Below are 56,555 nucleotides of genomic sequence, written 5' to 3'. Positions count from 1 at the left end.
CGCCGGTCCCGCCGGCTGCCTGCTGGCCAATCGGCTGTCGGCCGATGCCCGGCACCGCGTCCTGCTGCTGGAGGCCGGCGGGCGCGACAACTATCCCTGGATCCACATCCCCGTGGGTTACCTGTTCTGCATCGGCAACCCGCGCACCGACTGGTGCTTCAAGACCGAAGCGCAACCCGGCCTCAACGGCCGCGCGCTGAGCTACCCGCGCGGCAAGGTGCTGGGCGGCTGTTCCTCGATCAACGGCATGATCTACATGCGCGGCCAGGCCGGCGACTACGACGGCTGGGCCGCCGAGGGCAATCCCGGCTGGGCGTGGCGCGACGTGCTGCCGCTGTTCAAGCAGAGCGAAAACCACTTTGCCGGCGCCGCCGAGTTCCATGGCGACCAAGGCGAATGGCGGGTCGAGCAGCAGCGCCTGTCGTGGCCGATCCTGGATGCATTCCGCGAGGCCGCCGAGCAAAGCGGCATTGCCCGCATCGACGATTTCAACCAGGGCGACAACGAGGGCTGCGGCTACTTTCAGGTCAACCAGAAGGCCGGGGTGCGCTGGAATGCGGCCAAGGCGTTTCTCAAGCCGATCCGCGACCGGGCCAACCTGACCGTGCTGACCGGGGCCGAAGTGGACCGGGTGCTGTTCGAGGGCGGCCGGGCCAATACGGTCCGTGCACGCTGGCAAGGCCAGGCGAAGGCGTTCAAGGCGCGCAAGGAGATCGTGCTGTGCGCCGGCTCCGTGGGGTCGCCAAGCATTCTGCAGCGCTCCGGGATCGGCCCGCGGCCATTGCTGGAGCGCCTCGGCATCGGTGTCGTCCATGAACTGCCGGGCGTGGGCGGCAACTTGCAGGACCACCTGCAACTGCGGCTGATCTACAAGCTGGAGAACGCCCGCACCCTCAACCAGATCGCCGCCAGCCTGTGGGGCAAGATGGGCATGGGCCTGCGCTACCTGTATGACCGCAGCGGGCCGCTGTCGATGGCGCCGAGCCAGTTGGGCGCGTTCGCCCGCTCGGGGCCGGAGCAGACCTCGGCCAACCTTGAGTACCACGTGCAGCCGCTGTCGCTGGAGCGTTTCGGCGAACCGCTGCACTCCTTCCCCGCCTTCACCGCCTCGGTGTGCGACCTGCGTCCGCAGAGCCGCGGCCGGGTGGAGATCCGCTCGGCGGATCCCCAGGCGGCGCCGCTGATCCAGCCCGATTACCTCAGCCATCCCGAAGACTTGCGCGTGGCCGCCGACGCGATCCGCCTGACCCGGCGCATCGTCGCCGCCCCGGCCCTGCGCGTGTTCAACCCGGTGGAGTACCTGCCCGGCGCCAACCTGCAGACCGAAGAGGAACTGCACGAGGCGGCGGCGAAGATCGGCACGACGATTTTCCATCCGGTGGGCACCTGCCGCATGGGCCACGGGGCGGACGCGGTGGTGGACGCGCAGTTGCGCGTGCACGGCGTACCGGGCCTGCGCATCGCCGATGCCTCGATCATGCCGCGCATCACCTCGGGCAACACCTGTTCGCCTACGCTGATGATTGCCGAGAAGGCGGCGCAACTGATCCTTTCCCCGACCGTCGCCGCAGACCTTGCGGGAGCCAGCCTGCTGGCGATCTCCTGAATTACCGCTATCGCCAGCAGGCTGGCGCCTACAGGGGACGCTGCACCCGCTTCACAGACATCGCGCTTCACCGGGACACGCAACACCAGTGGAAACAACAAAAACAATCACTGTGAGGGATACCGATATGTCAGAACACGTTCAGCCGCTGGACGCCGTGGGCGCCACGCAGATCACCCCCGATACCCGCAAGGTCATCTTCGCGTCGTCCCTGGGGACGGTGTTCGAGTGGTATGACTTCTTCCTCTACGGCGCCCTGGCGGCGGTGATCAGCAAGCAGTTCTTCGCCGGGGTCAACGACACCACGGCGTTCATCTTCGCGCTGATGGCGTTCGCCGCAGGCTTCATCGTGCGGCCGTTCGGAGCGCTGGTGTTCGGTCGGCTGGGGGACATGATCGGGCGCAAGTACACCTTCCTGGCGACCATCATCCTGATGGGCGTGGCGACGTTCGCCGTGGGCCTGCTGCCGACATACGCCAGCATCGGCATCGCCGCGCCGATCATTCTGGTGGTGCTGCGCATGCTCCAGGGCCTGGCCCTGGGCGGCGAGTACGGCGGCGCCGCGACCTACGTGGCGGAGCACGCGCCCATCGGCAAGCGTGGGTTCCACACCAGCTGGATTCAGTCCACCGCCACCCTCGGCCTGCTGCTGTCGCTGCTGGTGGTGCTCGGCTGCCGCTACTTCACCGGCGATCAGTTCGAGGTGTGGGGCTGGCGCATTCCGTTCCTGCTGTCGATCGTGCTGCTGGGCATCTCCACCTGGATCCGCCTGAGCCTGCACGAGTCGCCCGCGTACCTGAAGATGAAAGAGGAAGGCAAGACCTGCAAAGCGCCGATCCGCGAGTCGTTCGGCAAGTGGGAAAACCTCAAGGTGGTGCTGACCGCGCTGTTCAGCATCAACGCCGGGCAAGCGGTGACCTTCTACGCGGCGCAGTTCTACGTGCTGTTCTTCCTCACCCAGTTCCTGAAGATGGACGCGGCGGTGGCCAACAGCCTGCTGATCGTCAGCGTGGTGATCGGCGCACCGTTCTTCATCATTTTCGGCTGGCTGTCGGACAAGGTCGGGCGCAAACCGGTGCTGATGATCGGCCTGCTGCTGGCCACGGCGCTGTACTTCCCGATCTTCAAGTCCCTGGCCCACTACGCCAACCCGGCCATCGACCAGGCCAGCCGCCAGGCGCCGATCACCGTGTCCGCCGACCCGGCCACCTGCACCTTCCAGTTCGATCCGGTGGGCAAGGCCAAATTCGACAGCCCGTGCGACAAGGTCAAGACCTTCCTGGTCAAGCAGGGCCTGCCCTACAACAGCGAAGCCCTGCCGGCCGGCAGCGGCGTGCAGGTGAGCGTCGGCGACGTCAAGCTCGACGGCTTCGACGAAGCCGCCCTGCGCGGCGCCGTGACCCTGGCCGGCTACCCGCAGCAGGCCGACATGCAGCAGATCAACAAGCCGATGATCGTCGCCCTGATCGTGGCGCTGATCATCATCTCCGCCATGTGCTACGGCCCCCTGGCGGCGCTGATGGTCGAACTGTTCCCGACCCGCATCCGCTACACCTCAATGTCGTTGCCCTACCACATCGGCAACGGCTGGTTCGGCGGCTTCCTGCCGACCGTGTCGTTTGCGCTGGTGGTGTACACCGGGGACATCTTCTACGGCTTGTGGTACCCGGTGCTGATCACCGGGGTGAGCCTGGTGGTGGGCATGCTGTGCCTGCGGGAGACCAAGAACATCGACCTGAACAAGAACTGACGCCGGTCCTTGTCGGCGAGGGGCACCCCTTCGCCGACCACGCTTCATCGGCTCGCCGTACCCCGCGCCTGCGCCCGGAAATTCTCGTCTACGCTAAACCTCACCAACGAAACCCTGCGACGCAGAAAGCGTTCGTGGCGTGGGGGTACGCGCCTCTCGGATCGAGGATTTCCCCATGCCTGCCTCCGTGTTTTCCTTCGCCAAGACTCCCCTCACCCTCGACGCCCGCCCGGACCGCCTGGACCTGCGCGACCGAATCTTCACCCCGCGCGTGCAGTCGCTTCCCGCCGCGTTCCCGTCGGATGACGACATCATCCATGAGCTGGCCGACTACCTGAACCGCGGCATGGTGCTGTACCAGGGCAACGAAGGGGCCTGCACCGGTTTCGGCCTTTCGGCGGTCATCAACTACCTGCTGTGGTGGCGCGACCGCCAGTCGGTGCTGACCAGCCCGCGCCAGCTCTACCATCTGGCCAAGCTCTACGACGAGTGGCCGGGCGAGGACTACACCGGCTCCAGCTGCCGCGGGGCCTTGAAGGGCTGGCACAAGCACGGTGCCTGCGAACGCAGCCTGTGGCCCTACACCGTCGCGCCGAACGGCTCGGCGCCGGACTTCGAAGCGCCGGCCGCCAACTGGGCGCAGGACGCCGTGACCCGGCCGCTGGGCGTTTACTACCGCGTCGAGAAAGACGACATCACCGCGATGATGGCGGCGCTGCATGAAACGAAAGTGCTCTACGTGTCGGCCAATGTGCACAAGGGCTGGGACCTGCAGCACAAGGGCAAGTCGGGCACCCAGGCGTTCCACAGCACCTCCCAGCTGCCGGTGATCAAGTGGACGTCCAAGCCCGAAGGCGGACACGCGTTCGCCCTCCTCGGCTACACCCACGAGGGGTTCATCGTGCAGAACTCCTGGTCCACGGCCTGGGGCTTTTCGGGCTTTGCGATCCTGACGTTCGAAGACTGGCTGGCCAACGGCACCGATGCCTGGACAGTGTCGCTGGGGGTGCCGATCAAGCACGGAACGGTTGCGCGCAATCTGCAGCCTGCCGACGTCCGGGGCGGTGCTTCGTCCCCGTTCATCGATGCCTTGTCTCCGGTCAACGCCAAGCGCGCAGGTCTTTCCCTGTTGTCGTTCGACCTGTTCAAGAAGCCCCGCAAGGGCCTGCCCGCCCTGGAGCCGAAAGCCGCCTATGGAATGACGGTGGTCATGGAAAACAACGGCGCCATCGGCCCACGCCTCGTAGACAAGGAAAACGTGCGCACCGCCGTGATGCATATCGTTCGGCAAGCGCCGAAGGTGTGGTACGGCAACCTCAAGGACTCAGACCGGCCGGACAAGCTGCGTATCGCGGTCTTCTCCCACGGCGGCCTCAACACCGAGAGCGATTCGATCGATCGCATCTGCGCGATGGCCCCCTACTTCCTCGCAAACGGCGTCTACCCGTTGTTCATCACCTGGCGCACCGGCGTGCTGGAGACCGTGGCGGATATCGTCAAAGACAACTTCCCCGGCCTGCTTTTCTCCTCGGGCGGCGTCATCGACTCGATCAAAGACGCCAAGGACGAATTCGTGGAGGACATGGATCGCACGCTGGAAATGCTCACCAAACAATTCGGCGGCGACCAATGGAGCCAGACGAAGCAGAACGCGCTGGCCGGTTCGGTCAGCGGATTCACACCGCGGGCGTTGGTGGAGATAGCCGACAATCTGCAGGCGCTCGCCGCCGACCTGGGGCCAGCCAACGTCGAACTGCACCTGATCGGCCACTCCGCCGGGTCGTTGATCAATGGGCATCTGATCCAGTTGCTCTGGTCCAGGCATTTGCCCACCGCCACGTCCACACTGTTGGCGCCGGCCTGCACGCTCGACTTCGCCAACCGGACCTATCGCAGGGTCATCGAAGACGGCGGCTTGCAACGCAGCGACTTCCACTTGCACATCATGTCCGACAATCGCGAACAGGACGACAACGTCATCCACGTCTATCAAAAGTCGCTGCTTTACCTCGTCTCCCGCTCGTTCGAGGAACTGCAACGCATGCCGCTGCTGGGCATGGCCAAGAGCCTCGACGGTGCCTATCACACCTTCAGCGACCCCAAACTGAGCGAATGGAACCCCGCCGCCAAAGACATGACCCTGCAGTGGAACAACTTCTACTGGAACGGCAATGCGCCTTCGGGTTTCGCCCTGACGGGCAAAGGCCTGACCGAGGAGGCCGCACGAACCCTGCACATCTACAACGACACGAAAATGAAGTACGGGCCCGACGACAAAGACAAGCACGACACCTCCCACGGCGGATTCGACAACGACGTGAATGTCATGACCTCGGCCCTTAAGACCATTCTGCGGCTCGATCCCGACGTCAACCTGAAAGAGCGCATCGTCGACCTGAACTATTGAGCACCGGAGCCCGCACATGACGCCTTCAACCCTCGCTCCACCGGGCGCAAGCGAACTGCTGCGCACCGTCGACGTCCGGGCCGTCGAACCCTGGTTCCCCACCTCGGTGATGCTGACCGCCGGGGAACGCTATTTCTTCCGGGCCTGGGGAAACTGGTTCGATTGGGGCACACAGCACAACGCCAACGGTGAGCCGCAACCCAAACTCGACAAGTTCCTGCCGTACATCCGCTGCAAGGCACCAGGCGCCACCTGGTTCACGCTGATCGGCGCGGTCGACAAGGACCGGGACAGTTTCTTCCCCATCGGCGACGGCCTGCGCTGGCCCGACGGCTGGGTCGCACCGGCCAGCGGTCAGCTCAGGTGCTTCGCCAACGATGTGCGGATCATGTACTTCAACAACACCGGGGCAGTCACGTTGCAGGTCTGGCGCTGAGCCCGGCGGTTCAACTGATCACCTGGAACTTCACCTGATCGGGGTAGAACGCCACGTAGTCGCGGATCGCCGCCACCGACACTTTGGGGCGTTCGTAGGTCCACACCGCGTTGGCGCCTTCATGGCCGGGCACCTGCAGGCTGAAGTAGTTGGCGTCGCCCTTGTACGGGCAGTAGCTGGTGTGGTCGGTGCGGGCGAAGTATTTCTCGTCGATGTCTTCGCGGGGGACGTAATAGACCGGCGGGTAGTTGGCTTCCTTGAGGATCAGCACGTGGGAGGAAGCGGCCACCTGGATGCCGTGGAATTTCACCAGCAGGCAACCGGAAAGCTCTTCGAGGGAGATGACGGGTCTGGGGCCTGAACGTTTCATCGACTGCTCCTGACGGCGGTACAGGGATCGGTTCAGGTATAACCCATGCGACCCGACCGCGCCGGATCCGCAGCCGAACGGCGCACCGCCCATGAAAAAACCGCAGCCTTCGCAGGCTGCGGTTTCTTTTTGCACAGGTCAGGTCACGCGACGATGTCGCTTGCCAGCGCCTGCCCCACCACGCCCACGGCGAAGTCCACCGAACCTTGGCCGGTCAGGTCGATCATCAGACTGGTCTGGTTGGTCTGCGCGAAGTAGGTGAGGATCGCATCGCCGGCATGGCCGGTGAAGCCGCTGACGAAGTTCAGCGTGGCCGCGCCGGTGGCGAAGCCGGCGATGCCCGACAGGTCGATCTTGTCCAGGCCGCTGGTGAAATCCATGATCCAGTCCGGCGCGGTCATGGTCGAGTCGCTGGCCGCGCCGAACACGAAGGTGTCGGCCCCTTCCCCGCCCCACAGCGTGTCGCCGCCGCCACCGCCGTAGATCAGGTCGTTGCCGGCGCCGCCCACCAGTTCGTTGGCCGCCGCGTTGCCGATCAGCAGGTCGTTGCCCGAACCGCCGATGGCGTTCTCCAGGGTCACGCCATAGGCGATGGACACGTTGCCCACCAGGCCGCCGACGTCGGAGAACGAACCTTCATTGAGGTTGATCTTCTGGTTGTGGCTGAAGCCGGAGAAGTCCAGGGTGTCGTTGCCGCCGCCGTCCCACACCGAGAACACCACCTTGGAACTGTTGGAGGTGGCGCTGTAGAAGTCGCGCTCGGCGTTGGAGTTGAAGCCGTAGACGGTGTCGTCGGCACGGGTCTGCAGGTTGGCGCCGTAGAGTTTCTGCACCGCCACGATGTCGTCCAGCAACGGCGCCGATGCGTAGGCGCCGCTGCCGTCCTTGCTGAAGTTCTGGGCGGTGTTGCTTTCGCTCCAGTAGCTCATGAGGCTGTAGCCGCGGGTGTCTTCGGCGTACTTGGCGTCACCGTAGGTCGGGTTGCCGTTGCCGGCGTTGTAGGCGCCGGGGTGCGACAGGCCGAGGGTGTGGCCGATTTCGTGGGTCAGGGTCTGGCGCCCGTAGTTGTTGGTGCCCGGGGTCTTGTTGACCTGGTACTGGTCGTTGATCAGGTACCAGGACTGGCCGTCGTAGCTGCTGCCTTGGGGCAGGTAGGCGAACGCCGCGCCGCCGGTGCTGACGTCGTAGTTGCCGAACGTCATGTGGCCGTCGCCGCCGTTGCCTTCGGTGAAGGTGACGTTGGCCACGTCGGCCCAGGATTGCATGGCGAGCACGGCCTGGGCTTTCTGCAGGGCGCTGAACTCGCCGAAGTTGCCCAGTTTCGGGTTGTAGTTGGCAGGCTTGTCGGTCAGGAAGGTGTAGCTGAGGTCGATCTTGCCGTCGCCGTTCTTGTCCTGCCAGGACATGCCCTTGCGCAGGATCTCGGCGGCGGCCTGGTCGGCGGTGAACGACGGTTTGCCGTTGACCTGACCGTCGCCGCGGTCGTACAGGTGGCGGAAGGTGTCGATTTCGGTGAAGGCGTTGCTGGCCTGGGAAGAGGCTTGAGGCATGGTGTACGTCCTTGTTTCAGAATTGTCGGTGTCCGACAGACCACGGCGATCTCCGGCGAGACCGTCCTGTCACTCGCCCCTGCCGTCGCGAAACGGCAGGCGCGGTGAACCTGACACAGCCCGAAACAGCGCGCCAATCAATTTCTCGATACTCCCGCCCGCGTCCCCGCTCTTCCCTTCACCTCAGTTGCCGTCGGCTCACTTGCCGTCGTGGATGTTGTAGTCGTGCGGCGCGGTGTACCGACCCTTGGGCGGCGCCACGTTGTTCTTGGTGAAGTATTCGTACCAGTACATCGCCGTCGCCCAGATCGCTTCGGGGCTGGAGGCGCGCGATTCGAGGCCGGGCGTGAGGTCCAGGCCGGTGGCCGCGTAGAGGGTTTCCAGCATGCAGGCCGTAGGCAGCCCGATGCCGTCGTGGATCGGGTTGGGCGTGCGCGCCACGCCCCAGGAAAACGCCAGCCAACGCACGACGTGCTCCAGCGCATCGACATAGGCCCGGCCCTTCTCGAACAGTTCGCGCTTGCTCAGCACGTCCTCCTGCGAACGGGGCCAGGCGATCACGGCGATGTTTTTCCAGCGGCCCTCGTCCGCCAGCAGCTGCACCGGGGACTCCACCACACCGTTGCGCTCGGTGGCGAACACGCCGCCTTCGGGCTGGAACAACGGCACGTGCAGGATCGTCGAGTGCGCCACGCCCTTGGGCGACAGTTTCAGGAAGGCTGACGTTGACCAGTAGGACGGCAGCAGGTCAAAGCGCAAGTGCGACTGGCCGGTGCGCAAGCGCCAGGCCATCGTGTCGTTGGCGCCGGCCAGCAGCACATAGGACTGGTCGGGATTCTTCTTGTCCGCCAGCTCGCCGACGGCGCGCTCCAGCCAGCCGACGTTGTCTTCCTTGGCCTTGCGCTTGAAGGTGCTGATCTGCGGGTTGGACCGCGCGACCTCTGTGAATTTGACGGGCATGTCGGTTCTCCATGAACGGGGTCATCAGGCATTGAGCAACGTGAAAGGGCCGGCGGACGACGCCGGCGTGGGTGGCGCGGTGATCGGGTAGTAGGTGACCTTCAGTTCCACGCCGAACCCTGAACGGGAAAACTCCACCAGCGCGACATGGTTGCCCCGCCAGCCCTGCGGCCGCGTCGGCTCGTCCGGCCGGAACGCCTTGTTGCCGAAAGAGGCCGGGGCCTTTTCGGGATCGGAGTGCAACGGCCATTGCTGGCGGTCGCCGAAGATGCCGTGCAGGAAGTCGCCCGCCTTGGCCAGTTGATCCACCACCGGCGTCGGCACCAGGCTGGTGGGCGAGCAGACCACCTCGGTCAGGCAGGTGCGCGAGGTCTTCATGTTGCTGGCCTGCATCACCCGGCTCCAGTGCACGTCGCCGGTGAGGAACACCACCTGGATGCCGTGCTGCCCCAACCGGTCGAGGGTGTCGATCATCATCTTGTACTGCACGCCGTAGTTGGCCAGCTCGGCGTCGCCCAGCTTGTCCATGAAGGCCGGCTGGGCCGACAGCGTCTGCCCGGTGGCCAGCACGCCGATGCGCGGCTGACCCTTGCCTTGGGAAGCGATCAGGTCATTGGCCCACAGCTTGAACGCGTTCTCGGCATCGATCGGCATCAGGCCCTGGGGGTGGTTGAAATCGGCCATGCGCTGGCTGCGCGTGTCGAGAAACAGCATGCTCAGCGGCTCGATGTCCAGGCGCAGGCTGGTCTGCGCCACGGTGCCGCCCTGCTGGTAGTCGGCGTACATCTCACGGGCGGCGTCGGCCCACAGGTTGACGCCGCCGGCGGGTGTCGGCGCGGTCTGGGTGCCGTTCTTCCAGAACTGGCTCCACGGGTAGTTGTTCCAGAACTCGTGATCGTCCGGCAGGCAAAAGGCCGGGGCCTTGCTCAGCCCTTGCTGGAGGCCGATGCCGCCGGTCATCTCCGAGAGCCAGTTGTGCCGGTACTTGCGCGAGATGGCCTGGCGCAGCGCGTCTTCGGTCTGGGGCATGGACTCCAGCGCCGGGGCATCGAGGTAGACCTGGTCGCCGGCGAACAGGGCCATGTCCGGCTTGACCGGCAGGCGTTGAATGAACCGGCCGACGTCCACCGCGTCGGTTTCGCAGCAGTAGCACGAGGCGAGCAGGATCTTGAAGCTGCCTTGCAACTTCGCCGGCACGCTGGCCGGCAACGAGGTCACCCGCAGGAAATACGGCGTGAAACCGGCCCCGGCGTCGACCCGGACGGGGTGCTCGACCCCGGCGCCCAGCGCCTTGAAGGTGAACACCGCCTGAAAGTTGGAGTACGGGTTGCCCGGCTTGCGGTCACGGATCGGCGCAAACACGCCGGCAGCCACCGGCACGAAGGGTTGGGAACCGACCGTGAAACTGACGGTGGGCGGCTTGGGCACGTCAAACGCCCCCACCCACAGCTTGATCTCATCGGGCGCGCCGAGCAGGGGACGAGCGATCAGATAGGCCATGGCAACTCCTGGGCCGCGAGGCCGGAAGATCTGGGTGACAGGCAGAGTCCGCCAATGGCCGGGCGACGCTGGCGCAAGGAAGGATGCCGGAGGAAAGCACGGGAAACGCGGCTCGGCTGCATCATGCAAATGCCCTCTCCACTGGACGCTCCAAGGTGGCCGCGCCGCTTCACCGATGAAGCGGGCCGGGCCTGATCCATAAGGAGTCTCGTTCCGAGAATTCGCCGCAGGACACAGCCATCGAACGAAACGGGCTCCGCCGAAACCGTTCGGGGGCGCCCTGATTGCTCAGTTAAGCAACGGTCGGCAGGAACGCAAGGCGCGGCAACCTCCGGCAACACGAAAGCTGTACATCCATACAGATAAAAGTTGCCCATCGGCGCAACTCCAGCCATCCTGTGCGCCTCTTCGGACTTTGATCGACGACGGTGTCCATGCGGCTGTACCTCTGCGAAAAACCTTCCCAGGCGAAAGACATCGCCGCCGTGCTGGGCGCCAAGCGCCGGGGCGACGGCTGCTGGCTGGGAACGGACGTCACGGTGACCTGGTGCATCGGCCACCTGCTGGAGACCGCGCCGCCGGACGCCTACGACGCCCGCTACAAGCGCTGGGTGCTGGCGGACCTGCCGATCATCCCCGACCGCTGGAAAATGACCGTCAAGCCGCGCACCGCCAGCCAGTACAAGGCAGTGAAGCGCCTGCTCGGCGAGGCCAGCGAACTGGTCATCGCCACCGACGCCGACCGCGAGGGCGAAATGATCGCCCGCGAACTGGTGGAGCATTGCCGCTACCGCGGGCCGATCCGCCGCCTGTGGCTGTCGGCCCTGGACGAAGCCTCGATCCGCAAGGCCCTGGCCGCGCTCAAGCCGGGGGCCGAGACCTTCAGCCTCTATCACTCGGCGCTGGGACGCTCACGGGCCGACTGGCTGATCGGCATGAACATGAGCCGTCTGTTCACCCTGCTAGGCCGCCAATCGGGCTATCAGGGCGTGCTGCCGGTGGGCCGGGTGCAGACGCCGACCCTGCGCCTGGTGGTGGATCGCGACCGCAGCATCGCGGACTTCGTACCGGTGCCCTACTGGGCCATCGACGTGCAGTTGCTGCACGACGGCCTGCCGTTCACCGCCCAATGGCGCGCACCGTCCGATGCCTGCGACGACCAGGACCGCTGCCTGAACCAGGCGTTGGCGCAGCAGGCGGCCGACGCGATCCGCGGCGCCGCCAGCGCCCGGGTGGTGAAGCTGCGCACCGAACGCCTGCGGGAAGTGGCGCCCCTGCCCTTCGACCTGGGCACCTTGCAGGAAGTCTGCTCGAAGAAGCTCGGCCTCGGCGCCCAGGAGACCCTCGACGTCGCCCAGGCCCTCTACGAGACCTACAAGGTCATCACCTACCCGCGCAGCGACTGCGGCTACCTGCCCCTGAGCCAGCACGCCGAGGCACCGGGGATCCTGGCGGCGCTGCGTCAGGCCGACCCGAGCCTCGAAGCCCTGCACGGCCACCTGCAACCGCAACGCCGCTCCCGCGCCTGGAACGACGCCAAGGTCAGCGCCCACCACGGCATCATCCCCACCGCCGCCGCGAAAAACCTCGAACGGCTCACCGGCAAGCACCGCGCGGTGTACACCCTGATCCGCGCACGGTATCTGGCGCAGTTCCTGCCCGACCACGAATACGACCGCACCCAGGCGGATTTCGATTGCGCCGGCCAGGCCTTGCGCGCCGTCGGCAAACAGATCGTCGAGCCCGGCTGGAAACGCGCCTTGCCTGAAGCGCTGGCCGCGGCCAGGGGGCGCGAGGCACCGGCGCCGCAAACCTTGCCGGCGCTGAGCCAGGGCGACGACTGCACGGTGGCGGACGTGAAGCTCAAGGATCTGTGGACCCAGCCGCCCAAGCCCTACACCGAAGGCGACCTGATCAAGGCCATGAAGAACGTCGCCAAACTGGTGGAGGATCCGCTGCTCAAGCAGAAACTCAAGGACACCACCGGCATCGGCACCGAAGCCACCCGCGCCTCGATCATTCAGGGCCTGCTGGACCGCGGTTACCTGGTGAAGAACGGCAAGGCACTGTCGGCGACGCCTGCGGCGTTCAGCCTGATCGACGCCGTGCCACGGGCCATCGCCGACCCCGGCACCACGGCGATCTGGGAACAGGCGCTGGACATGGTGCAGAGCGGCGAGATGAGCCTGGAAGAGTTCGTCACCAAACAGGCGGCCTGGATGAGCAAGCAAGTCACCCGCTGCGCCGGCCTGAGCCTGACCATCAGCGGCCCGCCGCCCTCCGGCAAGGCTGCGGCGCCGTGGAAGAAAAAACGCAAGAGCACCGGACGCAAAACCGCCGGCGCCGGAAGACGCACGGCAAAAGCGGCCGCCAAACCGTAAACCGCGCACTAGAGTGTCTGAAGCGATTGCCAGGAACCCGCGCCATGCCCAGCATCGAACTGCACGCCGCCCACCGCGACGACCACGACACCCTCGACAGCCTGATGCAGTTCTACCTGCACGACTTCAGCGAATGGCTGCCGCTGAAACTCGGGGAGAACGGGTTCTATCCCATCGGGCCGACGCTCGACTACTGGCGCCACCCCGCCACCCGCGCCTTCCTGATCCGGGTGGACAACGAACTGGCGGGGTTCATCAGCGTGGACGGCAACACGCACCTCAAGGGCGCCGAGCACAACCTGGGCTATCTCTTCGTCTGCCGGCGCTGGCGTGGCCGAGGCGTCGCGCAATTTGTCGTCTCTGACCTCTTGAGCCGCATCCCCGGCCAATGGCAGATTTTCCACATCGACGCCAACCGCCCGGCACAGCGGTTCTGGGCCGGAGCCATTCCGGCGCTGAGCAGCGGCGCATTCACCTGCGAGCAACGCGTGATAGACGGCTACCCCTGCACCGTCTACGGCCTCCAAAGCCCCGCTCCCATGGCCTGAACTCCCCTTTTCCTCATTCCAAAACGACTTTGTCCGACAATATGTAGTGACCAAAAATAATCACTACAAAACCGTTGACGACGTCGTTCGGCTTTTGCATGATGCAGACGTCTCCCCGATCGGGAGCACTGGCAACACGCTTGAGCAAGCTCGTCTGACCGCCGAGTTGTTTTTTCCGGATACACGCTGCCCACAAGGCAGATTGAAGAAGCTGACCTGGCCTGAACGTCCAGTACAAGGACGGGAAACGCTGGCGAAAATTCTCAAGTCGCTTGTGGCGAACCCTGAAAAAGTCGTCAAGGAGCCTCCCGGTTTTCGCTGTTTCTCTTCGTTGTGACGCTATCGCGTAGCAGTTATTCAACACGACTACATGCAACAGACGCATGACCCCGTACTTATCACGGGCGACCGCTGACGTCCTGGTTTCGGTGCCAGGGATCAACTAACCGATGGGCTACCTGTATTAGCGAATCAACTTTGCAAGATCACCAAACTGGTCAAGGGGCATGAACATGAATCTGAACAATCAACCTACCATCGAAGAATTGGCTCGTCTTTTCGCAGCGAAGAAAGACACCCACGACAGCCATATCCTGTGGATCAGCAAGTCGGGGCAGGTACAGATCGACTGCCTGTCGCCCCACGCCGGTGAAGAAGAGTTCGACAAGAACAACCAGAACCTGCTGGCCCGCCTGAAGATGTACCGCCGCGGCCAGGGTTATGTCGGCAAGAAGGCCGCCGCCGACAAGGACTTCATCGGCAATGTCCTGCAGACGCTGAAACAGGCGTGGGACTCGATGCAGAACCAGACTGAGGCCCGGGTCATCGACCGCCTCTGCTGATCGGCGAACGCCATGAAAAACCGCTCCCCTTCAAGGGAGCGGTTTTTTTTCGGGCGCCGGAAAGCGCACCTCGGACAACGGCGCCGGCAGCACGACCGGCACCTGCGGGCCGACCGTGGTCTGCACCACCCGGATCATCGAGCGCACATCCTGCCCGACCAACAGCCTCGGTTCATGGGGATCGTTGCCGAAGAAGTTTTCCCAATGGCCGATCAGCACCATCCGTGGCCTATGCCGCTCCAGCACCCGCTGCGGATAGTGGCGTACCTGTTTCCACGACGAGGCGCAGAGTATTTCAACGTCGACGCCCTTGCCGTCGGCCAGCGCCGGCATGTAGCCGAGCGGCGGCGTGGCCGCCGAATCCTGATAGTGGATGCGATAGACCGGGTACTTTCCGGCGTCGTCCATCAGGTCGATGACCCAGGCCAGGCTCTGGCCGGGCTTCCACCGCCACAGCGACAGCTCGGGTTTCGTCAGGTCGGTGTGATAGTCGCCGGGCACCAGGTTCAGGCCGGCGACATGGCCGGCGTGTTCGCTTTGGATCGGCATCACCCGGATGCGGCCGCTGGGGGACGGGAACCATTGCCCCTCCTTCATCAGCGGGCCGGGCTCGCCGAAGCCTTTCAGTTTCGCCATGTCGTCTTGAACATCGACAACGAGAAACCGCTTCAGCTCATCGAACCCCTGGAGGATGTGCTTGACCGTCTCCGAACCGTAGATCGTCGCCTGAGGCGTGTACTTGCGGACGATGATCGGCACATCCAGCAGATGGTCGTAATGGCCATGCCCCACCAGCAGCATCCGCACGTCAGCGGCGTCGGGCACGTCGCGCATGGCGTCATCGATCTTGCGCTCATTGGCCAGCACCAGCGGCGAAGGCACGCCGCGCAGGCCGAACAGGCTGGGGTTGCTGAACGACGGCGCCAGCATCAGGCCCTCGCCCTTCCAGTGCAGCAGCCACCCGCCGACACCGAGGAACTGGATCTTCGGCCCGGACAGTTGGTGATCGTTCGAGACCCGGAGGTTCTGATCCTGCGGATCCCGGGTGCAGCCCGTCAACACCATCAGCACGATCAGCACAATCACCGGCATCGCTGCATTCCTCCGTGAGGCTGTCCAAAGCCTAGCGGAGGAAGGCTCAGGCGTCAGGCGTTCCCAGCAGCAGGTTCATGAACGCCACCGACGCGGCGCTGTGGTAGTTGTTGCGGCGCCGCAACACCGCCGCTCCGCGCTCTGGCGCCTCGCCTTCGGCGCGGACCTTGTGCAGCCCCCGGTCCAGGGTCGCGATGGCCTCCGGCAGCATGGTCGCCATCGGCGTGTGGCGTATCACTTCCAGCAGCGTGCTCACGGAGTTGACCTCGATCTGCACCCGGGGGGAGATGCCCTGCCGGCGGAAGTATTCGTCGGTGGATTGGCGCGTGATGAACCCCGGCGCCAGCAAGGCGAAATCCAGCTGCGCCACCTCGTCCGGGCTCAGCGGCGACTCACGTCCGTACAGCGGATGGCCGCGCCCGACCATGATCCCCAACGTCTCGACGAATGCGGGAATGCACTCGATGTCGGGATGGCGCGCCGGTGCGAACGCGATCGCGATGTCCAGCGAGTCGTCCGCCAGCCCCGCCTCGATGTCGTCCATCGACAGCTCGAAGATCTCCAGGTGAATGCCGGGAAACCGCGCCGCGAAATCCCGCACCAGCGGCCCGACCAGGTACGCCATGAACGTCGGGGTCATGGCCAGGCGCAAGGTGCCGCGGGTCAGGTCCTTGACGTCATGCAGCGCCCGCTTGCCCGCCTCCAGTTCCACCAGCACCCGCCGCGCGCATTCGATGTAGGCCAGGCCGGCGTCGGTGGGGCGGACCGTGCGCGAGGTGCGGTCGAACAGCGTCACGCCGAGGCTGTCCTCCAGTTGGCGGATCTGTTGCGACAGGGTCGGCTGCGACACGTGCAGCGCCTCCGCCGCGCGGGTGAAGCCGCCGTGGTCGGCCACGGCCAGCAGGTAACGCAGATGTCGCAGCAGCATGGGCACACCATCTATAGGCAGGACTTATGCAAAGCATTGTATATCGATCTTGGACGCTATTGATCGATCGGCGCAAGATCGCTTCCACACCCAAGCCAACCCCGAAAGGAGTGACACCATGCAACAGTCCCACGCCTACAACGACACCAGCCTGGCCCTGACCACCCGCGTCCTCGACGCCAAGGCCCGCAAAGACCTGTCGTGGCAGGACCTGGTCGACGACACCGGCCTGAGCCTGGCCTACGTCACCGCCGCCCTGCTCGGCCAGCACCCGCTGCCGGCGGCCGCCGCGCAGACCGTCGGCGACAAGCTGGAACTGGACGCCGCCGACGTCGCCGCCCTGCAGGTCATCCCGCTGCGCGGCAGCCTGAGCGGCGTGCCGACCGACCCGACCATCTACCGCTTCTACGAGATGATCCAGATCTACGGCAGCACCCTCAAAGCCCTGGTCCACGAGCAGTTCGGCGACGGCATCATCAGCGCGATCAACTTCAAGCTCGACATCAAGAAAGTCGAAGACCCAGAAGGCGGCTCCCGCGCCGTGGTCACCCTCGACGGCAAGTTCCTGCCGCTGCGTCCGTTCTGATCCACCCGGCCCGCACCCGGCGTGCGGGCCTCCCCTACCCCGATAGCCGACACCGTCACACCACTTGTCTGGAGGCTGCCCCATGCAAAAGATTCCGTTGCTCCTCGCCCTGCTCGCCGGTCTTGCCGCCCAGGCCCAGGCCGATGAAGAAGCCGTCGCCTACCGCTACGGCATGGCGCTGGACATTGCCCAGGTCGTGAGCGTCACCCCGGTCGCGGACATCTGCGGCGTGGTGCCCGTCGAGATGACCTACCTCGATTCACACGGCGACAAACACATCCTTCAATACAGCGAATTCGGCACCGGCTGCTCCAACTGAGAGGACGACACCATGAAAAACCTGATCGAAGGCTTCCTGAAATTCCAGAGCGAAGCGTTTCCGCAACGCACCGAACTGTTCAAGCACCTGGCCACCACCCAACAGCCCGGCACGCTGTTCATCACCTGTTCCGACAGCCGCGTGGTGCCGGAACTGCTGACCCAGCAAGAGCCCGGCGAGCTGTTCGTGATCCGCAACGCCGGCAACATCGTGCCCTCCTACAGCCCGCACCCGGGCGGGGTATCGGCCACGGTGGAATACGCGGTGGCCGTGCTCGGCGTCACCGACATCGTCGTCTGCGGCCACTCCGACTGCGGCGCGATGACCGCCATCGCCCAATGCAAATGCATGGATCACCTGCCCGCCGTCAGCGGCTGGCTGCAGCACGCCGAGTCGGCGAAGGTGGTCAACGAGTCCCGGCCCCATGCCGATGACGCGGCGAAGCTGAGTTCGATGGTGCGGGAGAACGTGATCGCGCAACTGGCGAACATCCAGACCCACCCCAGCGTGCGCTTGGCCCAGGAAAAAGGCCTGCTCAACCTGCACGGTTGGGTCTACGACATCGAGACCGGCTCCGTCGACGCCCTCGGCAGCGACCGCCGCACGTTCGTGTCGCTGGCCGAGCACCCGGCCACCTGCGCGATACCGGCCACGTCCGCCGCAGCCGCCTGAACCCGACGCCCCGAACCCTTCGGGGCGTTCGCTTTGTATCGCTCTGTAGCCTGCGCGCCCCCAGACACAGTTCAACGCATCCACGGCGGGAGCCCGACACATCGCCGATACAGCCAGCGCCTTCAATAGGCCTGAACGCGGTATCCCTCCTCCCGACACAAGGAACACACGATGAACAAGTGGTTTGCAGGACTTGCCCTCACCGCCGCCATGGCCGGCGCCGCCTCGGCCATGGCCGCCGACGCCAAGCCCACCGTCGTACTGGTGCACGGCGCCTTCGCCGACTCCAGCAGCTGGAACGGCGTGGTGAAGATTCTGGAAAAGGACGGCTATCCGGTGGTGGCCGCCGCCAACCCGCTGCGCTCCGTCAAGGGCGACGCGCAATCGGTGGCCGATGTGCTGGCCGGGATCAAGTCGCCGGTGGTGCTGGTCGGCCACTCCTACGGGGGACCTGTGATCAGCGCGGCGGCCTACGGCAACGCCAACGTCAAGGCACTGGTCTACGTCGCCGCGTTTGCCCCCGAGGCGGGCGAAACCGTGGCCGGGCTGGCCGGCCGTTTCCCCGGCAGCACCCTCGGCCCGACCCTCGCCCCGCCCGTGGCCTTGAAGGACGGCGGCAAGGATCTGTACATCCAGCAGGACAAGTTCCACGACCAGTTCGCCGCCGACGTGCCGAACGCCGACGCGAAACTGATGGCCGCCACCCAACGCCCGATCACCGAAGCGGCGCTGAACGAGGCGTCGGGCGAGCCGGCGTGGAAGTCGATCCCGTCGTGGTTCGTGTACGGCGACAAGGACAAGAACATTCCGCCCCAGGCGCTGGCGTTCATGGCCGAACGGGCCCACGCCCGGCAGACCGTGGTGGTCAAAGGCGCGTCCCATGTGGTGATGGTGTCGAATCCGAAAACCGTGGCCAGCCTGATCGAAGCGGCCGCCACCGCGAAGTGAAACGAAAAGGCCGCGCCCGTCGTCCCGACGGGCGCGGCCTTTTGCCGTTCAGCGTTTGACGCCCAGGTCGACCTGGGTCATGCGGCTGCGCACGGTGAACACACCGTCGCCGGACAGGATCGCGCTGCGGGCGAACAGGCGTCCGCTCTCCCAGTTCGAAAGCCCCAGTTCCGGCTTGTTCAGCGCGTATTGGCCATCGACCCAGCGGGTGATGCCGTTGCCCACGAACGGCGCGTTGACCGCACTGTAGAAGCGCTGCTGTTCGGTGACGTTCTCACTGATCAGCGACACGGTGAACTGCGGGCTGTAGCGGTTGAACAAGGCAATCGCCTGGTCCAGGCCGTCGACGATCATCAGGCTGGTTTCCGGGGTCTCTTCCCATTCCCACTCGCGGCCCAGCTGCGCCTCGGGCAGCGCTTCAGCCTGGGCCTCGGTTTTGTAGCCTTCGGCGCGGTAGACCTCGACCGTCGCGTTGCGCCACTCATCCGGCAGGCATCCTTCACTGCCCTCGACGATGTGCAGCTTGCAGGCCTGACCGCGCGCGGCGCCGGCCTGTCGCAGCGCATCGAGGAACAGCGGCACCAGTTCGGCGGCGCGCTCGCGGTGGATCAGGCAGACGTTGAGGGTGTTGCAGACCTTGCGGTCCAGCGAGTTGCGCACCACCGCCGCGAAACGTTCGGCGTCGGCCTCCCGGTCGGCGATCAGCCACGCGCCGCCGGTGCCGTGCAGGCTGACGGCGGTGCCGGCCTGCTGGGCGATGCTGCCCAACTGGCTGACCGCCCGGCCCGAACCCCGGGCCACCGCCAGCGACAGGCGCCGGTCGGCGAACATCGCCCAGCCGGCGGCGTGGTTGACGCTTTCCACAAGCGACACCGCACCGGCCGGCAGACCGGCATCGGCCAGCGCCGGGTTCAGCGCATGGGCGACGATGGCTTGCGCGGTGCCCAGCGCATCGCTGCCGATCCGCAGCACGGCGGTGTTGCCGGTGCGCAGTACGCCGGCCGCGTCGGCGAACACGTTCGGGCGGCCTTCGAACACGAAGGCGACGATGCCCAGCGGCGACACCACTTGCTCCACTTTCCAGCCGTCGTGCTCGACGCAGCTGATGACTTGGCCACGGGTGGCCGGCGCATCGCGCCAGGCCCGCAGGCCGGCGATCATGTCGCGGCGCATGCGCTCGTCGGCCAGCAGGCGCGTAGTGGAACGGCCGCGGGCCTTGGCCCTTTCGATGTCGGCCAGGTTGGCCGCTTCGATCAGGACCCAGCACTCGGCGGACTCCAGGCGTTGGGCGAACAGGTCGAAGAAGCGGCCGATGGCTTCGTCCGACACCGAAGACAATGCGCTGAAGGCAGCGGCGGCGCGTTCGATCGCCACCGCCGCCGCTTGCTGGTCGGCCACGGGAATCAGCAGCAGCTCACCGCTGACCTGCTCCACGAGCAGGTGGTCACCGGGTCGGAAACGCTCAGCCAGTTCGGGGCTGACCACAGTGACGCGGTTGCCGGCGAAAGGGATGGGCGTGCCAGCGACGAGACGTTCGAGCGCGAGAGACATGAAGCGGATTCACCATAGGAATGAGCGGGCAAAAAATGTATAGGAAGGCCCGCCACCAAGGCAACCCACAGAACCCTGTGGGAGCGAGCCTGCTCGCGATGGCGTCAGGTCAGCCGGCCCCTATGTCCCTGGCCCACCGCCATCGCGAGCAGGCTCGCTCCTACACTCGGCGAATGGCTGTGCCGGTCAGAACACCGACCAGCCGATCCGCGCGCTGAGCATCTCCAGCGCCGCCATGCCTGCCAGCGAGTTGCCCGCCGTGTTGAGCTCGGGCGACCACACGCACACCGTGAACTGCCCCGGCACCACCGCGACGATGCCGCCGCCCACGCCGCTCTTGCCCGGCAGGCCGACGCGGTAGGCGAAGTTGCCGGCCTCGTCGTACAGGCCGCTGGTGGCCATGATCGAGTTGACTTGCTGGGTCTGGCGGCGGGTCAGGATCTGTTCGCCGCTGTGCTTGCAGAAGCCGTCGTTGGCCAGGAAGCAGAACGCGCGGGCCAGGTCGATGCAGCTCATGCGCAGCGCGCAGTGGCTGAAGTAGCTGCGCAGCACCGCCTCGACGTCGTTGTGGAAATTGCCGAACGACTGCATCAGGTACGCCATCGCTGCGTTGCGGGCGCGGTGCTGGTACTCGGACTCGGCGACCTTGCCGTCCACCATCACCTGAGGGTTGCCCGACAGCCGCCGGACGAAATCGCGCATCGACAGCGCCGGCGCGGCGAAGCGCGACTGGTTGATGTCGCAGATCACCAGCGCCCCGGCGTTGATGAACGGGTTGCGCGGCCGCCCGCGCTCGAACTCCAACTGCACCAGCGAGTTGAACGGCTGGCCGGAGGGCTCGTGGCCCAGGCGTTCCCAGATCGCCTCGCCGGAATGCTCGATGGCCTGCACCAGGCTGAACACCTTGGAGATGCTCTGCACCGAGAACGGTGTGTCGGCGTCGCCGGCGCAGTACATTTCGCCGTCGTTGCCGTACACGGCGATGCCCAGTTGATTGGCCGGCACGGTGCCGAGGGCGGGAATGTAGTCAGCCACCTTGCCTTGCCCGATCAGGGGCCGGACAGCGTCAAGGATCTCGTTCAACAGCGCTTGCATGCCGGGTTCCGAAGTCTCGCCCCATGGGATCGCGGGGACACCGTGGCTAGACGCTGCGGACCGCTGCCGGATCACAGCGCCCGATCAAATCCCTGTCCCGGTCAGTGCGGCGGTGGCTGTACCGGCCTCATCGTCGGATCGCCGCCCGGAAAAAGCCCGCTCCCACGGTGCTTGGGTTGAACCCAACATCTGTGAACGACTCGGAACCTGTGGGAGCGGGCTTGCCCGCGATGAGGCCCGCACGGTCAAGCACACCCAGGTCTGTATCGCAGTGTGTACCGCCTCGCCGCAGACACACGGCGCCCACACTTTCGCCTCTGCGCGACACATCGCCGATACACCCCGGCGTTCAAATGAACCTGTCGACCGGCACTGCCGGTCAAGCCTTTCAAACCACTCGATACGTCGGAGAACCACCATGACTCAGCTCTCGAAAAAGTCCCTCGCCCTCGGCCTGCTGATCGCCTCGGGCCTGGCCCTGTCCAACGCCGCTTCGGCCTCCGAGGCCTTCAGCGTCAAGCAACTGGATCACGGCTACAGCCAGGCCAAGGCCGACGCCACGGAAAAGTCGTCGGAAGGCAAATGCGGCGAAGGCAAGTGCGGCGCCGGCGAATGACGCCCGGCACGGGGCACGCCGTTGCCCCGTTTCCCCTGTAAACCATGGAGCGTTTGATCATGACCCCCTCTCTTTCCTCCGCCGTCAAAGGCCTGCACCTGAACCTCGACCGCGCCGGCCAATGGCTCGCGCCGCTGACGCTGCGGCTGTTCATCGCCTGGGAATTCTTCGAATCGGGCCTGGAGAAGTTCAACGGCCAGAACTGGTTCGAAGACATCCAGGATCGGTTCCCCTTCCCCTTCGACCATCTGCCGGCGACCCTGAACTGGGAACTGTCGATGTGGGCCGAGCTGATCGGCGCGCTGGCGATCCTGATCGGCCTCGGCACACGCTTCTCGGCGGTCTCGCTGATCGTGGTGACCGTGGTCGCCACCGCCGCCGTGCACTGGCCGGCGGACTGGTCGTCGCTGAGCGAACTGGCCCAAGGCTACGCGATCACCAACAAGGGCTTCGGCAACTTCAAGCTGCCGGCCATTTACCTGGCGGCGCTGCTGCCGCTGGTGTTCGCCGGGGCCGGCAAGCTCAGCGTGGATGCGTGGCTGGCCAGGGTGTTCTGGCGGCGCCACGCCCGCTGAGGTCAGTGCGCCCGGTCCAGCCCCGCCAGCAGCGCGCTGTCGCGGCTGTAGATGTCCGGCGCGTAGAGCACGCGCCCGTGGCTGTCGACCTGGGCGGTCCAGTAGGTCATCAGGATCGGCACCGGGTTGGCCAGGCGGAATTCGTGGGTGGTGCCGGTGGCCAGCAAGGTATCGGTGCGCGCCTTTTCCGCCGGGCTGAGCAGCAGGTCGCGCAGCTTCATCGGATGCTCGACCCGCACGCAACCGGAGCTGAACGCCCGCGGCCCCTTGTCGAACAGCGCCTTGCTCGGCGTGTCGTGCAGGTACACCGAGAACGGGTTGGGGAAGCGGATGACCATCTGCCCCAACGGGTTGCGCGGCCCGGCGTCCTGGCGCAGGAGGATGTTGCCGGGGTTGTCCCAGTCGATGTCGGCGGCGGCCAGCGGCTGGCCGTTGGCGTCGAGCACTTGCAGGTTCTGGCGGCTGAGGAAGGTCTGGTCCTTGCGGATCTCCGGCAGCTTGTCTTCCTTCCAGATGGTCGGCGGCACGGTCCAGGTCGGGTTCAGGGTCAGCCGGGTGACCCGGGACTTGAGCAGCGGGGTCTGGCGTTCGGCGCGGCCGACCTGGGTGCGGGTCTGCCACACCGGCAGGCCGCCCTGGTACAGGGTCAGTTCGGCGGCGGCGACGTTGACCAGCAGGCCGTCCGGCTCCATGTCCTGGGCCAGCCAGCGGAAGCGTTCGAGGTTGACCCGCAACTGGTCACGGCGGGTCAGCGGGCTGATGTTGAGTTCGGCGATGGTGCCGGGGCCGACCACGCCGTCGGCCTGCAGCGAATGGTTGGCCTGGAAGCTCTTCACCGCCTCCACCAGCACGCCGTCGTAGGCGTTGCCCGGCGTGCCGGCCGCGCTGTGCAGGTAGCCTTCGCTGTACAGGCGCTGAGCGAGTTCCGGCACGCGCTTGTCCGCCATGTCCGGGCGCAGCAGCGGCCCGTTGCTCACGGGCCCCCAATGCGGCAAGGCTTGCTGGCGCTGGGCGGCGTAGAGGTGACGCAGGTCCCGGTACTGCGCCAGGCGCGGACGGGCGCGGTCGAACGCCGCCGCGATGTCGTGCATGCCCGGCACGGCGATGTCCAGCAGTTCGGCCTGCCGGTCGCGGGGCGTGTCGTCGGCATGCCACAGAGGTTCGAAGTGCGATTGCAGCAGGCGGCCGTAATGCAGGTCCTGCAGGGCTTGCAGGTAGTGGCGGCTGATGTCGATGTCGGCGCACAGGTCGCCGTCCTGGGGTACGCTGCCCGCCACCGGATAGCGTTGGGGATTGAGGCCGTCATCGGCCAGCAGTTGCAGTTGCGCATGCAATGTCGTGAGCCGCTCGCGGTCTGCCCACACGGGCAGCCAGTCCTGCTGCTGATAGAACGCCTGCAACTGCTGGAGCGCGGGGGCGTCGAGCCGGGCCGCCACGGCCGGACAGGCCTGGGGCAGGCTGACCAGCGACGCCTGCAACGGGCTCTGCACCGGCGCCGGCGCGGCCACCGGCGCATCGACCGTCACGTCCGCCGGCAACGTCGGCAGCCCCGGCAACGGCTCACCGGCACAAGCGACAAACGGCGCAGCGAGCAAACAAATGCTCAAGTAGCATGCATGTTTTTTGAACAACTGCTTTACTCCAATCCATGGCCGTCCTGAATGACGGTCAACCTTACATCAGGTGCGGTGAACAGTCAGGCCCGATTCCCGGGCTTGCGGGGGACGACTGGACGTCAGGAGCCTAGCCAGACAAGCAGCAAGTGAGGACTCTCTGTAAATGTTGACGACGTTTCGCCGACTTCTGCTGACTGCCATCGTCCCGGCCTTGATCGCCGCCTCGATGACCAGCCCAGCCATTGCCGCCGGCACTGCCCGGCCATCCCTCTACAACAGCCTCGCGCACGCCGCACCGGAACTCAATCCCCAGGCGCTGAAAGGTGCCCTGAACGCCATGCAGTGCGCGGTCAACAGCGGCGCCCGGCAATCGCGCCACCTGGCGATCATCGACTACTCGCAGCCGTCCACGGCCCGCCGCCTGTGGATCTTCGACCTCGCCCGCCGGAAACTGGTGCTGCGCGACCTGGTCGCCCACGGCTCCAACTCCGGGGAAAACTACGCCACCCAGTTCTCCAACCGCGAGGGCAGCTACCAGTCCAGCCTCGGGCTGTTCCGCACCCAGGAAAGCTACGAAGGCACCCACGGCTATTCGCTGCGCATGGACGGCCTGGAACCGGGCTTCAACGACATGGCCCGCGACCGCGCCATCGTGATCCACGCCGCCGACTACGTGAACCCGTTGTGGAGCCAGCGCCAGGGCCGCATCGGCCGCAGCCAGGGCTGCCCGGCGGTGCGCCCGCAGGTGGCCAAGCGAGTGATCGACAGCCTGAAGGACGGCCAGTTCATGTTCTCCTGGTACCCCGACCAGCACTGGCTCAAGTCCTCGCCGTACCTCAACTGCCAGCCGCAGCAGGTCGCCGGGATCATCAGCTCCGCCGGCAACTGATCCCTGCATCATTGGAGCCCTGCACGGTCCTCTGTGGGAGCCAGCCTGCTCGCGATGGCGCCAGTGAAGGCACCGCAGAACCGGCCAAGACCGTCGCTCACGCCGACCGTCTCGACCATCGTTTCATTACAGCTTTGTAATCAAGCTGTCGGTTTGCCGAGCGGATCGCCCGGTAGCCTGAAGTTGTCCCGGCACCTGTGCCGACCCACTTCACGCACCGAGCGACCCCATCATGAAAACCCTGATCCTCGCCTTCGCCGCCCTCCTCGCCACCGGTTCCGCGTTCGCCGCGCCTGCGCCGGAACCGACCGTGATCCACGACCAAAGCGGCTTCTTCGTTCATCTGGATATCGACAAAGTCCTGTCCAGCACCGATATTTCCCAGGCCTGCGGCGTGATTCCGGCGCGGCTCAACTACCTCGACCACCAGGGCCGCGAACATGTGCTGGACTATCAGGTGCAAGGCAGCGGCTGCACCAATGACCATTGAGGCCAAACGCCCATGAACATCCTCGTCGTCGAAGACGAACCCAAGGCCGGCAACTACCTGCTCAACGGCTTGCAGGAACTGGGCTACAGCGTGAGCCTGGCGCGCAACGGCGCCGACGGCCTGCACCTGGCGCTGGAGCACGGCTTCGACGTGATCGTGCTGGATGTGATGATGCCGCAGATGGACGGCTGGGAAGTCCTGCGCCGGCTGCGCAAGGAAGCCGACACGCCGGTGCTGTTCCTCACCGCCCGCGACGACATCGCCGACCGGGTCAAGGGCCTGGAGTTGGGCGCCGACGATTACCTGATCAAGCCGTTCTCCTTCGCCGAGCTGGTGGCGCGCCTGCGCACCCTGACCCGGCGCGGGCCGATCCATGAAGAGGAACAGCTGCAGGTGGCCGACCTGCAGATCGATGTGCTCAAGCGCCGGGTCACCCGCGCCGGCACACGGATCGTCCTGACCAACAAGGAGTTCGCCTTGCTGCAACTGTTCGCCACCCACACCGGCCAAGTGCTGTCGCGTTCGCTGATCGCCTCGCGGGTATGGGACATGAACTTCGACAGCGACACCAACGTGGTCGATGTCGCGGTGCGTCGCCTGCGGGCCAAGCTCGACGATCCGTTCGCGCTCAAGCTGATCCACAGCGTGCGCGGCATCGGCTACCGCTTCGATATTCAGCCATGAAAACCAACGGCACCTATTCGCTGACCCTGCGCCTGGCGCTGGTCTTCGCCCTGCTCGCCTTCGCGTCGCTGGCGGGCCTGGGGGCGGCGCTGTACAACGAACTCGAAGAACAGCTGATCCGCCGCGACGACATCCAGCTGGCCAGCCGGGTCGATCAGCTGCGCACCTTCCTCAACGACAGCAACACCCTGGAGCTGATCAAGAACAAGCCGGCGCTGTTCCAGAACATGCTCGGCAACCGCGAGGCCCTGCTCACCATCGGCGCGCCGGGGCAGCCGCCGCTGCTGGTGGTCAACCCCGGCAACCTCGCCACCCCCAGCGTGCCCGCCGTGCCCATCGGCCACCCGATGGCGCTGAGCGACGTGAAGCATCTGCCGAGCATCAACGGCGTGCCGTTTTCGGCGGTGGCGGCGACCATCGACTCCGGCGAACTGGGCAACCTGCAAGTGCTCACCGGCCGCCTGATGACCGAACGCACGGCGATGCTCGCCACCTACCGGCTCAGCGTCTACGGCCTGGCGACGCTGGCGGCGGCGGTGCTGGCGCTGATCGGCTGCCTGCTGGTGTACCGTGGCCTGCTGCCGTTGCGCCGGCTGGCGCGGCATGCCCACGGCATCGGCGTCGGCAACCTGGGCGAGCGCCTCGACAGCCACGGCACGCCCCGGGAGCTGAAGCCGATGATCGATGCGTTCAACGCCATGCTGGACCGGCTCGCCAAGGGTTTTGCGCAACTGAGCCAGGTGTCCACCGACATGGCCCACGAACTGCGCACGCCGATCAACAACCTGCTGGGCGAAACCCAGGTCGCGCTGCAGCAGAACCGCAGCGTCGAGGCCTACCAGCAACTGCTCGCCTCCAACGTCGAGGAACTGGAACGGCTGGCGCGGATGCTCGACAACATGCTGTTCCTGGCCCGCACCGATCCGGCCAGCGCCATGAGCCAGCGCCAGGAGCTGGACGCCGCCGACGAGATGCAGCGCATCGCCGACTACTTCGAAGGCCTGGCGGCGGACGCGGGCATCTGCATCGAGGCCCGCGGCAGCGGTGTGATCTGGGCCGAACCGATGCTGCTGCGCCGGGCCCTGGCCAACCTGTGCGCCAACGCGATCAAGTACGGCGCCGCGGATTCGACGGTGCGGGTCGAAGCCGCCGCCGGACCGGACGGCAGCCGCCTGCGGGTACGCAACCACGGCCCGACCATCCCGGCCGAACACCTGCCGCGGCTGTTCGAACGCTTCTACCGCGTCGACCAGTCCCGCCAGCGCTCGGCCCAGTCCAACGGCCTGGGCCTGTCCATCGTCGCCACCATCATGCAACTGCATCAAGGCCGCTACAGCGCCAGCAGCGCCGACGGCGAGACCTGCTTCGAACTCTTCTTCCCCGCCCGCCAAGCGCCGTCCCGAGAACACCCCTGAACCCGCCGACATCCCCATCGCCTGTCCCACCGCCATCGCCGGCAAGCCGGCTCCCACAGGTTTTTGTGGTGTGCGCGGGTTCAGTATTCACCTTGGGCCCTGTGGGAGCTGCGGTGCGACGACTCGACTTGCCAGCGATGAGGCCAGCCCAGCCGACATCCCCGTCGCCTGACCCACCGCCATCGCCAGCAGGCTGGCTCCCACAGGGGACCCTGGGTGTTTGCAGGATCCAGGTACACCACAAAACCTGTGGGAGCTGGCTTGCCAGCGATGAGGCCGGCACTGCCGCCATCCCCATCACCTGACACTCCGCTACCGCTGCCCCACCAACGCCGACAGGTTGCGGGCCGTGCCGTTGACGGTGAGGGCGATGACCATCAGCGTCGCGGCGACGCCAAAGGTCAGGTGCAAGCCTGCGGCAATCATGGCGGCCGGTGCCTGTGCCGGATCGCCGGCGACCCGGGCGAACACGGTTCCCATCGCCGCCGCCCCGGTGATCAGCCCCAGGTTGCGGGCCAGCCCCAGCATCGCCGACATTACCCCGCGCAGGTCCTGGCCGACGTCCGCCATCAGGGCACTGCTGTTGGCCGCCTGAAACAGCGCATACCCGGCGGTGACCCACGCGATCGGCAGCAGATACCCCGGCAACCCAAGGCCCGCCGGCAACACCGCCAGCAACACACAGCCGCCGGCCATGGCCGCCAATCCGCCCGCCACCATGCGCCGCGTCCCGAAGCGATCCACCAGCCATCCCGCCGGCACGCCGCCGAGCGCCGCCACCAACGGCCCGACCGACAGCGCCAGGCCCACCGCCAGGCTGCCCAGCCCCAACCCTCGGCTCAGGTAGAACGGCCCCACCACCAGCGTCGTCATCATCACCGTCGCCACCAACGCCGTCATCGCCAGACCGGCGACGCGCCGCGGATCGGCAAACAGCGCCATGCGCATCAAAGGCGCCGCCGCACGCCGCTCGACCGCGACAAACAGGCCCAGGCCCAGCAGGCTGATCGACAACAGCGCCACCGTGGCGCCCGGCGTTCCCGTGACGGTCATCGCCAACGCATACGCCGCCAGGGTCAGCGCCAGCGCCAACGTCCCGGCGTGGTCGAACCGCACCCGCTTCTCCACCCCCCGATCCGCCGGCAGGTGACGCCACACCAGCCAGCCGTTGAGCAGTCCCAACGGCACGTTGATCAGGAAGATCGACGGCCACCCCGTCTGCGCGATCAGCAGCCCGCCCAACGACGGCCCCAACGAAGTGCCGATGGCCGACATCGTGCCCAGCAGCCCCATCGCCCGGCCGGTCTGCGCCTTGGGCACCGCATCGCCCACCAGTGCCGCCGTCAGTGCCAGCATCACCGCCGCGCCGAGCCCCTGCACCGCCCGCGCCGCGATCAGCCACCCCAATCCGGGCGCCAGCGCGCAACACAACGACGCGGCGGTGAACAGGCCGATGCCGATCAGCATCAGGCGACGCCGCCCGATCAGGTCACCGAGGCGACCTGCGCTGACGATCAACGTGGTGATCGCCAGCAAATAAGCGAGGACGACCCACTGCACCTGCGCGAACGCGGCGCCGAAGGCGGCCGCCAGCGTCGGCAGGCCGGCATTGGCGATGCTGGTGTCCAGGGACGGCATCAGCATGGACAGGGACAGGCCGGTCAGGGCCCAGCGGGAGGAACGGTGTAAAGGCAGTGGGGACATGGCAGGCGCTCTTCGCGAAGGTCATGGGCGCAGCCTATGTCTGGACGAGACAAGGCGGAAGACGCATGCTTTGCACTCCATACCTGCACGAAACGCCATGTCATGAATGCACCGGACCTGAACCTGCTGATCACCCTCGACGTGCTGCTCAGCGAAGGCAGCGTCGCCCGCGCCGCCGAGCGGCTGCGCCTGAGCCCGTCGGCCATGAGCCGCGCCCTCGCCCGTCTGCGCGACACCACGGGCGATCCGTTGCTGGTGCGCGCAGGGCGCGGCCTGGTGCCGACGCCTCGGGCCGTGGCCCTGCGCGAACAGGTCGGCCGCCTGGTGCAGGAAGCCGAAGCGGTGCTGCGCCCCGTCCAGGCGCTGGATCTCGGCCAACTGCAACGCACCTTCACCCTGCGCAGCAGCGACGGTTTCGTCGAGACTTTCGCCGCCGCCCTGCTCGCCCTCATCGCGGCGCAGGCGCCCGGCGTGCGCCTGCGCTTTCTGCAGAAAGCCGACCAGGACAGCGCCCCCCTGCGCGAAGGACGGGTCGACCTGGAGACCGGGGTGGTCGGCACGCGCACCGACGACACCCTGCACAGCCGCATCCTGTTCGAGGACCGTTGGGTCGGTGTCGTGCGGGCGGGCCATCCGTTGGCGTCGGGCAAGGTCAGCGCCAAGCGTTTCGCCGCCGGCGCGCACGTCCATGTGTCGCGGCACGGGCGCGAGACCGGCCTGGTGGACGATGCGCTGCACGCCCAAGGGCTGGCGCGGGAGATCGTCACGCTGGTCGGCGGCTTTTCCGCCGCCCTGGCGCTGGTGCGCGACTCGGACCTGATCGCCACGGTGCCGGAGCGCCACACCGGCTCCCTGCGCGCAGGCCTGCACAGTTTCAGCCTGCCGGTGACGTTGCCGCCGCTGACCGTCTCGATGCTCTGGCACCCGCGGATGGACGCCGATCCCGCCCACCGCTGGCTGCGCGACTGCGTGCGCCAGGTCTGCGCCTAACGGGCGTCGCCGCCGGCGGGTTTGTAGAAGAGGAATTTCGCCGTCTCGGCGGTCTTGCGGTACTCGTTCGCCCAGCTCGGGTGAACGTTGCGGTCATGGAAATACAACGCGCCGTGGGTGCGATCCGTCAGTTGGCGGTTGAGGGCCTTGGCGGCGATCTCCTTGGCCAGCGCGTACTCGGCATCTTCCTTGACCTGGTCCGGCCTGCCGTCGCACCACCACGAGAACTGGCAGCTCTTAGTCTCCGACCCCTGCTTGACCACCTCGCAGACCGTGCCGGGAAACCCGTCGTGGCCGAGCCGGTTCATCACCACGCTGGCCACGCCTTCCATGTCGGCGGTGTCCTTGCCCTTGGCTTCCCAATAGATGCTGCGCGCCAGGCACGTAATGGGATCGTCCAACGGTGCCGCGCCCGCCGGATCGACCGCCTGCACTTCGGTCGGGGTGATGGCTTGCGACTTGGGCGCCGGTGCGGCGCTGACCTGGTCGGCGGCCTTTTCCTCCAGCACCTGGGCCTTGGCTTCGGCCTTTTCCTGGATCGGGGCTTGTTCGGCGGCCAACGCCGGGCCGCACGACAAGGTCAACGCAAGACAGACAACCACGCCTTTGAATCCCATGATCGACACTTCCGGCAGCGCCCGGTCCGGGCAATGTGTTGTGCGGCTGAGACACCCGGATTGCGGGGCTCTCGCAGAGTGTAGACGGCAAAATCCGAGGCCATGGGGCGCGGAAAAATCGCCGCCGCGAAGAAAAAGGCATTGCACCCACCGGGGCCCTTTCGCGCATGATGTGCGCACTCAGCCCAAGGGAGATTTCCATGCGCTTCATGCCATCCGCTCTGCGCCTTGCCGCGTTGTCCGTGGGCCTGGCGTTCGCCGCCTCGGCCATGGCCACCGACGAGTCGCAACTGGTCGAGTCGATCAACAGCTACCGCAGCCAGCCACAGCGCTGCGGCACCCAGGCGTCCAGCGAACTGCCGCCGCTGTCGGCCGACCCGCGCCTGATCCTGCCGGCCAGCGGCGTCGTCGACCTGCAGCAGGCCATGGCCCGCGCCAGCTACCCGATGGTCAACGTGCAGGCGATCAGCCTCAACGGGCCGAGGGATGCGGCGGCGGCGATGAAGGCGATCCAGGAGAGTTTCTGCCAGGTGGTGCTGGATCCGCAGTTCGTCGATGTCGGCGTCAGCCGCAGCGACCGCGACTGGCGCATCACCCTGGCCCGGCCGTTGCTGTCCGCCCGCCTCGGCGACGGGCCAAGCGAAGGCCAGAAACTGCTGGAGCAACTCAACGCCGCCCGAGCCCAGCCGCGCCAGTGCGGCGGCCAAGCGTTCTCCGCCGCCGGGCCGCTGGCGTGGAATGCGGTGCTCGGCACCGTCGCCCAGGACCACAGCCGCGACATGGCCAACAAAAACTACTTCGACCACAAGGACCGCGACGGCCGCACGCCGGGCGACCGCGCCGAACTGGCGGGCTACGGCGGCCAGCAGGTCGGCGAGAACATCGCCGCCGGCCAAGACACCGTGCAGAAAGTGGTGGCCGGCTGGCTCGCCAGCCCCGGCCATTGCGCCAACCTGATGAACCCGCAGTACCGCGAACTCGGCGCCGCCTACGCGGTGGACCCGAAGAGCGACGCGGGCATCTACTGGACCGCCCTGTTCGGCGCCGAGTGACGCCATCGCCAGCAGGCTGGCTCCCACAGGGAATGGTGGTGCTAGCAGATGCTGTGCTCACCGCAATAAAACGGTGGGAGCCAGCCTGCTGGCGATGAGGCCGGCACTGACGACATCTCCTACGCCTGACCCACCGTCATCGCCGGCAGGCTGGCTCCCACAGGTTTCCTGGGCGCATTAAAAAACCGGAGCCAGGCTCCGGTCTTTTCTGCAGGGTCAGTGGGTCCTCATCCCCGCCGCATACATCAACAGCTTCAGCACGCTGGCCACCACCGCCAGCGAGGCGACGCTGCCCAGCCAGATCAGCAACAGCCAGCCCAGGCGCCGATGCCAGCGCTGCGGTTTCACGTCACGTCGCTCAATGGTAGCCATCGCCGATCCTCACTTTGCCGCGGAACACGTAGTAGCTCCAGAAGGTGTACATCAGGATCACCGGCAGGATGAACAGCGCGCCGATCAGGGCGAACAGTTGGCTGGTGGCCGGTGACGCCGCCGCCCACAGGCTGACCGACGGCGGGATGATGTTCGGCCAGATGCTCAGCGCAAGGCCGATGTAGCCCAGGAACATCAGCACCAGGGTGAACACGAACGGCCAATGGGTGTGACGCCGGCGCAGCGAGCGCAGCAGGCCGAACAGCGCCAGCAGCGCCAACACCACCAGCCCCGCGAACACCGTCAGGTGCGCATGGGTGAACCAGCGCCCCGCCAGCTCCGGATGCAGCTTGAGCGTCCACACGCCGATCACCACCACCATCGCCAGCAGCAGCCACGCCAGCGGACGGCTGTAGTGGCGCATCCGCGATTCGAGCATGCCTTCGGTCTTGACCAGCAACCACGTGCTGCCCAGCAGCGCATACGCCACCACCAGGCCGACGCCGCAGGCGAGCGGGAACGGTGCCAGCCAGTCGAGGCTGCCGCCGGCGAACTGACGGTCCACCACCGGGATCCCGGCCACGTAGGCGCCGATCACCACGCCCTGGGAGAACGTCGCCAGCAGCGAACCGCCGATGAACGCCAAGTCCCACAGATGCCGCTTCTCGGCCGGCGCCTTGAAGCGGAATTCGAACGCCACGCCCCGGAAGATCAGCCCCGCCAGCATGAACACCAGCGGCAGGTACAGCGCCTCCAGGATCACCCCGTAGGCCAGCGGGAACGCGCCGTACAACGCCGCCCCGCCCAGCACCAGCCAGGTTTCGTTGCCGTCCCACACCGGCGCGACGGTGTTCATCATCACGTCGCGCTCCTGCCCGTCCGGGATCATCGGGAACAGGATCCCGAGGCCCAGATCGAAGCCGTCCATGATCACGTACATCATCACCCCGAAAGCGATGATCACGCCCCAGATCAATGACAGGTCGATGCCTTGAATACCCATGTCTCAACGCTCCTTATTCAGTGGATCCGGCTGGCGGATTCGAGGTGGACGTTGGCGGCCGAAAGCGGCCGGCGCGGTGCCTGCTGGCTGTCGTCCTCAGGATCGTGGTCGTGGTGCGGCTGCGGGCCCTTGGCGACCAGTTTCATCATGTAGCCGATGCCCACGGTAAACACCGAGAAGTAGATGACCACGAACAGCGCCAGCGACGTGCTCATCTGCGCCACCGAGTGGTGCGACGCCGCGTCATGGGTGCGCAGCAGGCCGTACACCACCCACGGCTGACGCCCGACTTCGGTGGTGATCCAGCCGGCCAGCAGCGCGACCAGACCGCTCGGCCCCATCAGCAGCACCAGGCGCTGGAAGCCGCGGTGGCGGTAGACCGCGCCCTTGCGCCGCAGCGCAAAGCCGAGCACGCCGACCAGGATCATCAACATGCCCAGCCCGGCCATGACCCGGAAGCTCCAGAAGATGACGGTCGAGTTCGGCCGGTCTTCCTTGGGGAAGCTCTTGAGCGCCGGGATCTGCTTGTCGAGGCTGTGGGTCAGGATCAGGCTGCCGAGGTACGGGATCTCCAGCGCGTATTGGGTCTTCTCCGCCTGCATGTCCGGGATGCCGAACAGCACCAGCGGGGTCGGCTCGTTGCCGTGGTTTTCCCAGTGGCCCTCGATGGCGGCGATCTTCGCCGGCTGGTGCTCCAGGGTGTTCAGGCCATGGGCGTCACCGACCACCGCCTGGATCGGCGCGACGATCAGCGCCATCCACAGCGCCATGGAAAACATCTTGCGCACTTGCCGGGTGTCGTTGCCCCGCAGCAGGTGCCAGGCCGCCGACGCACCGACGAAGAACGCCGTGGCGACGAACGCGGCGATGGCCATGTGCGCCAGGCGGAAGGGGAACGACGGGTTGAACACGATGGCCAGCCAGTCCAGCGGCATCACCCGCCCGTCCACCACCGAGAAGCCCTGCGGGGTCTGCATCCAGCTGTTGGACGCGAGGATCCAGAAGGTCGAGATCAGCGTGCCGATGGCGACCATCACCGTGGCGAAGAAGTGCAGCCCCCGGCCCACGCGGTTCCAGCCGAACAGCATCACGCCGAGGAACCCGGCCTCAAGGAAGAACGCCGTGAGCACCTCATAGGTGAGCAACGGCCCGGTGACGCTCCCGGCGAAGTCCGAGAAGCCGCTCCAGTTGGTGCCGAACTGGTACGCCATGACCAGGCCGGACACCACGCCCATGCCGAAGTTGACGGCGAAGATCTTCGACCAGAAATGGTACAGGTCGCGGTAGGTGTCGTTGCCGGTCTTGAGCCACAGGCCTTCGAGCACCGCCAGGAAGCTCGCCAGGCCGATGGTGATCGCCGGGAAAATGATGTGGAACGAAACCGTGAACGCGAATTGAATCCGCGCCAGGTCCAGTGCCTCCAGGTTGAACATGATGATGTCCTCATCAAGGCTGAAAAGCGGCGGCACACGGCCGGGCCACCGCCAGGCGCGAACGCCTGCAGCCAGTCGAATTGCGAAAGGGTCGGATCGCTTCGGGCGGTTACGCCACCGACGACGGAATCAGGTTGCTCGCCTCGGCCGCCTCAAGGCGGATCGCCACGAACTTGGAGGTCGGCGTGTAGGTGCGGTCGCCGTAGCTTTCCAGCGGCACCAACGGGTTGGTCTCCGGGTAGTAAGCGGCGGCCTGCCCTGCGGGGATGTCGTAGGCGATCAGGGTGAAACCGCTGACCCGCCGCTCGCGCTCGTCGTCCCACAGCGCCACCAGGTCGACCTTCTGCCCCGGTTCGAACCCGAGCCGGCGGATGTCCTGTTCGTTGGCGAACACCACGTCGCGCATGCCGTACACCCCGCGGTAGCGGTCGTCGAGCCCGTACAGGGTGGTGTTGTACTGATCGTGGGAGCGCATGGTCTGCAGGATCAGGTGCGGCTTGACCGGCAGGTTGCGCACGCCTTCGCTGATCAGGTGCTCGGGCAGCACGCACGGAGTGAACTGGGCCTTGCCGCTGGCGGTGTTCCAGACCCGGTCGGAGGCATCGTTGCCCAGATGGAAGCCGCCGGGGGTCAGCAGTTTTTCGTTGAACCGCTCGAAGCCCGGAATCACGTCGGCGATCAGGTCGCGGATGCGCCCGTAGTCGCCCACCGCCCATTCCCAGTCGATGGGGTGCTTGCCCAGGGTCGCGGCGGCGATGCCGGCGATGATCGCCGGTTCCGATTTCAGGTGCGGCGACTTGGGTTTGAGCTGGCCGAACGACAGGTGCACCATGCTGAAGGTGTCCTCCACGGTCACGCCTTGGGGGCCTTCGGCCTGGACGTCGATGTCGGTGCGGCCCAGGCACGGCAGGATCAGCGCGTCGCGGCCGGTCACCAGATGGCTGCGGTTGAGCTTGGTGGAGATGTGCACGGTCAGGTCGCAGTTGCGCATCGCCGCGTGGGTGCGCGGGGTGTCCGGGGTGGCTTGGGCGAAGTTGCCGCCCAGGCCGATGAAGACCTTGGCTTCGCCCCGTTCCATGGCGCCGATGGCCATGACGGTGTTGTGCCCGTGCAGGCGCGGCACCTTGAACTTGAAGCGTTTCTCCAGGGCATCCATCAGATCCTTGGGCGCCAGTTCGTTGATGCCCATGGTGCGGTCGCCCTGCACGTTGCTGTGCCCGCGCACCGGCGACAGCCCGGCGCCCGGACGGCCGACGTTGCCGCGCAGCAGTTGCAGGTTGATGACCTCCTGCAGGGTCGGCACCGAATGCACGTGCTGGGTCAGGCCCATGGCCCAGCACATGATCACGCTCTTGGCCCGGGCGTACATGCGCGCGGCCAGTTCGATGTCGGCCAGGGTCAGGCCGGACTGCTCGACGATGTGTTCCCAGGAGGTGGCGTCGACCTGGGCCAGGTAACTGTCGAGGCCCGAGGTGTGGTTGGCGATGAAGGCGCGGTCGAACACCGGCTCGCCGCCGGTGGCCAGGGCTTCGCGCTCCCATTGCAGGAGAAACTTGACCATGCCGCGGAACACCGCCATGTCGCCGCCCAGGGCCGGACGGAAGTACGCGGTGTTGGTCGCTTCCCAACCGTTGCTGAGCATTTCGATGGGGTTCTGCGGGTTCTGGAAACGTTCCAGGCCACGCTCCTTGAGCGGGTTGAAGCACACCACCTGGGCACCGCGCTTGACCGCTTCGCGCAGCGGTTCGAGCATGCGCGGGTGGTTGGTGCCGGGGTTCTGGCCGATCACGAAAATCGCGTCGGCGTGGTGCAGGTCCTCATACACCACCGTGCCTTTGCCCACGCCCAGGCTTTCGATCATGCTCACGGCACTGGCCTCGTGGCACATGTTCGAGCAGTCCGGGAAGTTGTTGGTGCCGTAGGCGCGGACGAACAGTTGGTACAGGAACGCCGCCTCGTTGCTGGCCCGGCCCGAGGTGTAGAACTCGGCCTCATTGGGCGACTTCAGGCCCTTGAGGTGGCGGGCGATCAGGGCGAAGGCTTCCTCCCAGGTGGTTTCCACGTAGCGGTCGATCCGTGCGTCGTAGCGCATCGGGTGGGTCAGCCGGCCCTGGTATTCGAGCCAGTAGTCGCTCTGCTCGGCCAGGGTCGAGACCGTGTACTTGTTGAAGAACGCCGGGTCCACCAGGCGCCCGGTGGCTTCCCAGTTCACGGCCTTGGCGCCGTTCTCGCAGAACTTCAGCAGGCCGGCGCCGGGCGCCTCGCCCCACGCGCAGCCCGGGCAGTCGAAGCCGCCGTTCTGGTTGGTCTTGAGCATGGCGCGGATGTTCTTCAGGGCGTTTTCACTGCCCAGCCAGTTCTTGGTGAGGCTGATCACCGCCCCCCATCCTGCAGCGGCGCCCTTGTAGGGTTTGTAGCGGTCGACTTGTGACATGGGACTTCTCCATGACGGTGCACACAGGCTAGAACCTGATCTCGGTTGAACGGCGACGACTGTCTTTGAACTAAAACGCCGTCGTTTCATTTGCCGGGCCAAGGATAGGAACGAGGGCAAAACATTGTCTAATCGCTATTAACGACCACCTTATCGAAACCATCTATCACGACGAAAAACCCTTTATTCATAGGCATTTGCAGAACTAACGAAACATCAGGACGGCAAAAAAAGTTCATCATCGACAGCATCAATCAGTCGTTCATTAAGAGTGATTGGACGTGTTTAAAAGTTGCCCATAACCTGCGCCGACTCCCGCCGTTTTCCGCGGCGTCACCCAAGCGAGGCTGTCATGTCAGAGCGCGTCTTGATCGATGGTTTCAACCGCCGCGTCGACTACCTGCGTCTGTCGGTCACCGACCGCTGCGACTTCCGCTGCGTGTATTGCATGGCCGAGGACATGCAGTTCCTGCCGCGCCAACGGGTGCTGACCCTGGAAGAGATCTTTCAGGTGGCGCAAAGCTTCGTGAAGCTGGGCACCCGCAAGATCCGCCTCACCGGCGGCGAACCTTTGATCCGCCCCGGCGCGGTCAAGCTGTGCGAGCAGATCGCCGCCCTGCCCGGCCTGCGCGAGCTGTGCCTGACCACCAACGGCTCGCAGCTGGGCAAGCTCGCCGCGCCGCTGTTCGACGCCGGGGTCAAGCGCCTGAACGTCAGCCTCGACAGCCTCGACGCGGACCGTTTCAAGCAGCTGACCCGCACCGGCGACCTGGCCCAGGTGATCAATGGCATCGATGCCGCGCGCAAGGCCGGATTCACCCGCACTAAACTCAACTGCGTGGTGATGCAGGGCCGCAACGACCATGAGATCAACGATCTGGTGCGTTTCGCCATCGACCGGGAGCTGGACATTTCCTTCATCGAGGAAATGCCCCTGGGCGCCATCAGCGAACACAGCCGCGCCGAGTCGTTCTTCTCCAGCAGCCAGGTGCGCGAGCGGATCGCCGAACGCTACACCCTGATCGATTCGGCCGAGTCCACCCAGGGCCCGTCGCGCTACTGGCGCCTGGCCGAGGCGCCGCAGATCCGGCTGGGGTTCATCTCGCCCCACAGCCACAACTTCTGCGGCACCTGCAACCGGGTACGGATGACGGTGGAAGGCCGCCTGCTGCTGTGCCTGGGCAACGAACATTCGGTGGACCTGAAAGCGGTGCTGCGGGCCCACCCGGGGCAACCGGAACGGCTGGAGAAGGCGATCATCGAGGCGATGAAGCTCAAGCCCTACCGCCATAATTTCGAAGTGAACGACGACGTCCAGGTCGTGCGCTTCATGAACATGACCGGCGGCTGACCCGCCACCCCTTCAAGGCAGACGTGCATGATCATCCGACCCAAGGTCAACCAGTTCGCCATCCTCTTCACCCTCAAGGGGTCGATCGCCAAACGCATCGCGATGCGCGCACTGATGGTCACGCTGCTGGCGTCGGCCATCGTGCTGGTGGAAATCCTGCACCCGAGCAACTTCACCAAGGTCAACGCCACGCCGTTCACCTTGCTCGGGCTGTCGCTGTCGATCTTCATGAACTTTCGCAACAACGCCTGCTACGACCGCTGGTACGAGGCGCGCAAGGCCTGGGGCGAGGTGATCGTGCACGTCCGCTCGGTGATCCGCGAGACCCACGTCATCCGCGAGTCCGCCGAGCGCCGCTCGCTGCTGCGCAACCTCTGCGGCTTCGCCCATGCGCTCAATGCGCGGCTGCGCCGGGAAGACGAAGCGGCGGCCAGCGCCGATTGGGTCACGCCCAAACCCGATGCGCAGGTGCCGGACTACAGCGGGCGGATCCTGCAGCAGATCGGCCAGCAATGCTCGGACCTGCATCAAAGCGGTGCGCTGAGCGAGTGGCGCTACATGCTGCTGGCCAACCACCTGACCAGCCTCACCCAGGCGCAGGCGGTGTGCGAGCGGATCAAGAACACGCCGCTGCCCTTCCCCTACACCTTGCTGCTGCACCGCACGATCTACCTGTTCTGCATCCTGCTGCCGTTCGCCATGGCCGAGCCGCTGGGCTGGCTGACGCCGTTGTTCACCGCCATCGTCAGCTACACCTTCTTCGGCCTGGACGCCATCGCCGACGAACTGGAAGACCCCTTCGGCCGCGACGAGAACGACCTGCCGACCGATGCGCTGGTACGCAACATCGAGCGCGACATCCTCTCGGAACTCGGCGCCGCGCAACTGCCGCCGGCGCTCACGCCGGTGGACTATGTCCTGAGCTGATCGACTCGCGCCTGCCCTTCGGTGCCTTCTCTGACGTCATCGCCAGCGAGGGCTCGCGCAGGACCCGACATTGATCCGCACAGCGCATCAATCCATGCCAACAATGCAATTAACAGATCGATCCTGCTGCGCCACTATCCGCCCCAATAAAAACCGTGCGCCGCCCTCCCGTCGCGCACGTCATAAAAGCGGTGGAGTACTTTTCTATGACAGCCTCAATCCCACACGGCGGCTCGCGGGCCGGCGCCATTTTCCGGGTCACCTCGGGCAACTTCCTCGAACAGTTCGACTTCTTCCTGTTCGGCTTCTACGCCACGCAGATCGCGGCGGTGTTCTTTCCGGCGAGCAGTGAGTTCGCCTCCCTGATGATGACCTTCGCGGTGTTCGGCGCAGGCTTTCTGATGCGTCCGCTGGGGGCCATCGTGCTCGGTGCGTACATCGACGACGTGGGCCGGCGCAAAGGCCTGATCGTCACCCTGTCGATCATGGCCAGCGGCACGATCCTGATCGTGCTGGTGCCCGGCTACGAGACCATCGGCCTGTTCGCCCCGGCGCTGGTGCTGATCGGGCGCCTGCTGCAGGGCTTCTCCGCCGGTGCGGAGCTGGGCGGCGTGTCGGTGTACCTGGCGGAGATCGCCACACCGGGCAACCGCGGCTTCTTCACCGCCTGGCAGTCGGCCAGCCAGCAGGTGGCGATCGTCGTCGCGGCGGCGCTGGGCTATGCGCTGAACCAATGGATGGCGCCGCAGGCGATCGCCGACTGGGGCTGGCGGATTCCGTTCTTCGTCGGCTGCATGATCGTGCCGTTCATCTTCCTGCTGCGGCGCAACCTGGCGGAGACCGAAGAGTTCGCCGCACGCAAGCACCGCCCGAACATGGGCGAAGTGTTCCGCACCCTGGGTCGCAACTGGACCGTGGTGCTGGGCGGCATGCTGATGGTGGCCCTGACCACCACCGCGTTCTACCTGATCACCGTGTACGCGCCGACCTTCGGCAAGACCGTGCTGCACCTGAGCACCTCCGACGCGCTGCTGGTGACCTTGCTGGTGGGTGTGTCGAACTTCTGCTGGCTGCCGGTCGGCGGCGCGCTGTCGGACCGCATCGGCCGGCGTCCGGTGCTGATCGCCATGGCGTTGCTGGCCCTGGCCACCACCTACCCGGCGCTGTCGTTCCTGGTGCAGGCACCGAGCTTCAGCCACATGCTGCTGGCGCTGCTGTGGCTGTCGTTCATCTACGGCCTGTACAACGGCGCGATGATCCCGGCGCTCACCGAAATCATGCCGGTGGAAGTACGGGTGGCGGGCTTCTCGCTGGCCTACAGCCTGGCGACGGCGGTGTTCGGCGGCTTCACCCCGGCGATGTCGACGTTCCTGATCGAATACACCGGCGACAAGGCCGCACCCGGTTACTGGATGAGCGTCGGCGCACTGTGCGCGCTGTGCGCGACGCTGTACCTGTACCGCCGTGCCGGCGGCCGTCTGCAACCGGTCGCGGCGTAAGGAGCCTGCCATGAAAAAATTGATCAGCCTCACCGCCCTCGCCCTGTTCGCCATCAGCGCGTGGGCCCAGGCCGAAGAGCTGCGGGTGATGACCTCCGGCGGCTTCACCGCGGCCTACAAGATCCTCGGCCCGAAGTTCGCCGCCAGCAGCGGCAACACCCTCGACACGGTCCTCGGCCCGTCGATGGGCAAGGCGCCGGAAGCGATCCCCAACCGACTCGCCCGTGGCGAGCAGGCCGACGTGGTGATCATGGTCGGCTACGCCCTCGACGACCTGATCAAGCAAGGCAAGGTCGACCCCGCCTCGCGGGTGGAACTGGCAGACTCGCGGATCGGCCTGGTGGTGCGCGAAGGCGCGCCGGAGCCGGACATCGGCAGCGTCGAAGGCCTGAAGAAAACCCTGCTGGACGCGCACTCGGTGGCCTACTCCGACAGCGCCAGCGGCGTGTACATCGAGCAGCAGCTGTTCAAGAAACTGGGCATCGAAGATCAGTTGAAGCCCAAGGCCAAGATGATCCCGAAAATCCCGGTGGGCTCGGTGGTCGCCAGCGGCGATTACCAGTTGGGCTTCCAGCAGGTCAGCGAACTGCTGCCGGTGCCGGGGGTGAGTTTCGTGGCGAAGATCCCGGAAGCGGTGCAGTCGGTGACCCGTTTCGCCGCCGGCATCCCGGTGGGCGCGCAGCACCCGCAGGAAGCCAAGGCGCTGCTCGCCTACCTCGCCGCACCGGCCGCCCAGGCCGACGTGCAGGCCACCGGGCTGGACTCGGTCAAGCGCTGACCGGCTGCACCTTCATCTCCACCACCAGCCGTTCCAGCTCCAACGCCGCCGGGGTCAGGGTGCGACCCCGGCGCTTGATGATGCCGACGCTGCGCATCACCTGCGGCTCGGTCAGCGGGATCCGCGTCAGGATCGGATGGTCCGCCGCCGGCATCGCCATCAACGGCACCGCCGCCACCCCCAGCCCCGCCTCCACCAGACCGATCATGGTCGTCACGTGCCGCGTTTCGCAGATGCTCGGGCGCTGCGGCACCACGTGGGTCAACGCCTGGTCCAACAGAAACCGGTTGCCCGAGGTCTTGTCCAGCGAGATGTAGTCCTGGCGGTAGAACTCGTCCCAGGTCACGCTGCTGCGCCCGGCCAACGGATGGTCGCGGCGGCAGGCCACCACGTAGCTTTCCTGCACCAACGGCTCGAAATCCACCCCCGCCTCCTGGGTGCCCATGAAACTCAGCCCGAAGTCCGCCTCGCCATTGACCACCGCGCTGAGCACGTCGTGGGCGCTGGAGTCGAGCACCTTGACCTTGATCCTCGGGAACTGCCGGTGATAGCGGGCCACCACCCGGGGCATGAAGTAGTACGCCGCCGACGGCACGCACGCCACGGTGACGTGGCCCAGGCGGGTCGAGGCCACTTCGCTGATGCCCAGCAGCGCCACGTCCAGGTCGTCCAGCAGGCGCTCGACGCTGGGCATGAAACCGCGCCCGGCCTGGGTCAGGCTGACCTTGCGCGTGGTGCGTTCGAACAGCTTCACGCCGAGGGCGTCTTCGAGCTTTTCGATCCGCCGGCTCAGGGCCGGCTGCGACAGGCGCACGGTGTCGGCGGCCTTGCGGAAACTGCCCTGCTCGACCACGGCGCGAAAGGCTTGCAGGTCGTTGAGGTCGAAGTTGATGGCCATGGCGGGACTCGGGCTGGATTGATTCGCGGAGGCTATGAATGTTACCAATTGATGCAAATCATTACAGCAGCGGACACCCTACCGGCCCGCCGTCGACAGCTGCCGCTCGATGGCGGCCAGGTTGCGTCGGCGTATCCAGCCGCTGGCCAGACGGATCGCCAGCCAATAAGGCGTGAACAGCAGGCGGGTGCGGGTGTTGGGGCAATGCACGAAGGTCTCGGTGCGCAGCGTGCGCGCGCCTTGCCCTTGCTCGATGACCTGGAAACGCAGCACCAGCCGGGCGATGCGCGGGTCGTCCAGCGCCGTGAACGCCTGCGCATCCGGGACGCGGTTCACGTTCAGGTCCGGGCGCCAGAAACGCCCCGCCAGGCCCATGGACACTTCGTCCGGAGTGCGTTGCAGCGGCGTGAACGAATCAAAGCCGAACGGCGCGCCGGCCGGCTGCGTGCGCCGGTTGCCCAGCATCCTCAGCAGTTTCGCCGGCAGCTCGCGCAGCGACAGCAGTGCGTTGACGACGCAGTCCTCGCGCATGTCGAAGGCGCAGACCGCGTCGATGATGCGCTCCGGTGACGCCAGGATCGTGCCCGACTCATGGCATTCATAGAATTGGAACGTCGGCAGAAACGGCGAAGGCGAAATCCAGGGCGCAACGGCCCGGCTCGGGATGATGCCCAGTGCCGTCCAGAAGGTCGGGTTCATGAAATCTCCCTTGAGGGGCAAACGAGCGGACGTGACGGTGCCCCTGAAAACCCAGGGCACCGCCACGCCGCACAGACAGCTTAGGCTTGCGCACGCACCTCTGCGTCCGCCGGTTCAGCCTTTTCCGGCACGAAGCACGGCGCCACGGCACGGGTCTGGCGAAGGTCGACCTTCATCGCGCCCCACGACAGCCCGGCGCCGAAGCCGCACAGCACGACGTGCTGCGCCTGCGGCGTGCCGACGGCGGCATGCCGCGACAGGACGATCGGGATGGACGTGGAGCTGGTGTTGCCGACGCCGTCGATGTCCACCGGCATTTTCTCCGGGGCGACGCCGATCATCCGGCGCAGGTAATTGAGCATGAAGCCGTTCGCCTGGTGCAGCACCAGCAGGTCGAGCGACTCGGGGCTCAGCCCCGTGTCGTCCAGCAGCGCCTTGACGGTCTGCGGCACCCGGGCGAGCGCGAAGTTCATCACCGCCGTGCCGTCCATCTGCAGGCAGCGGATGCTTGCGCAGGCCTGGCTGTCCGCGTCCCGGGTGTAGGCGATGTCGGAGGCCAGGGCCTCGCGGCCGCTGCCGTCGGTGCCGCAGACGAACTCGAACGAACTGTCACCCGCCTCCAGCAACGTGGCGGACGCCGCGTCGCCGAACAGCATTTTCACGTGCCGGTCACGCTCGTCGAGAATCCGCGTGGTCACATCGCCCGTGCACAGCAGGATCCTTTTGCAGGCCCCGGCCGAGATCAGCGCCCCCGCTTGCACCAGCGCGCTGACATAGCCGGAACAGCCGGCGGTCACGTTGATGACCAGGCAATGCTGCGGCAGGCCCAGCGCCTGCTGGACGATGTAGCCGACCCCCGGCGCCCAGGAATCCGGCGTCTGGGTCACCACGATCAGCCCGTCGATGTCGTCGGCGGCGCACAGCCCTTGATCGAGCAGGTGGCGGCACGCGGCGATCACCAGATCGGACGTGTGCAGGGTCTGGGTCTCCCTGACCGACTCGATGCCCGTGCTTTTCGCGATGCGGGCGACTTCCTTGGCGCCGAACAGCTCGGCGAAGCCGTCCAGCCCCACGCTGCGTTCGGGTAGCGCGGCCGTGACCGCGCGCACCGCAACCCCGGAAATGGTGTGCATGGTCAGGCCACTCCTTTCACTTTCCCGGCGGCCAGGTCGAAGATGTCCTGCACCGTCGCCACGCCTTCGATCTCTTCGCCGGAGATGGTCGTGCCGGTGGTTTCGAACACCAGCGCCACAATCGAGATGCGCGCCATCGAGTCCCAGAAGTCGCTGCTTTCCAGCAAGGTGTCGCCCTTCAGTTCGTCCAGGGGGATGGACAGGATGTCGGCGATGCTTGCGCGCATTTTTTCCATGTCAGCCATGTGTCATTTCCTTATCGTTTGATGGCAATCGGGGCTCACGACCCGCTGAGGACGCCGGGATGGCGCATTTTCTTGAAACGGCTGGTGATCAGCGGCGTATCGCTGACGGACACCACCCTGGGCAATTGTTCCGGCGCCAGCACGCCGCGGATCTTGGCGTACAGCACGGCCTTGAAGTCCTCCAGCGCCTGGGGCGCCAGCAAGGTGAAGCGCGCCGCGACGATCTGGCCGAGCAACGGGTTGGGCTGGCCGTACACGACCACGTCAGACACGTTGTCGACGCCCATCAGCACGCTCTCGACGTGCGCCGGGAACACCTTCTTGCCGCCGACGTTAATCACGTCCACCGCCCGCCCGGAGACCCGGAAAAAGCCCTCGTGCTCATCCGTCAGGTCGTGGGTGATCAGGTAGCCGTCGTCCGTCAGGTCGCCGGGGCCGGTCAGGTAACCGAGCATGTTGGTCGGCCCGCGCACCTGCAGGATCCCGTCGACGACCCGCAGGCGGTAGGCCGGATCCTCGATCTTCATCCAGGCGCTGTCGCCGGCCTTGACGTCGCACGGCAGCACGCCGATTTCCGACATGCCGTAGAGCTGGCGCAGTTTCACGTCCGGCAGCAGGTTGGCGATGCGCTGGATGGCGTCGGGGGAGCTCGGCTCGGAACCGAAGTAGATGCGTTGCAGGCTGCGGGTGTCCCACTTCTGGAACACGCCGGTAATCGTCGCCAGGTTGAGCAGCGTCGGCGACACGTGCAGCGTCTGCACCTGGAACGCCTCGACGCAGCGGCCGACCTCCTGGGGCGAACGCTCCTTCGGCAGCACCAGGGTGCCGTGGGTCGCCAGCGCCTGCAGCACGGTGACCAGCCCGCCGATGTGGTCGAACAGCAGGAACGCCAGGATGGCGCCGCACCGCTCGGCATTCATGTAGCGGTCGAAGAACGGCGCCACGCCGTGCACCACGCCTTTGGCGGGCCCGGTGGAGCCCGACGAAAACACGATGAAACCGGCCTCGCGGCGCGACAGCAGACCTTCGACGGTCGCCGGCAGCGCACGCGCTTCATGGGCCGCGAACGCGAAGCCTTGGGAACCGCTGCCCGTCACGGTAAACCGCGCGCCCGACGCTTCGGCCAGGTGCGCCAACTGCTCGTCGGCCTTGGGCACCGACAGCGCGACCACGTTGTTGCGCAGCCACAGCGCGAACAGCATGCAGACGCTGTCGAAGCTGTAGTTGTCCACCAGCAGGACGCAAGCGTCGCTGAGGCCGCGGGACGCGAGTTCCTCGCCATAGGCGTGGATCCGCTCATGCAGTTGGGCGTAGGAGAAACGGCCCTCGTCGCTGACGATGGCCGGCTTGTCCGCGCCGTCTTTCAGGTGATTCAGAAACTCGACAACTTGCATATCCACCTCTCGATAAAAGTGCGGTCGCCGGATCAGCTCGCCTGGGCTTCAAGCGCAGGCGACAGGCGGCTCATGACGTAGGCGGCCAGCGTGCCGAGCGTGGCGAACGGCGTGGCGGTCGGCGGCAGGTCGGAGGTGTCGGCGAGGTGGACCTCGACGCCGAACCGGCTGCGGATCTGCTCTTCGGTGTCGACGATGATCGACACCAGGGTCATGGAGTCGATGGTGCCTTCGATGCCATACAGCGGGCTGTCCTCGCCCCGGGACAGATCGATGGGCTCGGGCAGCAGCAGGTCCTGTTGCCGCACGACGGCTTCGACGAGGGTTTTGACGGTGTTCAGCATTCCAACATTCCTTTATTGGGGGTGCGCGTTCAGGGGTTCGTCAGGCTTGGGGCAACGGTTCCCGGGTTTTCTCGTGATGGGCCAGCACCGTGCGCATGTCGACGAACTCGCCGCTCTTCACCCCGTAGTCGGCGGGCGCGGCGATCACGTTGCGGATGTCCTCGGCGCGCTGGGCGGCGGAGACCATGTAACCGGGCACCAGGGCCCGTTGCTGCAGGGACAGCAGCTCCGGAAACTGCGCCGTCCGCTCGCTGAAGCTCACCTGCCGGGACAGCCCGGTGTTGACGTTGCACAGGCCCAGCACGGCGAAGAAGATCTCCGGGTTCTCTTGCGCATAGACACCGCCCAGCGCCTTGAGCGCCGCCTTCGACAGGCTGTAGGTCAGCGTGCCCGCACGGAAGCGAACCCCCGCCATCGACGCCGACAGCACGCAGGTGGCCGGCCGATGGGGCGAAGCCAGGACCAGGTCCAGAATGGCCTTGTTCGCCAGCACGTTGACGTTGAGCACGTGCTGCACGTCCTCCAGCGAAAACGCCTCGGCGCGAGCCGGCACGTTGCCGCTGACGCCGGCGTTGAGGAACAGCACGTCGACGCCCTGGCTCAGGATCTCGGCGAACGGCCCCTTGAACAGCTCGCCGATGTCGCCGGTCTTTGAGAGGTCGAACGGTCGGAACCGGAAATTCGGGTGGTTCATGAACCGGTACGGTTCGCGCCGGGCGGTGCCGAAGACGGTGCAGCCGTCCTGCAGGAGCCGCTCCACCAGCGCCTCGCCGATGCCGCTGCTCACGCCGGTGATGAACACCCGCTTGCCCGGCGTCCGGGCCGGGTCGCGCTCTGGCCGGCCCATCAGAATTTCCCGGCCGAGAAACCGCCGTCCACCGGCATCACAGTGCCGGTGACGAACGAGGCCGAGTCGCTGAGCAGCCACAGGATCGCGGCGGAAATCTCGCTGGCGGCGGCGAACCGTTTCATCACCGTGACCTGCAGTTTGTGCTTGGTGGATTCGGGGTTGGCCTTCAGGCGCTCTTCCGAGTTCATGCCGCCCATGGTCGGGCCGGGGCACACCGCGTTGACGCGCACCGAATGGCGCTCCGGAAGGGATTCCTCGGCGGACTCGATGGCGCACACCTGGGTCAGCATGTTCAGGGCGGCCTTGCTGGTGGAGTAGGCGCTTTGCTTGGCCACGCCGAGCAGGCCGGCGCAGGACGATACGTTGACGATCGCGCCGCCGGCGTGTTTCGAGATCAGGTTGGTCTCGTGCTTGAGCAGCAGCAGCGGGCCCAGCAGGTTGATCTCCAGCACGCGTTTCCAGTCGGCGAAGTCCATCTCGCGGATCGGCGCATGCTTGGAGGTCACGCCGGCGTTGTTCACCGCCAGGTCCAGCCGCCCGTGCCGGTCGTGGATGACGCGGAACAGCTCGGCCACGGAGGCTTCGTCGGTGACGTCGCTCTTGATGAAGGTGCAGTTGTCGCCCAGGCGGCTTTGCGCGGTCAGGCCGTCGTCCTCGTTGCGGCCGGTGATGTAGCAGATGCAGCCGGCTTCGACGAGTTTCTGGCTGACGTCGAAACCGATGCCGCGGGTGCCGCCGACAACCAGGGCGATTTTTCCGGTGAAGTTCATTTCAGGCTTTCCTCATAGTGCAATTGCAGTTTTTCCGGCCGCCGGTAATCCGGGTTGACGCAGCAGTACACCCGCTCGGCCATGGGATCCTTTTTGTCGCGAAAGCAAAACGCATCGCCCCGGCAGCGCGTGACCTCGGCGTCGCGGCCGGCCAGTTCCTTGGCGACGAAGCGGTTGTCGGCCAGCATGGCGCGGCCGAACCCGATGAAGTCGGCGTCGCCGCAGCCGATGATTTCGTTGGCCTGGGCCACGCCGCTGACCGAGCCGGTGAAGCCCATCGGGATGCGCACGAACCCCTTGAGGTAGCGGCAGCCTTCGCGAGACATCGCCAGCGCCTTGTCCTTGTTCTTGAAGAAGAACGGAAAGGTCTCGCTGACGCCGGTGGAACAGGTAATGGCCGCCACCCCGGCGGCCTCCAAGGCGACCACCACATCGCCCAGCAGCACGGCCTGCTGCCCTTCCTCGCCCAGGCCGTCGTCGATGCCCAGGCGGACGGTGACCGGCACCCGGTCGCCGGTGGCCCGGCGGATGCCGTCGACGATGGCCAGCAGCAGCCGGGCGCGCTTGAGCGGGCTGCCGCCCCACTCGTCCTCGCGGCGGTTGGTGCGGGGCGACAGGAAGCTGCTGACCAGGTAACCGTTCGAGGCCTGGATCTGGATCAGCGCGGCGCCGGCCTGCTGGGCGTGCAGCGCAGCGGCGGCGAACTGGTCGATGCAGCGCAGGATCTGCGTGTGCGTCATCGCCACCGCCCGCGCCTCGGGAAACGCCTTGAGGATGGCGGGGGACGCGATGCCGCTGGGCGTCAGGATCTCGCCCTGCGCCGACGGCAACGCCTGCGGTCCGTAGTGCTGCAGCTGCACGCCCAGCGGAAAGTCGCGCTGGCGGGCCGCCTCGAACAGCGGGCGCAGGGCCTCGGCGTGGGCCGGCGACGTCAGCCGCAGGCCACGGCCGTTGTAGCGCGCCTCGGCGTCCACGCTGGCGTTGCCCAGGAAACCGAAGCCGCTGCCGCCGTCCATCAGCGACTGGTAGACCTTGAAGAATTCCGGCCGGGGAAAGCCGTTCCCGTCGCACAGGTCCATGCCCAGCGACGAAAAGTACAGTCGATTCTTCGCGACCGCCTGCGCGCCGAAATGCAGGGCCACGGTGGCGGGCATCGGTTTGCCGGTGGTCACGGTCATTGCCTCAGCGCCCCGAGGGCTGCCTCGTCCAGGTGAACGAAGCCGCGCTTGATCATGTCGCTGAGGACCTGCAGGTCGTTGAAGCCCAACGTCGGGAATTCCCACGAGGTGTACTTGCCCTCGCCGACGCTGCGCACGGCGCTGGAGAACTCGAACTTGCCCTCGTAGCCGAGGTGCAGCGTGACGGCATCGATGAACCCGACCTCCGGCGTCGTCGTCACGCAGCCGTCCTTGCCCAGGCCCACCAGCAGCACGTCGGCCTTGCGGCCCTGGCTGTCGCTGAGGGTGCAGGTCAGCTTCGACTGGTGGATCGGCGTGAACCAATCGCTGGCGTGGATGAAGATGTTGCGGGTCTTCTCGAACAGGCGCATGTCGATGACGGTCGCCTTGGTGTCGATCGTGGCGAACAGGGTCTGGCGCTGATAGAACGAGACCCGGAAGAAGATCTTCTTCGGCGATTCGGCGTCGGTCGGGGTCATGTTGTCGACCACCAGCTCGATGGGGTACATCAGCTCGGCGTAGGCGAAGAAACTCGCGTTCAGCTCGTTGACGCTGACGGTGACATCACCCCGTGCATGGCCGGTGTGGTGGTAGAGGTGGTGATAGACCGCTTGGCGCGCCGCCTCGATGAACATCGTGCCGGGCACGTGCTCGTGGGACTTGCGGTAGAAGAAGTAGTTGTCGGCGTTGTTGATGAAACGGAACGAACTGGAGCGGCGGATGGCCGGGATCGCTTCGCACAGCTGCGCCACGGCCTGCTCAGGGTCGTCGCCCTCCAGGGCGCCCTGCGGGGCGACGATCTGGTAAGGCAGCGCCCTCACCCGTTCCCACTCGTTCTGCGCCTCGCCGCCTTCGGCGAACGCCGCGCCCAAGCGGTTTCGCTTCATGAGCTCGGGGGCCACGCCGAAGGCGGCCTGGCCGTCGGTGCCTGCACCGAAGCGGCGCGAGAGCGGGTTGTGCGCAGCGGCCGCCAGGGTCGCTTCGTCCAGGTGCAGCGGCAGCGCGATTTTCGGCGCGCAGATCAGAACGTCGTCCGCCGAGCCCTTGTGCAGCAGGTCGGGTGCAATGGTGTCGTTGTTCATATCGGTCAACTCATCCTTGAAGAGGTTATGGGCCTGCTCTCTTTCGGTAAGGGGGCCGGCAGCCCCCCCGGCAATCACGACGCTTCCATCACATCGCGTTCGGCTTCGTTGCTGGAAGGCGCGGCATGGATCGCGGGCGGCACCCACGACTCGACGCCGGCGGCTTCGCGGTGGATCGGGACGGGGTGCTGGCCCAGCAGGATCTGTTCGATGAGCGCCTTCTCGCGCAGGCGCGCAGCGGCGATCGAGCGTTCCTTGACGTGGCCGTAGCCACGGATCGAATCCGGCAGGTTGGCCCAGGCGATGAACTGCGGCAGGTTCTCCTGGGTCAGTTCGGGCAGCAGGCGCTGCAGCATGGCTTCATAGTCCTGGATCAGGCGCCGTTCCTCGCGCCGCTCGGCGGACCAGCCCAGCGGGTCGAACCGGGTATGGCGCAGGACGCGGCCCTTGGCCAGGATCTTCAGGAACGGCAACACCCAGCCGGAGAACTCGGTCTTCTTCTGTTTGTCGCGCAGCCACGGCAAGGCGAAGTGGAAGGTCAAACGGGTGCGGCCTTCGAAGCGGCTGGCCAGGGATTGCAGGAAACGGTCAGAGGTCAGCAGCCGCGCCACTTCGTATTCGTCCTTGTAGGCCATCAGCTTGAACAGGTTACGGGCGACCGCTTCGGTCAGCGCGCTGCCGTCGCCGACGGACGGCGCGGCGCGCACGATGTTCACCACGCGGCGGTAACGGGCGGCGTAGTCTGCGTTCTGGTAGTGCGTCAGGTATTCGCTGTTGCGCTCGATCAACCGGACAAGGCTGTCACGGGGGTTGGACGCAGCGCTGATGTCGTGCAGCGCGATGGTCTTCACGGCCTCGCCTGCGGTAGCGCTCGGGTCGAGGTAAGGCGCGACGAACGCGGCGTCCTGCGCCAGCAGCCGGCCCCAGGCAAAGGCCAGGTGGTTGGCGGCGGCGCTGCCCGCCAGGTCGATGGCCTTGTTCAGCGCTACCTGCGACACCGGCACCGTGCCGCGCTGCCAGGCGTAGCCCAGCATCAGCATGTTGGCCTGCATCGGGTCGACCAGGGTGTCCGCCAGTTGCCCGGCATCCAGGCTGTGGTAGTTGTCCGCGCCGACCTTTTGCTTGAGCAGGTCGACGATCGCCTGGGTCTCGATGCGCAGGTCGGTGCTGCGCAGCATCGCGCCGGTCTGGGTCTGCGCGCTGTTGGCGATCACCACGGTCTTTTCCGGCCGCAGCGTGGCCAGCGCATCGTCCTCACTGGCCACGACCAGGTCGGCGGCCAGCAGCAGGTCGGCGCCGCCGATGTCGATGCGGTGCTGGTGCAGGGTCTGCGCCTGGTTGGCCAGACGGATGTGGCTCAGCACGGCGCCGCCCTTCTGGGCGAAGCCGGTGAAGTCGAGCACGCTGACCGCGCGGCCGTCCAGGTGGGCGGCCAGGGCGATGGTGCGCGCCACCGTGACGATCCCGGTGCCGCCGATGCCCACCAGGAGCATTTCGTAAGGGGTGTCGAGCGAACGGGACGGCAGCGGCGCCGCCAATGCCGCGGCCCGCGCCAGCACCTGGGCGCTGTCGGCCACCCGGCGCCGCTGTGCCCGCGGCTTGCCGGTCACCGTCACGAAGCTTGGGCAGAAGCCCTTGATGCACGACAGGTCAGTGTTGCAGGAATGCGGGTCGATGCGGCGCTTGGTGCCGAACGGCGTCTGCACCGGGGTCACCGACAGGCAGTTGGACTTGACCTGGCAATCGCCGCAGCCTTCGCACACCGCTTCGTTGATGACGACCTGGGTCTTCACCGCCGGGGCCGGCAATTGCTTCTGGCGTCGGCGGCCTTCGGTGGCGCAGACCTGGTCGAACACCAGCACGCTGACGCCGCGGGTCTGGCGCAACTGCAGCTGGACGTCCTCCAGCCGGTCGCGGTGATACAGCTCGATGCCGTCGGGCAGGCAGTCCTGTTCGCGGTAGCGCTCCAGGTCATCGGCCACCACGACGATGCGCTGGGCGCCTTCGGCCTTCACCAGTTCCACGGCCTTCTTCACCGTCAGCTTGCCGTCGATCGGCTGGCCGCCGGTCATGGCGACCGCGTCGTTGTAGAGCAGCTTGTAGGTGATGGTCACACCGGCGGCGATGGCTTGGCGGATCGCCAGGAAACCGGAATGGAAAAAGGTGCCGTCGCCGATGTTCTGAAAGATGTGCGGCGTCTCGACGAAGGGCGCCTGGCCGATCCAGTCCACCCCTTCCCCGCCCATCTGCACGCTGCCGCTGGTGGAGCGCTCGGGCATGCGCGCCGCCATGGCGTGGCAACCGATGCCGAGGCGCGCCTCGCTGCCCTTGGGCACCAGTGTCGAGGTGTTGTGCGGGCAGCCCGAACACAGGTAAGGCGTGCGCCGGATCCAGGCGTGGTCACGCGTCACCGCAGGCATGAGCCAGTAGGTCGGCATCTGCACCGCGATGCCCAGGTCCTGCAGCCGCTGCTGGAGCATCGCCGCGATCCGCGACGGCCGCAGCTCTTCGTGATCGCAGACCAGCGGCTGGCCGTTTTCGTCGGTCTTGCCGATGATCACCGCGCGCTGGTCGGCCACGGTGTTGTAGTGCTTGTGCTTGAGCTGCTCTTCGACGATGGCCTGCTTCTCTTCGATGATCAGCACTTGGTCGGCCCGCGTCGCCCACTCGTCCAGCACCGGCGACAACGGATAGACCAGGCTGATCTTGAGCAGCGCCACGCCGGCGTCTTCCAGCTGTTGCAGGGTGACGCCGCACTGCTGCAGCGCCTGGCGGACATCGCCGTAGGCCTTGCCGACCGCGCCGATGACCAGTTTCGGTTGTTCCGGTGCCGTGACGGCGGTGTCGAGCGGGTTGGCCAGGGCGAAAGCCCGGGCCGCCGCGAACTTGAAGGGCATGCGCCGTTCGATCTGCATGCCGGGCAGGTCCGGCCAGCGCCAGTGCAGGCCGTCCGGCCCCGGATCGACTTCGGGGGTGACGAACTCAGGCAACGGGGACGCATCGACCGACGTGGTCGCCTCCACCGTCTCGGTGATGGCCTTGAAGCCCACCCACAGGCCAGATGCCCGTGACAGCGCCCAGCCCCACAGGCCGCAGCGTTCGTAGTCTTCGAGTCCGTTCGGGTGGATCACCGGCAGCCCCCAGGCGATCAGGGTGCGGTCGGACTGGTGGGACAGCGACGACGACACGCAGCCGTGGTCATCGCCGGTGACCACCAGCACGCCGCCCTTGGCCGAGGAGCCGTAGGCGTTGCCGTGCTTGATCGCATCGCCGGAGCGGTCGACGCCGGGGCCTTTGCCGTACCACATGCCGAACACGCCGTCGTAGCGTTTGTTCGGGTCGGTTTCGACACGCTGGGTGCCGATCAGCGCGGTGGCCGCCAGGTCTTCGTTGATCGCGGGCAGGAAGCGGATGTCCGATTTCTCCAGCGCGCCGCTGGCCTTCATCAGTTCCCGGTCCACACCACCCAGCGGCGAGCCGCGGTAGCCGCTCACGAACCCCGCCGTGCGCAGGCCGTTGGCCCGGTCGAGCGCGGCCTGGGTGAACAGCAGCCGCACCAGCATCTGTTGGCCGCTCAGGAAAATGCGTTCGCCGGGGGCCGCATCCTGCGCGTACACCGCGCGGCTGTCGTAGTGCTGGATACGCAGCGACGACGCCTGGGCCTGAGCGTTTGCCCCGTCCGGCACTGCTCCTTTGGATGCGCCGGCCGGCATCTGATCGGTCTGGGTTCGCTGACGCGCTGATCCAATGGAGTCTGAGTGCACGGTTTCAAGTCCTTATGAAAACTTCACATTAAATGTGCTTGTTTGCTCACCGCAGCAGGAACTTCCGGCCGCGCCATAAAACAACAGAGATGCAACTTCACAAATCAAAGGCGAACGAATGCACGAGCAATCATCAATTGCTCCAAACAACGCGCATACGCCTGCCTTCGCGGCATTAAGCGAAAAACATTGTTCTATTTTCAGGTGTATGACAGACGTTCTCCGCCGGCCAGACGAAAACCGTCGTTATTCGGGATCGATCAATTCAAAGTTCAAAGTTTCAACTCCTTGTGAAAACTTCATTTGAATGTCGCTGCGAAAGCGCCGGGCACGCAAGGGCCGGCCGCAGACGGGAGGTGTTTGCCGACGTCGACCGTTCAGCGGAACGCTGCGGGCGACGGGCATGCGCTGGGCAAGCAGATGACCCGGCAACCGCGTGAGGCCGACGCAGCCCCGCTGACGGGCGGATCATGGATCGAATAGATGATGTCCGCATACAAGGCGGGCTGACGGAATGCGAGTACAAGGTTTCAAGTCCCTATGAAAACTTCACTGAAGATCGCTTGTCTGCCCATCCGTCCTGGATGCGGCTTCACGACGTGCTCTGCACACTTGGCAAATGTCATGACAACACAAGCGAATGACCGGAACCCACCTCTCCTGAAGTCGTGGTTCCGACGGGTTGAATCTCGGGTGACTTCCGGCGGTTTCTTATAATTGCCGTTAGTACTTTGTGATGCGGGAAAAATAGTAGAGTCAGGACAAACGCTTTGTCAATCATTGCAACGAAAGTTTAACAGCCGGGGCACATATGAACTATCCAGTACACTAATAAAACCTGAAACCATCGTTCCAGATTCAAGTCGACTTTAACGAATCAGCCGCCCACGGGCCGGGGACTTGATCATTATGTGACTTGAATCAATAAAAAGCCTCAAGAACACTGCCTGCTGTTTTCGAGTAACTACTCGGTAACTTTTCAACTGAATTAACCTAAGACCAAAGTCTAACTTTACATAAGTAAACGCTTTCGGATGCCACCTCTCCCTTGTGGTGTACATGAGTCCTGCGAACACCCGAGATGCCTGTGGGAGCTGGCTTGCCAGCGATGAGGCCAGTTCAGCCGACATCGAAGGTGCCTGACACACCGCCATCGCCAGCAGGCTGGCCCTCCACAGTGATCCGAGGGACAGTCGCCCCAGGCCAGCGCCGGTGGTACGTCGCGGGATGAGCCTTTATCCTTGCTCCCCCGCCGTACCGAGTTCTGGAGTTGTGCCATGCCCCATGAAGGCAACCTGTTGCAAGCCGCCGTCGTCTTTCTCTTCGCCGCCGTGCTCACCGTGCCGTTGGCCAAGCGCCTGCAGTTGGGCGCGGTGCTCGGCTATCTGTTCGCCGGGGTGATCATCGGCCCATCGGTGCTGGGCCTGATCGGCAATCCGCAGAGCGTCAGCCACATTTCCGAACTGGGCGTGGTGCTGCTGTTGTTCATCATCGGCCTGGAACTGTCGCCGCGACGTTTGTGGGTAATGCGCAAATCGGTGTTCGGCGTGGGCCTGGCCCAGGTGCTGCTGACCGGTTCGGTGATCGGCGTGGTGGCGTTGTCGGTGTTCGGCCAAACGCTCAACAGCGCCATTGTGCTGGGCTTGGGCCTGGCGTTGTCGTCCACGGCGTTCGGCCTGCAGAGCCTGGCCGAGCGCAAGGAACTGACCAGCCCCCATGGGCGGCTGGCGTTCGCGATCCTGCTGTTCCAGGACATCGCCGCGATCCCGCTGATCGCGCTGGTGCCGATGCTGGCCGGCGTCGATCACCACACCAGCGGCGCCGACGATGTGCGCCATAGCCTGCAGGTGCTAGGCAGCATCGCCGTGGTGGTGATCGGCGGGCGCTATCTGCTGCGTCCGGTGTTTCGCGTGGTGGCCAAGACCGGGCTGCCGGAGGTCTCCACCGCCACCGCACTGCTGGTGGTGATCGGCACGGCGTGGCTGATGGATCTGGTGGGCGTGTCGATGGCGCTGGGGGCGTTCCTCGCCGGTCTGCTGCTGGCGGACTCGGAATACCGCCATGAGCTGGAAGCGCAGATCGAACCGTTCAAGGGCTTGCTGCTGGGCCTGTTCTTCATCAGCGTCGGCATGGGCGCCAACCTCAGCCTGCTGCTGAGCGCGCCGGTCACCGTGGTGGGGCTGACGCTGCTGTTGATCGCCCTGAAGCTGCC

Annotated in this window: 51 protein-coding genes (2 of these 51 only partly in view); 24 read left to right on the top strand and 27 right to left on the bottom strand. The window is 66.0% G+C overall.

The genetic code is table 11. The features are described from left to right. From CAG29_RS17480 to CAG29_RS17465, 4 genes are all read left to right on the top strand, one after another. Positions 1-1,606: the 3' portion of a GMC family oxidoreductase gene (locus CAG29_RS17480; RefSeq protein WP_085694879.1), read on the top strand. 41 nt of this gene lie to the left of the window's left edge; 1,606 of the gene's 1,647 nt are visible here — the last part of the coding sequence; its start codon lies off the left edge, out of view; it ends in the stop codon at positions 1,604-1,606. A gap of 127 nt (positions 1,607-1,733) precedes the next feature. Next, positions 1,734-3,356 carry an MFS transporter gene (locus CAG29_RS17475; protein ID WP_085694870.1) on the top strand — a complete coding sequence of 541 codons (1,623 nt, stop codon included), beginning with the start codon at positions 1,734-1,736 and terminating at the stop codon, positions 3,354-3,356. Positions 3,357-3,531: 175 nt separating this feature from the next. Continuing rightward, positions 3,532-5,763 carry a C1 family peptidase gene (locus CAG29_RS17470; protein WP_085694869.1) on the top strand — a complete coding sequence of 744 codons (2,232 nt, stop codon included), beginning with the start codon at positions 3,532-3,534 and terminating at the stop codon, positions 5,761-5,763. Between the two features lie 16 nt (positions 5,764-5,779). Further along, complete coding sequence (locus tag CAG29_RS17465; RefSeq protein WP_085580040.1) at positions 5,780-6,199, top strand: hypothetical protein; 420 nt, start codon at positions 5,780-5,782, stop codon at positions 6,197-6,199. Between the two features lie 10 nt (positions 6,200-6,209). On the opposite strand, the gene CAG29_RS17460 is transcribed toward CAG29_RS17465, so the two are convergent. The 4 genes from CAG29_RS17460 to CAG29_RS17445 all read right to left on the bottom strand — a co-directional run bounded on the left by CAG29_RS17460 (position 6,210) and on the right by CAG29_RS17445 (position 10,579). Beyond that, positions 6,210-6,569: a DUF427 domain-containing protein gene (locus CAG29_RS17460; RefSeq protein WP_085580038.1), complete on the bottom strand. Its 360-nt coding sequence runs from the start codon at positions 6,567-6,569 to the stop codon at positions 6,210-6,212. 143 nt (positions 6,570-6,712) lie between these two features. Continuing rightward, the gene (locus CAG29_RS17455) at positions 6,713-8,119 is read right to left on the bottom strand and encodes a serralysin family metalloprotease (protein WP_085580036.1); all 1,407 of its coding nucleotides are present in this window, start codon (positions 8,117-8,119) and stop codon (positions 6,713-6,715) included. A gap of 198 nt (positions 8,120-8,317) precedes the next feature. Beyond that, on the bottom strand, positions 8,318-9,079 hold the full coding sequence (locus CAG29_RS17450) for a hypothetical protein (RefSeq protein ID WP_085580034.1): 762 nt from the start codon (positions 9,077-9,079) through the stop codon (positions 8,318-8,320). Between the two features lie 24 nt (positions 9,080-9,103). Continuing rightward, the gene (locus CAG29_RS17445) at positions 9,104-10,579 is read right to left on the bottom strand and encodes an alkaline phosphatase D family protein (RefSeq protein WP_085580032.1); all 1,476 of its coding nucleotides are present in this window, start codon (positions 10,577-10,579) and stop codon (positions 9,104-9,106) included. Positions 10,580-11,013: 434 nt separating this feature from the next. On the opposite strand from CAG29_RS17445, the gene CAG29_RS17440 reads away from it, so the two are divergent. Both CAG29_RS17440 and CAG29_RS17435 read left to right on the top strand, forming a co-directional pair. Further along, a complete protein-coding gene (locus CAG29_RS17440; protein ID WP_085580030.1) occupies positions 11,014-12,960 on the top strand; it encodes a DNA topoisomerase III in 1,947 nt (648 codons plus the stop codon). Positions 12,961-13,004: 44 nt separating this feature from the next. Continuing rightward, positions 13,005-13,508 carry a GNAT family N-acetyltransferase gene (locus CAG29_RS17435; RefSeq protein WP_085580028.1) on the top strand — a complete coding sequence of 168 codons (504 nt, stop codon included), beginning with the start codon at positions 13,005-13,007 and terminating at the stop codon, positions 13,506-13,508. A 13-nt stretch (positions 13,509-13,521) separates the two neighbouring features. Here CAG29_RS17435 and CAG29_RS17430 read toward each other — a convergent pair whose 3' ends face one another. Continuing rightward, a complete protein-coding gene (locus tag CAG29_RS17430; protein ID WP_085580026.1) occupies positions 13,522-13,893 on the bottom strand; it encodes a hypothetical protein in 372 nt (123 codons plus the stop codon). A gap of 127 nt (positions 13,894-14,020) precedes the next feature. On the opposite strand from CAG29_RS17430, the gene CAG29_RS17425 reads away from it, so the two are divergent. Further along, a complete protein-coding gene (locus CAG29_RS17425) occupies positions 14,021-14,350 on the top strand; it encodes a hypothetical protein (RefSeq protein ID WP_085580111.1) in 330 nt (109 codons plus the stop codon). 30 nt (positions 14,351-14,380) lie between these two features. Here the strand turns inward: CAG29_RS17425 and CAG29_RS17420 are convergent, their stop codons facing one another. Together CAG29_RS17420 and cynR are read right to left on the bottom strand one after the other, a co-directional pair. Then, positions 14,381-15,442, bottom strand: a complete 1,062-nt coding sequence (locus CAG29_RS17420) for an MBL fold metallo-hydrolase (protein WP_085694868.1) — start codon at positions 15,440-15,442, stop codon at positions 14,381-14,383. 46 nt (positions 15,443-15,488) lie between these two features. Continuing rightward, positions 15,489-16,370, bottom strand: a complete 882-nt coding sequence (cynR, locus tag CAG29_RS17415) for a transcriptional regulator CynR (protein ID WP_085580024.1) — start codon at positions 16,368-16,370, stop codon at positions 15,489-15,491. 118 nt (positions 16,371-16,488) lie between these two features. On the opposite strand from cynR, the gene cynS reads away from it, so the two are divergent. From cynS to CAG29_RS17395, 4 genes are all read left to right on the top strand, one after another. After that, entirely contained in the window at positions 16,489-16,956 is a 468-nt protein-coding gene (gene cynS / locus CAG29_RS17410) for a cyanase (protein ID WP_085694867.1), read from the top strand. Between the two features lie 82 nt (positions 16,957-17,038). Continuing rightward, positions 17,039-17,275: a DUF2790 domain-containing protein gene (locus CAG29_RS17405; protein WP_085580020.1), complete on the top strand. Its 237-nt coding sequence runs from the start codon at positions 17,039-17,041 to the stop codon at positions 17,273-17,275. 12 nt (positions 17,276-17,287) lie between these two features. Next, positions 17,288-17,947: a carbonic anhydrase gene (locus CAG29_RS17400; RefSeq protein ID WP_085580018.1), complete on the top strand. Its 660-nt coding sequence runs from the start codon at positions 17,288-17,290 to the stop codon at positions 17,945-17,947. A gap of 171 nt (positions 17,948-18,118) precedes the next feature. Then, a complete protein-coding gene (locus CAG29_RS17395) occupies positions 18,119-18,895 on the top strand; it encodes an alpha/beta fold hydrolase (RefSeq protein ID WP_085580016.1) in 777 nt (258 codons plus the stop codon). Between the two features lie 48 nt (positions 18,896-18,943). Here CAG29_RS17395 and CAG29_RS17390 read toward each other — a convergent pair whose 3' ends face one another. Then, complete coding sequence (locus CAG29_RS17390) at positions 18,944-20,446, bottom strand: aldehyde dehydrogenase family protein (RefSeq protein WP_085694866.1); 1,503 nt, start codon at positions 20,444-20,446, stop codon at positions 18,944-18,946. Positions 20,447-20,632: 186 nt separating this feature from the next. Beyond that, complete coding sequence (gene glsB / locus CAG29_RS17385; protein WP_085580012.1) at positions 20,633-21,541, bottom strand: glutaminase B; 909 nt, start codon at positions 21,539-21,541, stop codon at positions 20,633-20,635. A 418-nt stretch (positions 21,542-21,959) separates the two neighbouring features. Between glsB and CAG29_RS17380 the strand changes: the two genes are divergently transcribed. Both CAG29_RS17380 and CAG29_RS17375 read left to right on the top strand, forming a co-directional pair. Next, entirely contained in the window at positions 21,960-22,157 is a 198-nt protein-coding gene (locus CAG29_RS17380) for a hypothetical protein (RefSeq protein ID WP_085580010.1), read from the top strand. 59 nt (positions 22,158-22,216) lie between these two features. After that, positions 22,217-22,732 (top strand): DoxX family protein, encoded by a 516-nt coding sequence (locus CAG29_RS17375; protein ID WP_085580009.1) that lies wholly within the window; start codon positions 22,217-22,219, stop codon positions 22,730-22,732. A gap of 2 nt (positions 22,733-22,734) precedes the next feature. Here the strand turns inward: CAG29_RS17375 and CAG29_RS17370 are convergent, their stop codons facing one another. Then, positions 22,735-24,363, bottom strand: coding sequence for a murein L,D-transpeptidase (locus CAG29_RS17370; protein ID WP_085633953.1), 1,629 nt, complete (start codon positions 24,361-24,363; stop codon positions 22,735-22,737). A gap of 148 nt (positions 24,364-24,511) precedes the next feature. On the opposite strand from CAG29_RS17370, the gene CAG29_RS17365 reads away from it, so the two are divergent. The 4 genes from CAG29_RS17365 to CAG29_RS17350 all read left to right on the top strand — a co-directional run bounded on the left by CAG29_RS17365 (position 24,512) and on the right by CAG29_RS17350 (position 27,826). Beyond that, complete coding sequence (locus tag CAG29_RS17365) at positions 24,512-25,237, top strand: murein L,D-transpeptidase catalytic domain family protein (RefSeq protein WP_085580005.1); 726 nt, start codon at positions 24,512-24,514, stop codon at positions 25,235-25,237. 232 nt (positions 25,238-25,469) lie between these two features. Continuing rightward, entirely contained in the window at positions 25,470-25,727 is a 258-nt protein-coding gene (locus CAG29_RS17360) for a DUF2790 domain-containing protein (RefSeq protein ID WP_085580003.1), read from the top strand. A 12-nt stretch (positions 25,728-25,739) separates the two neighbouring features. Then, complete coding sequence (locus CAG29_RS17355; RefSeq protein WP_085580001.1) at positions 25,740-26,411, top strand: heavy metal response regulator transcription factor; 672 nt, start codon at positions 25,740-25,742, stop codon at positions 26,409-26,411. After that, positions 26,408-27,826 carry a heavy metal sensor histidine kinase gene (locus CAG29_RS17350; RefSeq protein WP_085694865.1) on the top strand — a complete coding sequence of 473 codons (1,419 nt, stop codon included), beginning with the start codon at positions 26,408-26,410 and terminating at the stop codon, positions 27,824-27,826. Before CAG29_RS17355 ends, CAG29_RS17350 begins: the two co-directional genes overlap by 4 nt. A gap of 312 nt (positions 27,827-28,138) precedes the next feature. Here CAG29_RS17350 and CAG29_RS17345 read toward each other — a convergent pair whose 3' ends face one another. Then, entirely contained in the window at positions 28,139-29,530 is a 1,392-nt protein-coding gene (locus CAG29_RS17345; protein WP_085694864.1) for an MFS transporter, read from the bottom strand. A 102-nt stretch (positions 29,531-29,632) separates the two neighbouring features. On the opposite strand from CAG29_RS17345, the gene CAG29_RS17340 reads away from it, so the two are divergent. After that, positions 29,633-30,520 carry a LysR family transcriptional regulator gene (locus tag CAG29_RS17340; protein WP_085579997.1) on the top strand — a complete coding sequence of 296 codons (888 nt, stop codon included), beginning with the start codon at positions 29,633-29,635 and terminating at the stop codon, positions 30,518-30,520. Here the strand turns inward: CAG29_RS17340 and CAG29_RS17335 are convergent. Further along, positions 30,517-31,137, bottom strand: coding sequence for a cell wall hydrolase (locus tag CAG29_RS17335; protein ID WP_085579995.1), 621 nt, complete (start codon positions 31,135-31,137; stop codon positions 30,517-30,519). The genes CAG29_RS17340 and CAG29_RS17335 overlap by 4 nt on opposite strands. 200 nt (positions 31,138-31,337) lie before the next feature. Between CAG29_RS17335 and CAG29_RS17330 the strand changes: the two genes are divergently transcribed. Beyond that, positions 31,338-32,189: a CAP domain-containing protein gene (locus tag CAG29_RS17330; protein WP_085579993.1), complete on the top strand. Its 852-nt coding sequence runs from the start codon at positions 31,338-31,340 to the stop codon at positions 32,187-32,189. A gap of 216 nt (positions 32,190-32,405) precedes the next feature. Here the strand turns inward: CAG29_RS17330 and CAG29_RS17325 are convergent, their stop codons facing one another. The 4 genes from CAG29_RS17325 to CAG29_RS17310 form a co-directional block, all read right to left on the bottom strand. Beyond that, the gene (locus CAG29_RS17325; RefSeq protein ID WP_085579991.1) at positions 32,406-32,561 is read right to left on the bottom strand and encodes a DUF2474 domain-containing protein; all 156 of its coding nucleotides are present in this window, start codon (positions 32,559-32,561) and stop codon (positions 32,406-32,408) included. After that, a complete protein-coding gene (gene cydB, locus CAG29_RS17320; RefSeq protein ID WP_085579989.1) occupies positions 32,548-33,564 on the bottom strand; it encodes a cytochrome d ubiquinol oxidase subunit II in 1,017 nt (338 codons plus the stop codon). Before cydB ends, CAG29_RS17325 begins: the two co-directional genes overlap by 14 nt. Positions 33,565-33,581: 17 nt before the next feature. After that, a complete protein-coding gene (locus CAG29_RS17315; protein ID WP_085580109.1) occupies positions 33,582-34,997 on the bottom strand; it encodes a cytochrome ubiquinol oxidase subunit I in 1,416 nt (471 codons plus the stop codon). A 109-nt stretch (positions 34,998-35,106) separates the two neighbouring features. Beyond that, positions 35,107-37,431 carry an FdhF/YdeP family oxidoreductase gene (locus CAG29_RS17310; RefSeq protein ID WP_085579987.1) on the bottom strand — a complete coding sequence of 775 codons (2,325 nt, stop codon included), beginning with the start codon at positions 37,429-37,431 and terminating at the stop codon, positions 35,107-35,109. Positions 37,432-37,783: 352 nt separating this feature from the next. Between CAG29_RS17310 and moaA the strand changes: the two genes are divergently transcribed. From moaA to CAG29_RS17290, 4 genes are all read left to right on the top strand, one after another. After that, positions 37,784-38,782: a GTP 3',8-cyclase MoaA gene (gene moaA, locus CAG29_RS17305; RefSeq protein WP_085579985.1), complete on the top strand. Its 999-nt coding sequence runs from the start codon at positions 37,784-37,786 to the stop codon at positions 38,780-38,782. A 27-nt stretch (positions 38,783-38,809) separates the two neighbouring features. Then, a complete protein-coding gene (locus tag CAG29_RS17300) occupies positions 38,810-39,709 on the top strand; it encodes a bestrophin family protein (protein WP_085579983.1) in 900 nt (299 codons plus the stop codon). Between the two features lie 206 nt (positions 39,710-39,915). Beyond that, positions 39,916-41,208: an MFS transporter gene (locus tag CAG29_RS17295; protein WP_085579981.1), complete on the top strand. Its 1,293-nt coding sequence runs from the start codon at positions 39,916-39,918 to the stop codon at positions 41,206-41,208. Between the two features lie 10 nt (positions 41,209-41,218). Next, on the top strand, positions 41,219-41,986 hold the full coding sequence (locus CAG29_RS17290; protein ID WP_085694863.1) for a substrate-binding domain-containing protein: 768 nt from the start codon (positions 41,219-41,221) through the stop codon (positions 41,984-41,986). Here CAG29_RS17290 and CAG29_RS17285 read toward each other — a convergent pair. The 11 genes from CAG29_RS17285 to CAG29_RS17235 form a co-directional block, all read right to left on the bottom strand. Further along, complete coding sequence (locus CAG29_RS17285) at positions 41,976-42,884, bottom strand: LysR family transcriptional regulator (RefSeq protein ID WP_085579977.1); 909 nt, start codon at positions 42,882-42,884, stop codon at positions 41,976-41,978. The genes CAG29_RS17290 and CAG29_RS17285 overlap by 11 nt on opposite strands. 78 nt (positions 42,885-42,962) lie before the next feature. Then, positions 42,963-43,583, bottom strand: a complete 621-nt coding sequence (locus CAG29_RS17280; protein WP_085694862.1) for a DUF2867 domain-containing protein — start codon at positions 43,581-43,583, stop codon at positions 42,963-42,965. 80 nt (positions 43,584-43,663) lie between these two features. Beyond that, positions 43,664-44,716, bottom strand: coding sequence for a ketoacyl-ACP synthase III (locus tag CAG29_RS17275; protein ID WP_256576720.1), 1,053 nt, complete (start codon positions 44,714-44,716; stop codon positions 43,664-43,666). 2 nt (positions 44,717-44,718) lie between these two features. Further along, the gene (locus CAG29_RS17270) at positions 44,719-44,961 is read right to left on the bottom strand and encodes an acyl carrier protein (protein ID WP_085630463.1); all 243 of its coding nucleotides are present in this window, start codon (positions 44,959-44,961) and stop codon (positions 44,719-44,721) included. Between the two features lie 35 nt (positions 44,962-44,996). Beyond that, positions 44,997-46,355, bottom strand: a complete 1,359-nt coding sequence (locus tag CAG29_RS17265) for a class I adenylate-forming enzyme family protein (protein WP_085694861.1) — start codon at positions 46,353-46,355, stop codon at positions 44,997-44,999. A 32-nt stretch (positions 46,356-46,387) separates the two neighbouring features. Next, positions 46,388-46,699: a hypothetical protein gene (locus CAG29_RS17260; RefSeq protein WP_085579968.1), complete on the bottom strand. Its 312-nt coding sequence runs from the start codon at positions 46,697-46,699 to the stop codon at positions 46,388-46,390. Positions 46,700-46,739: 40 nt separating this feature from the next. Beyond that, complete coding sequence (locus tag CAG29_RS17255; protein WP_085630467.1) at positions 46,740-47,546, bottom strand: SDR family oxidoreductase; 807 nt, start codon at positions 47,544-47,546, stop codon at positions 46,740-46,742. Then, on the bottom strand, positions 47,546-48,319 hold the full coding sequence (locus CAG29_RS17250) for an SDR family NAD(P)-dependent oxidoreductase (RefSeq protein ID WP_085579964.1): 774 nt from the start codon (positions 48,317-48,319) through the stop codon (positions 47,546-47,548). The genes CAG29_RS17255 and CAG29_RS17250 overlap by 1 nt, the downstream gene beginning before the upstream one ends. Next, positions 48,316-49,497, bottom strand: coding sequence for an NADH:flavin oxidoreductase (locus CAG29_RS17245; RefSeq protein ID WP_085637571.1), 1,182 nt, complete (start codon positions 49,495-49,497; stop codon positions 48,316-48,318). The genes CAG29_RS17250 and CAG29_RS17245 overlap by 4 nt, the downstream gene beginning before the upstream one ends. Further along, complete coding sequence (locus CAG29_RS17240; protein WP_085630471.1) at positions 49,494-50,579, bottom strand: AfsA-related hotdog domain-containing protein; 1,086 nt, start codon at positions 50,577-50,579, stop codon at positions 49,494-49,496. Before CAG29_RS17240 ends, CAG29_RS17245 begins: the two co-directional genes overlap by 4 nt. A 74-nt stretch (positions 50,580-50,653) precedes the next feature. Continuing rightward, entirely contained in the window at positions 50,654-54,265 is a 3,612-nt protein-coding gene (locus CAG29_RS17235; RefSeq protein WP_256575674.1) for an indolepyruvate ferredoxin oxidoreductase family protein, read from the bottom strand. Between the two features lie 1,355 nt (positions 54,266-55,620). On the opposite strand from CAG29_RS17235, the gene CAG29_RS17230 reads away from it, so the two are divergent. Then, on the top strand, positions 55,621-56,555 hold the 5' portion of the coding sequence (locus CAG29_RS17230; RefSeq protein WP_085579956.1) for a monovalent cation:proton antiporter-2 (CPA2) family protein. 874 nt of this gene lie beyond the right edge of the window; only the first 935 of its 1,809 coding nucleotides appear in the window; it begins with the start codon at positions 55,621-55,623; its stop codon lies off the right edge, out of view.

Origin of the sequence: Pseudomonas sp. B7(2017) (genome assembly GCF_002112745.1) — a bacterium.
Lineage (GTDB): Bacteria > Pseudomonadota > Gammaproteobacteria > Pseudomonadales > Pseudomonadaceae > Aquipseudomonas > Aquipseudomonas ekonensis.
This window is presented reverse-complemented; position numbering and strand designations above follow the sequence as displayed.

Excerpts from the sequence above, each read along its gene's own strand:
- CAG29_RS17475 (WP_085694870.1), top strand. The coding sequence starts at position 1,734 with ATGTCAGAACACGTTCAGCCGCTGGACGCCGTGGGCGCCACGCAGATC.
- CAG29_RS17470 (WP_085694869.1), top strand. The coding sequence starts at position 3,532 with ATGCCTGCCTCCGTGTTTTCCTTCGCCAAGACTCCCCTCACCCTCGAC.
- CAG29_RS17465 (WP_085580040.1), top strand. The coding sequence starts at position 5,780 with ATGACGCCTTCAACCCTCGCTCCACCGGGCGCAAGCGAACTGCTGCGC.
- CAG29_RS17460 (WP_085580038.1), bottom strand. The coding sequence starts at position 6,569 with ATGAAACGTTCAGGCCCCAGACCCGTCATCTCCCTCGAAGAGCTTTCC.
- CAG29_RS17455 (WP_085580036.1), bottom strand. The coding sequence starts at position 8,119 with ATGCCTCAAGCCTCTTCCCAGGCCAGCAACGCCTTCACCGAAATCGAC.
- CAG29_RS17450 (WP_085580034.1), bottom strand. The coding sequence starts at position 9,079 with ATGCCCGTCAAATTCACAGAGGTCGCGCGGTCCAACCCGCAGATCAGC.
- CAG29_RS17445 (WP_085580032.1), bottom strand. The coding sequence starts at position 10,579 with ATGGCCTATCTGATCGCTCGTCCCCTGCTCGGCGCGCCCGATGAGATC.
- CAG29_RS17440 (WP_085580030.1), top strand. The coding sequence starts at position 11,014 with ATGCGGCTGTACCTCTGCGAAAAACCTTCCCAGGCGAAAGACATCGCC.
- CAG29_RS17435 (WP_085580028.1), top strand. The coding sequence starts at position 13,005 with ATGCCCAGCATCGAACTGCACGCCGCCCACCGCGACGACCACGACACC.
- CAG29_RS17430 (WP_085580026.1), bottom strand. The coding sequence starts at position 13,893 with ATGCGTCTGTTGCATGTAGTCGTGTTGAATAACTGCTACGCGATAGCG.
- CAG29_RS17425 (WP_085580111.1), top strand. The coding sequence starts at position 14,021 with ATGAATCTGAACAATCAACCTACCATCGAAGAATTGGCTCGTCTTTTC.
- CAG29_RS17420 (WP_085694868.1), bottom strand. The coding sequence starts at position 15,442 with ATGCCGGTGATTGTGCTGATCGTGCTGATGGTGTTGACGGGCTGCACC.
- cynR (WP_085580024.1), bottom strand. The coding sequence starts at position 16,370 with ATGCTGCTGCGACATCTGCGTTACCTGCTGGCCGTGGCCGACCACGGC.
- cynS (WP_085694867.1), top strand. The coding sequence starts at position 16,489 with ATGCAACAGTCCCACGCCTACAACGACACCAGCCTGGCCCTGACCACC.
- CAG29_RS17405 (WP_085580020.1), top strand. The coding sequence starts at position 17,039 with ATGCAAAAGATTCCGTTGCTCCTCGCCCTGCTCGCCGGTCTTGCCGCC.
- CAG29_RS17400 (WP_085580018.1), top strand. The coding sequence starts at position 17,288 with ATGAAAAACCTGATCGAAGGCTTCCTGAAATTCCAGAGCGAAGCGTTT.
- CAG29_RS17395 (WP_085580016.1), top strand. The coding sequence starts at position 18,119 with ATGAACAAGTGGTTTGCAGGACTTGCCCTCACCGCCGCCATGGCCGGC.
- CAG29_RS17390 (WP_085694866.1), bottom strand. The coding sequence starts at position 20,446 with ATGTCTCTCGCGCTCGAACGTCTCGTCGCTGGCACGCCCATCCCTTTC.
- glsB (WP_085580012.1), bottom strand. The coding sequence starts at position 21,541 with ATGCAAGCGCTGTTGAACGAGATCCTTGACGCTGTCCGGCCCCTGATC.
- CAG29_RS17380 (WP_085580010.1), top strand. The coding sequence starts at position 21,960 with ATGACTCAGCTCTCGAAAAAGTCCCTCGCCCTCGGCCTGCTGATCGCC.
- CAG29_RS17375 (WP_085580009.1), top strand. The coding sequence starts at position 22,217 with ATGACCCCCTCTCTTTCCTCCGCCGTCAAAGGCCTGCACCTGAACCTC.
- CAG29_RS17365 (WP_085580005.1), top strand. The coding sequence starts at position 24,512 with ATGTTGACGACGTTTCGCCGACTTCTGCTGACTGCCATCGTCCCGGCC.
- CAG29_RS17360 (WP_085580003.1), top strand. The coding sequence starts at position 25,470 with ATGAAAACCCTGATCCTCGCCTTCGCCGCCCTCCTCGCCACCGGTTCC.
- CAG29_RS17355 (WP_085580001.1), top strand. The coding sequence starts at position 25,740 with ATGAACATCCTCGTCGTCGAAGACGAACCCAAGGCCGGCAACTACCTG.
- CAG29_RS17350 (WP_085694865.1), top strand. The coding sequence starts at position 26,408 with ATGAAAACCAACGGCACCTATTCGCTGACCCTGCGCCTGGCGCTGGTC.
- CAG29_RS17345 (WP_085694864.1), bottom strand. The coding sequence starts at position 29,530 with ATGTCCCCACTGCCTTTACACCGTTCCTCCCGCTGGGCCCTGACCGGC.
- CAG29_RS17340 (WP_085579997.1), top strand. The coding sequence starts at position 29,633 with ATGAATGCACCGGACCTGAACCTGCTGATCACCCTCGACGTGCTGCTC.
- CAG29_RS17335 (WP_085579995.1), bottom strand. The coding sequence starts at position 31,137 with ATGGGATTCAAAGGCGTGGTTGTCTGTCTTGCGTTGACCTTGTCGTGC.
- CAG29_RS17330 (WP_085579993.1), top strand. The coding sequence starts at position 31,338 with ATGCGCTTCATGCCATCCGCTCTGCGCCTTGCCGCGTTGTCCGTGGGC.
- CAG29_RS17325 (WP_085579991.1), bottom strand. The coding sequence starts at position 32,561 with ATGGCTACCATTGAGCGACGTGACGTGAAACCGCAGCGCTGGCATCGG.
- cydB (WP_085579989.1), bottom strand. The coding sequence starts at position 33,564 with ATGGGTATTCAAGGCATCGACCTGTCATTGATCTGGGGCGTGATCATC.
- CAG29_RS17315 (WP_085580109.1), bottom strand. The coding sequence starts at position 34,997 with ATGTTCAACCTGGAGGCACTGGACCTGGCGCGGATTCAATTCGCGTTC.
- CAG29_RS17310 (WP_085579987.1), bottom strand. The coding sequence starts at position 37,431 with ATGTCACAAGTCGACCGCTACAAACCCTACAAGGGCGCCGCTGCAGGA.
- moaA (WP_085579985.1), top strand. The coding sequence starts at position 37,784 with ATGTCAGAGCGCGTCTTGATCGATGGTTTCAACCGCCGCGTCGACTAC.
- CAG29_RS17300 (WP_085579983.1), top strand. The coding sequence starts at position 38,810 with ATGATCATCCGACCCAAGGTCAACCAGTTCGCCATCCTCTTCACCCTC.
- CAG29_RS17295 (WP_085579981.1), top strand. The coding sequence starts at position 39,916 with ATGACAGCCTCAATCCCACACGGCGGCTCGCGGGCCGGCGCCATTTTC.
- CAG29_RS17290 (WP_085694863.1), top strand. The coding sequence starts at position 41,219 with ATGAAAAAATTGATCAGCCTCACCGCCCTCGCCCTGTTCGCCATCAGC.
- CAG29_RS17285 (WP_085579977.1), bottom strand. The coding sequence starts at position 42,884 with ATGGCCATCAACTTCGACCTCAACGACCTGCAAGCCTTTCGCGCCGTG.
- CAG29_RS17280 (WP_085694862.1), bottom strand. The coding sequence starts at position 43,583 with ATGAACCCGACCTTCTGGACGGCACTGGGCATCATCCCGAGCCGGGCC.
- CAG29_RS17275 (WP_256576720.1), bottom strand. The coding sequence starts at position 44,716 with ATGCACACCATTTCCGGGGTTGCGGTGCGCGCGGTCACGGCCGCGCTA.
- CAG29_RS17270 (WP_085630463.1), bottom strand. The coding sequence starts at position 44,961 with ATGGCTGACATGGAAAAAATGCGCGCAAGCATCGCCGACATCCTGTCC.
- CAG29_RS17265 (WP_085694861.1), bottom strand. The coding sequence starts at position 46,355 with ATGCAAGTTGTCGAGTTTCTGAATCACCTGAAAGACGGCGCGGACAAG.
- CAG29_RS17260 (WP_085579968.1), bottom strand. The coding sequence starts at position 46,699 with ATGCTGAACACCGTCAAAACCCTCGTCGAAGCCGTCGTGCGGCAACAG.
- CAG29_RS17255 (WP_085630467.1), bottom strand. The coding sequence starts at position 47,546 with ATGGGCCGGCCAGAGCGCGACCCGGCCCGGACGCCGGGCAAGCGGGTG.
- CAG29_RS17250 (WP_085579964.1), bottom strand. The coding sequence starts at position 48,319 with ATGAACTTCACCGGAAAAATCGCCCTGGTTGTCGGCGGCACCCGCGGC.
- CAG29_RS17245 (WP_085637571.1), bottom strand. The coding sequence starts at position 49,497 with ATGACCGTGACCACCGGCAAACCGATGCCCGCCACCGTGGCCCTGCAT.
- CAG29_RS17240 (WP_085630471.1), bottom strand. The coding sequence starts at position 50,579 with ATGAACAACGACACCATTGCACCCGACCTGCTGCACAAGGGCTCGGCG.